Source organism: Caballeronia sp. J97, from assembly GCF_905220305.1.
In the GTDB taxonomy this organism is placed as follows: Bacteria; Pseudomonadota; Gammaproteobacteria; order Burkholderiales; family Burkholderiaceae; genus Caballeronia.
Genome location: NZ_CAJMZL010000028.1, coordinates 1 through 57,671, shown reverse-complemented (window position 1 = coordinate 57,671; position 57,671 = coordinate 1). Strand labels below are relative to the sequence as shown.

Annotated in this window: 47 protein-coding genes, 3 pseudogenes and 2 CRISPR repeat arrays (1 of these 52 running past the window's edge); of the genes and pseudogenes, 36 read left to right on the top strand and 14 right to left on the bottom strand. The window is 63.3% G+C overall.

The window, feature by feature from the left end:
- A protein-coding gene (locus U4Y90_RS27815; RefSeq protein ID WP_321799450.1) for a DNA-binding protein crosses the window boundary here: on the bottom strand, positions 1-1,002 show its 5' portion. It extends 198 nt beyond the left edge of the window; 1,002 of the gene's 1,200 nt are visible here — the first part of the coding sequence; the start codon lies at positions 1,000-1,002; the stop codon falls past the left edge of the window.
- 1,720 nt (positions 1,003-2,722) lie between these two features.
- On the opposite strand from U4Y90_RS27815, the gene U4Y90_RS27810 reads away from it, so the two are divergent.
- A complete protein-coding gene (locus U4Y90_RS27810) occupies positions 2,723-4,078 on the top strand; it encodes a replication initiation protein (RefSeq protein ID WP_321799448.1) in 1,356 nt (451 codons plus the stop codon).
- 105 nt (positions 4,079-4,183) lie between these two features.
- Here the strand turns inward: U4Y90_RS27810 and U4Y90_RS27805 are convergent.
- From U4Y90_RS27805 to parA, 3 genes and pseudogenes are all read right to left on the bottom strand, one after another.
- Positions 4,184-5,065, bottom strand: a pseudogene (locus U4Y90_RS27805) (ParB/RepB/Spo0J family partition protein); the annotation flags it as partial.
- A gap of 77 nt (positions 5,066-5,142) precedes the next feature.
- Positions 5,143-5,248: pseudogene (locus U4Y90_RS36195) on the bottom strand (chromosome partitioning protein ParB); the annotation flags it as partial.
- Positions 5,249-5,272: 24 nt separating this feature from the next.
- The gene (parA, locus tag U4Y90_RS27800) at positions 5,273-5,935 is read right to left on the bottom strand and encodes a ParA family partition ATPase (protein WP_321799445.1); all 663 of its coding nucleotides are present in this window, start codon (positions 5,933-5,935) and stop codon (positions 5,273-5,275) included.
- 291 nt (positions 5,936-6,226) lie between these two features.
- Here parA and U4Y90_RS27795 point away from each other — a divergent pair, with 291 nt between their 5' ends.
- Complete coding sequence (locus U4Y90_RS27795; RefSeq protein ID WP_321799443.1) at positions 6,227-8,650, top strand: GNAT family N-acetyltransferase; 2,424 nt, start codon at positions 6,227-6,229, stop codon at positions 8,648-8,650.
- Here U4Y90_RS27795 and U4Y90_RS27790 read toward each other — a convergent pair.
- Both U4Y90_RS27790 and U4Y90_RS27785 read right to left on the bottom strand, forming a co-directional pair.
- Positions 8,647-9,192 (bottom strand): hypothetical protein, encoded by a 546-nt coding sequence (locus U4Y90_RS27790; RefSeq protein WP_321799441.1) that lies wholly within the window; start codon positions 9,190-9,192, stop codon positions 8,647-8,649. The genes U4Y90_RS27795 and U4Y90_RS27790 overlap by 4 nt on opposite strands.
- A gap of 92 nt (positions 9,193-9,284) precedes the next feature.
- Positions 9,285-10,061, bottom strand: coding sequence for an IclR family transcriptional regulator (locus U4Y90_RS27785; protein ID WP_321799527.1), 777 nt, complete (start codon positions 10,059-10,061; stop codon positions 9,285-9,287).
- A gap of 290 nt (positions 10,062-10,351) precedes the next feature.
- On the opposite strand from U4Y90_RS27785, the gene U4Y90_RS27780 reads away from it, so the two are divergent.
- From U4Y90_RS27780 to U4Y90_RS27740, 9 genes are read left to right on the top strand one after another with little or no spacing between them, the layout of a single operon-like run.
- The gene (locus U4Y90_RS27780) at positions 10,352-11,353 is read left to right on the top strand and encodes a sugar ABC transporter substrate-binding protein (RefSeq protein WP_321799439.1); all 1,002 of its coding nucleotides are present in this window, start codon (positions 10,352-10,354) and stop codon (positions 11,351-11,353) included.
- Positions 11,350-12,855, top strand: a complete 1,506-nt coding sequence (locus U4Y90_RS27775) for a sugar ABC transporter ATP-binding protein (RefSeq protein ID WP_321799438.1) — start codon at positions 11,350-11,352, stop codon at positions 12,853-12,855. The genes U4Y90_RS27780 and U4Y90_RS27775 overlap by 4 nt, the downstream gene beginning before the upstream one ends.
- Entirely contained in the window at positions 12,845-13,867 is a 1,023-nt protein-coding gene (locus tag U4Y90_RS27770; RefSeq protein ID WP_321799436.1) for an ABC transporter permease, read from the top strand. Before U4Y90_RS27775 ends, U4Y90_RS27770 begins: the two co-directional genes overlap by 11 nt.
- Positions 13,868-13,877: 10 nt before the next feature.
- Positions 13,878-14,195, top strand: a complete 318-nt coding sequence (locus U4Y90_RS27765) for a UxaA family hydrolase (RefSeq protein ID WP_321799435.1) — start codon at positions 13,878-13,880, stop codon at positions 14,193-14,195.
- A gap of 9 nt (positions 14,196-14,204) precedes the next feature.
- Positions 14,205-15,473 (top strand): UxaA family hydrolase, encoded by a 1,269-nt coding sequence (locus tag U4Y90_RS27760; protein WP_321799434.1) that lies wholly within the window; start codon positions 14,205-14,207, stop codon positions 15,471-15,473.
- Between the two features lie 36 nt (positions 15,474-15,509).
- The gene (locus tag U4Y90_RS27755; protein ID WP_321799433.1) at positions 15,510-16,559 is read left to right on the top strand and encodes an aldo/keto reductase; all 1,050 of its coding nucleotides are present in this window, start codon (positions 15,510-15,512) and stop codon (positions 16,557-16,559) included.
- Positions 16,560-16,567: 8 nt separating this feature from the next.
- Positions 16,568-17,404: an amidohydrolase family protein gene (locus tag U4Y90_RS27750; RefSeq protein WP_321799525.1), complete on the top strand. Its 837-nt coding sequence runs from the start codon at positions 16,568-16,570 to the stop codon at positions 17,402-17,404.
- A gap of 52 nt (positions 17,405-17,456) precedes the next feature.
- Positions 17,457-18,200, top strand: coding sequence for an SDR family oxidoreductase (locus U4Y90_RS27745; RefSeq protein ID WP_321799432.1), 744 nt, complete (start codon positions 17,457-17,459; stop codon positions 18,198-18,200).
- Positions 18,201-18,241: 41 nt separating this feature from the next.
- Positions 18,242-19,090, top strand: a complete 849-nt coding sequence (locus U4Y90_RS27740) for an ureidoglycolate lyase (protein WP_321799431.1) — start codon at positions 18,242-18,244, stop codon at positions 19,088-19,090.
- 75 nt (positions 19,091-19,165) lie between these two features.
- On the opposite strand, the gene U4Y90_RS27735 is transcribed toward U4Y90_RS27740, so the two are convergent.
- Positions 19,166-19,603, bottom strand: a complete 438-nt coding sequence (locus tag U4Y90_RS27735; protein ID WP_321799430.1) for a PaaI family thioesterase — start codon at positions 19,601-19,603, stop codon at positions 19,166-19,168.
- Between the two features lie 272 nt (positions 19,604-19,875).
- On the opposite strand from U4Y90_RS27735, the gene U4Y90_RS27730 reads away from it, so the two are divergent.
- Positions 19,876-21,417 (top strand): methyl-accepting chemotaxis protein, encoded by a 1,542-nt coding sequence (locus U4Y90_RS27730; RefSeq protein WP_321799524.1) that lies wholly within the window; start codon positions 19,876-19,878, stop codon positions 21,415-21,417.
- Positions 21,418-21,423: 6 nt separating this feature from the next.
- Here U4Y90_RS27730 and U4Y90_RS27725 read toward each other — a convergent pair whose 3' ends face one another.
- Positions 21,424-22,503 carry an AGE family epimerase/isomerase gene (locus U4Y90_RS27725; protein ID WP_321799429.1) on the bottom strand — a complete coding sequence of 360 codons (1,080 nt, stop codon included), beginning with the start codon at positions 22,501-22,503 and terminating at the stop codon, positions 21,424-21,426.
- 155 nt (positions 22,504-22,658) lie between these two features.
- Between U4Y90_RS27725 and U4Y90_RS27720 the strand changes: the two genes are divergently transcribed.
- From U4Y90_RS27720 to U4Y90_RS27690, 7 genes are all read left to right on the top strand, one after another.
- The gene (locus tag U4Y90_RS27720; protein ID WP_321799427.1) at positions 22,659-23,342 is read left to right on the top strand and encodes an MgtC/SapB family protein; all 684 of its coding nucleotides are present in this window, start codon (positions 22,659-22,661) and stop codon (positions 23,340-23,342) included.
- A gap of 187 nt (positions 23,343-23,529) precedes the next feature.
- Positions 23,530-24,528 (top strand): hypothetical protein, encoded by a 999-nt coding sequence (locus U4Y90_RS27715; protein WP_321799426.1) that lies wholly within the window; start codon positions 23,530-23,532, stop codon positions 24,526-24,528.
- Between the two features lie 253 nt (positions 24,529-24,781).
- A complete protein-coding gene (locus tag U4Y90_RS27710) occupies positions 24,782-24,934 on the top strand; it encodes a hypothetical protein (protein ID WP_321799425.1) in 153 nt (50 codons plus the stop codon).
- A gap of 458 nt (positions 24,935-25,392) precedes the next feature.
- The gene (locus U4Y90_RS27705) at positions 25,393-26,571 is read left to right on the top strand and encodes a glycine betaine/L-proline ABC transporter ATP-binding protein (protein WP_321799423.1); all 1,179 of its coding nucleotides are present in this window, start codon (positions 25,393-25,395) and stop codon (positions 26,569-26,571) included.
- Complete coding sequence (choW, locus tag U4Y90_RS27700; RefSeq protein WP_321799421.1) at positions 26,564-27,466, top strand: choline ABC transporter permease subunit; 903 nt, start codon at positions 26,564-26,566, stop codon at positions 27,464-27,466. Before U4Y90_RS27705 ends, choW begins: the two co-directional genes overlap by 8 nt.
- 16 nt (positions 27,467-27,482) lie before the next feature.
- Entirely contained in the window at positions 27,483-28,475 is a 993-nt protein-coding gene (locus U4Y90_RS27695; RefSeq protein ID WP_321799419.1) for a GlxA family transcriptional regulator, read from the top strand.
- 94 nt (positions 28,476-28,569) lie between these two features.
- Positions 28,570-29,514, top strand: a complete 945-nt coding sequence (locus tag U4Y90_RS27690) for a choline ABC transporter substrate-binding protein (RefSeq protein ID WP_321799417.1) — start codon at positions 28,570-28,572, stop codon at positions 29,512-29,514.
- 24 nt (positions 29,515-29,538) lie between these two features.
- Here U4Y90_RS27690 and U4Y90_RS27685 read toward each other — a convergent pair whose 3' ends face one another.
- The 3 genes from U4Y90_RS27685 to U4Y90_RS27675 all read right to left on the bottom strand — a co-directional run bounded on the left by U4Y90_RS27685 (position 29,539) and on the right by U4Y90_RS27675 (position 31,894).
- Positions 29,539-30,303, bottom strand: a complete 765-nt coding sequence (locus U4Y90_RS27685) for a class II aldolase/adducin family protein (RefSeq protein WP_321799416.1) — start codon at positions 30,301-30,303, stop codon at positions 29,539-29,541.
- A gap of 49 nt (positions 30,304-30,352) precedes the next feature.
- Positions 30,353-31,441, bottom strand: a complete 1,089-nt coding sequence (locus tag U4Y90_RS27680; RefSeq protein WP_321799415.1) for a GlxA family transcriptional regulator — start codon at positions 31,439-31,441, stop codon at positions 30,353-30,355.
- A gap of 138 nt (positions 31,442-31,579) precedes the next feature.
- Complete coding sequence (locus tag U4Y90_RS27675) at positions 31,580-31,894, bottom strand: hypothetical protein (RefSeq protein WP_321799414.1); 315 nt, start codon at positions 31,892-31,894, stop codon at positions 31,580-31,582.
- A 385-nt stretch (positions 31,895-32,279) separates the two neighbouring features.
- Between U4Y90_RS27675 and U4Y90_RS27670 the strand changes: the two genes are divergently transcribed.
- From U4Y90_RS27670 to cas2e, 16 genes and pseudogenes are all read left to right on the top strand, one after another.
- On the top strand, positions 32,280-33,674 hold the full coding sequence (locus U4Y90_RS27670; protein WP_321799412.1) for an L-serine ammonia-lyase: 1,395 nt from the start codon (positions 32,280-32,282) through the stop codon (positions 33,672-33,674).
- A gap of 31 nt (positions 33,675-33,705) precedes the next feature.
- Positions 33,706-34,950 carry a sarcosine oxidase subunit beta family protein gene (locus U4Y90_RS27665; protein ID WP_321799410.1) on the top strand — a complete coding sequence of 415 codons (1,245 nt, stop codon included), beginning with the start codon at positions 33,706-33,708 and terminating at the stop codon, positions 34,948-34,950.
- A gap of 19 nt (positions 34,951-34,969) precedes the next feature.
- Complete coding sequence (locus U4Y90_RS27660; protein WP_321799408.1) at positions 34,970-35,269, top strand: sarcosine oxidase subunit delta; 300 nt, start codon at positions 34,970-34,972, stop codon at positions 35,267-35,269.
- The gene (locus tag U4Y90_RS27655) at positions 35,266-38,268 is read left to right on the top strand and encodes a sarcosine oxidase subunit alpha family protein (protein ID WP_321799406.1); all 3,003 of its coding nucleotides are present in this window, start codon (positions 35,266-35,268) and stop codon (positions 38,266-38,268) included. Before U4Y90_RS27660 ends, U4Y90_RS27655 begins: the two co-directional genes overlap by 4 nt.
- Positions 38,258-38,911 carry a sarcosine oxidase subunit gamma gene (locus U4Y90_RS27650; RefSeq protein ID WP_321799404.1) on the top strand — a complete coding sequence of 218 codons (654 nt, stop codon included), beginning with the start codon at positions 38,258-38,260 and terminating at the stop codon, positions 38,909-38,911. Before U4Y90_RS27655 ends, U4Y90_RS27650 begins: the two co-directional genes overlap by 11 nt.
- Positions 38,908-39,345 (top strand): dihydroneopterin aldolase, encoded by a 438-nt coding sequence (locus tag U4Y90_RS27645; RefSeq protein ID WP_321799402.1) that lies wholly within the window; start codon positions 38,908-38,910, stop codon positions 39,343-39,345. The genes U4Y90_RS27650 and U4Y90_RS27645 overlap by 4 nt, the downstream gene beginning before the upstream one ends.
- A complete protein-coding gene (locus U4Y90_RS27640; protein WP_321799400.1) occupies positions 39,342-39,611 on the top strand; it encodes a hypothetical protein in 270 nt (89 codons plus the stop codon). Before U4Y90_RS27645 ends, U4Y90_RS27640 begins: the two co-directional genes overlap by 4 nt.
- A 93-nt stretch (positions 39,612-39,704) precedes the next feature.
- Positions 39,705-41,440: a CRISPR direct-repeat array (repeat unit 28 nt; unit sequence GGTCTATCTCCGCGCACGCGGAGGAACC).
- A gap of 280 nt (positions 41,441-41,720) precedes the next feature.
- A pseudogene (locus U4Y90_RS27635) lies at positions 41,721-42,344 on the top strand (CRISPR-associated endonuclease Cas3''); the annotation flags it as partial.
- Between the two features lie 150 nt (positions 42,345-42,494).
- A complete protein-coding gene (gene cas3, locus U4Y90_RS27630) occupies positions 42,495-44,375 on the top strand; it encodes a CRISPR-associated helicase Cas3' (RefSeq protein WP_321799522.1) in 1,881 nt (626 codons plus the stop codon).
- 9 nt (positions 44,376-44,384) lie between these two features.
- Positions 44,385-45,983: a type I-E CRISPR-associated protein Cse1/CasA gene (casA, locus tag U4Y90_RS27625; protein WP_321799398.1), complete on the top strand. Its 1,599-nt coding sequence runs from the start codon at positions 44,385-44,387 to the stop codon at positions 45,981-45,983.
- A complete protein-coding gene (gene casB, locus U4Y90_RS27620) occupies positions 45,970-46,545 on the top strand; it encodes a type I-E CRISPR-associated protein Cse2/CasB (protein ID WP_321799397.1) in 576 nt (191 codons plus the stop codon). Before casA ends, casB begins: the two co-directional genes overlap by 14 nt.
- A 69-nt stretch (positions 46,546-46,614) precedes the next feature.
- Positions 46,615-47,796, top strand: coding sequence for a type I-E CRISPR-associated protein Cas7/Cse4/CasC (gene cas7e / locus U4Y90_RS27615; protein ID WP_321799395.1), 1,182 nt, complete (start codon positions 46,615-46,617; stop codon positions 47,794-47,796).
- Between the two features lies 1 nt (position 47,797).
- A complete protein-coding gene (gene cas5e / locus U4Y90_RS27610) occupies positions 47,798-48,544 on the top strand; it encodes a type I-E CRISPR-associated protein Cas5/CasD (RefSeq protein WP_321799393.1) in 747 nt (248 codons plus the stop codon).
- Positions 48,541-49,305: a type I-E CRISPR-associated protein Cas6/Cse3/CasE gene (gene cas6e / locus U4Y90_RS27605; RefSeq protein ID WP_321799391.1), complete on the top strand. Its 765-nt coding sequence runs from the start codon at positions 48,541-48,543 to the stop codon at positions 49,303-49,305. The genes cas5e and cas6e overlap by 4 nt, the downstream gene beginning before the upstream one ends.
- Before the next feature lie 16 nt (positions 49,306-49,321).
- Positions 49,322-50,209 (top strand): type I-E CRISPR-associated endonuclease Cas1e, encoded by an 888-nt coding sequence (cas1e, locus tag U4Y90_RS27600; protein WP_321799389.1) that lies wholly within the window; start codon positions 49,322-49,324, stop codon positions 50,207-50,209.
- Positions 50,181-50,483 carry a type I-E CRISPR-associated endoribonuclease Cas2e gene (gene cas2e / locus U4Y90_RS27595; RefSeq protein WP_321799388.1) on the top strand — a complete coding sequence of 101 codons (303 nt, stop codon included), beginning with the start codon at positions 50,181-50,183 and terminating at the stop codon, positions 50,481-50,483. The genes cas1e and cas2e overlap by 29 nt, the downstream gene beginning before the upstream one ends.
- A gap of 87 nt (positions 50,484-50,570) precedes the next feature.
- Positions 50,571-52,307: a CRISPR direct-repeat array (repeat unit 28 nt; unit sequence GGTTCCTCCGCGTGCGCGGAGATAGACC).
- 59 nt (positions 52,308-52,366) lie between these two features.
- Here the strand turns inward: cas2e and betA are convergent.
- Genes betA through betI form a run of 3 tightly spaced genes read right to left on the bottom strand, consistent with a single transcriptional unit; the run spans position 52,367 to position 56,161 of the window.
- Positions 52,367-54,067: a choline dehydrogenase gene (gene betA, locus U4Y90_RS27590; protein WP_321799386.1), complete on the bottom strand. Its 1,701-nt coding sequence runs from the start codon at positions 54,065-54,067 to the stop codon at positions 52,367-52,369.
- An 11-nt stretch (positions 54,068-54,078) separates the two neighbouring features.
- A complete protein-coding gene (gene betB / locus U4Y90_RS27585) occupies positions 54,079-55,548 on the bottom strand; it encodes a betaine-aldehyde dehydrogenase (RefSeq protein ID WP_321799384.1) in 1,470 nt (489 codons plus the stop codon).
- 25 nt (positions 55,549-55,573) lie between these two features.
- Positions 55,574-56,161, bottom strand: a complete 588-nt coding sequence (gene betI / locus U4Y90_RS27580) for a transcriptional regulator BetI (RefSeq protein WP_321799383.1) — start codon at positions 56,159-56,161, stop codon at positions 55,574-55,576.
- A gap of 227 nt (positions 56,162-56,388) precedes the next feature.
- Here betI and fdhA point away from each other — a divergent pair, with 227 nt between their 5' ends.
- A complete protein-coding gene (gene fdhA, locus U4Y90_RS27575) occupies positions 56,389-57,585 on the top strand; it encodes a formaldehyde dehydrogenase, glutathione-independent (protein ID WP_321799381.1) in 1,197 nt (398 codons plus the stop codon).
- Positions 57,586-57,671: the final 86 nt, after the last annotated feature.

The following is a 57,671-nucleotide window of genomic DNA, read 5'->3' as shown; positions in this document are numbered from 1 at the left end:
CCCGGCGATCTCGGTGGCACTGAGACGTCCCCGCGCCGCCAGCGACGCGATCAGCGCGCCGACTTCGGCGCTCGCGCCGGACTGGATGCGCTGTGCGTCGCGCTCGAAAGTTAGGGCATCGATTTCGTCGGATTGCGCGCGTACCTGCGACTCGAGCCGGTCCGCACGGCTTCTTGCCGCGCTAAGTTGTTGAATAAAATCGAATTCTTTCTGGCTCGCCTCGCGGGCGCCCGTCTGATAGGTGGCGGCCATGCCGCGCAGCGAGTCGAGTTCGACCAGCATCGGGTGAACGCGTCGTTCGGCTTCCTTGACGGCGTCCTTGATCTGCTGGGCGTAGTGTTCCGTGTTGTGACGCAGTTCGCCCTGAAGTTGGTCGACACGGTCGCGCAACCGCGCGGCGCCATCCTGCTCCGACTGCAAGCGGTCGGACAGCGCCTCGTTTTCTTTTTCCCAGCGGATGATGACTTCGCGCAAACCGGCCTGAGCGTCCGCCCCCTGACTTCGCAGCGCCTTCAACTCTGCCTCAAGAGCGGAGATTCGTGCAGCACCTGCTTCGGCGCGCGCCTCCGCACGCTGATGAGCTTGTTCGATCGTCTCCCGGCGGATTTCGGCATCGCGAATTTGGGCTTGCGCGGCTTCGACAGCGCTATCGAGACGTGCTTTGTCGTCTTTCAGGGCGGATCGCGCAAGCCTTTGCGCCTCGTCGTAGAGCGCGGCCAGCAGTTCTCCCGCGCGTTCTTGCAGTGACTCCGGTATGGCGCCAGCGTCGATACGCACATGTAGCGCCGAGCGCAAATCGGTCCAGAAGGCTTCGATATCTTTCGGGATGTCGCTCGCGCTGCCGGTTTGAGTGAGTTCCCGGACAGTGGTCACCGACGGTCGAATACCGAGGTCGAAGAAAAGTCGCTTGCATGCGTGCTGCGAAAGGTCCTGTCGTCGCGCGCCGGCCGCTCGCATCGCATCGATTTCTTGGCGTAGTGTGTCGCGGGTATGCTGGTCCATGGCTGGGAAATAGACAGTTCAACATCACAATCATAACGTTTTACGTGTTGAACGTTACGTATTTGGTTGAAGCGCGTGCAGGCGGGCTAATATCAAACCACTTTGCGTCTTGCTGCTCATATTACCGACCTCTCGCAGCACCTTTCGTGAAACATCCTGAGGAAGTATCTGCAAGCCTATGATTAGGCTTGGATTTTAGCGGTATTTCGTCGACATGCTGTTGTTTCACGTGTTTCGAGTCAGTGGTGACTTTTTACAGGGAAGCACATCGACGTTTGAGAGTGTTAGAAGTAAACACCCTTGAACCTTGTTAACAACGTTAACGCCACGCTAAAGCCTTATCCCATCAGGGTTTGCGGGCTATCGGGTGAGATGGTACGGGAGCTATGGTGAAGACCTGCGGGAGACATCGGTGACGAGCTTCGGGATCGTCGGTGAGTAGGCACAGGAGGTTTCGTGAGCGGGTTCGGGAGTCGTTGAAAACACGAGGGTGAGCGAATTCGGGAACGCACTTCCGCGTGAGCATTGACAAGTGGAAGGCGTCTGTCGATGAGTCATTGACCGAAGGTGAGAATTTTCGGGAATCTGCGAAACACCGGATTTATATTGTTTTTCAGGTTGTTTTTACCGAGTGGTGAGCTTTTTCAGGGAAAAATCGGAGACAAAGGTGAGCTTTCCCGGGGTCGAAAGCCCCGTTGGACCGCGAATTTCATCGGAACATGTCTATAGGTGAGGGTTTCCGGGAGGAATAAATAATCCCGGAATACCGCGTGGATCGTCTTTGTCTCACTCACGTTGTCGAAATTGGCGTGAGGTGAGTCTTTACGGGAACAGAGACGCAGACCGTTTCTGCAGTTTTGCCCATCAGTCGCTGGGGAATGGTGAGGAAATACGGGACCAGGATTCGCGTCATCGAGATCGTTCGCGCTGACCGAAACTGGACCTGAACGTAAAAATGCAGTGAAAACATATGGATAGCTCGAACCCATGTTGTTCCGGTCTGCGGGTGGTGAGGGAATTCGGGAGCGGCCGCTTCCAGAGGAGGATGTGCCGATCGGGCGATCGGTGAGGGTTTGCGGGAACACATCGGCTCACAAGTATGTGAAGAAAGCGATATAAGTGCCTGGAACGGCGGATTTTTTTATCAAGGACGGTAAAGGGTGAGTCTTTACGGGAGTTGAGGTGAGCCCTTTCGGGATCAGTCGCCAAGGTGTCGGTATTTGTGAAAGGTGAGTCTTTGCGGGAGAGCCTCGATGCACGATTGCGTCACTGCAGGCCCAAGAATAAGGCTCGTCGCGTGGAACAGCTTGTCTAAGGTGAGTGTTTCCGGGAATTGCAAGACGGGTTCGGTTTACGAGTGAGTCCGCTCATCGAAGTATTCGCACCAGAAGGCCTCTTGCTGCGAGAAAATGTAGTCAACCTAGCCCTGTCTCGGGCACGCCACATCGCGACGTTTCATCGAAAATTTTTTGAGGTGAGCATTTTCGGGACGCCTGTCCGCTCGTGGCATCGCGTGGAAAAAAGGCCGCAATCCGTTTACCCGCGCGGACATTACACGAATGGGACGAAGGCGATCGGTGAGTGGTGAGCGTTTACGGGAACGCACCGCAGTGAGCCGTCCCGCCGGTGCCGGGATCACCCCTGTACGGTGAAGACACCCCTATAGACGGGTTTCACCCCAATCGGTATTCTTTCTCGCAATATCGATCTTGACCATTTCATGGCCACCAAGCGCGCGAAGAAAACCGACGTAGTCAGCCCGAGTTCGGCGGAATTGCGCAAGGCAGTCGAAGCCATTGCGATCCAGCCGAAAAGCGGCAAGATCACGCTTCTCACGAGAAAGCTGTTCAACGTGCTCCTCGCAGTTGCTCAGCAGGCGGATGAATCAGGCGACACGTATCGCGCACTTTTGTCGGATATCGTCGCAAACTCTGCGTTCGACTCGAACGATACCGCGCTGGTCAAAGAACATTTGCGTCGCATGGTGTCGGTGCAGGTCGAGTGGAGCACCGGCACGTCGAGTCAGAAGCCCGGTCGAAAATGGGGCATTTCGACGCTGATCGCCGATGCCGAAATTCTCGAAGATCCGACGACGCGCCGCGTTTGGGTCGAATTCTCCTTTGCACCCAAGATCAAGAAGAAGCTGCTCGATCCCGTCCAGTACGCACGCTTGAGCCTGCAGTTCCAGAGCCAGTTGCGTAGCAGTGCTGGCCTTGCACTCTACGAGATCTGCGTTCGCTATCTCACCAATCCCAGTCATCTGACGATGCGCGAAACATGGGAGTGGTGGCGGCCCATTCTGTCGGGTACGCCCGATACCGAAGCCGGCGACGAGGCCAAGCGCGAGTACAAATATTTCAAGCGCGATTATCTTCGTCCCGCGATCGCTGAAGTGAATGCAGTGACGAACATCTTCGTCGAACTGGTGGAGCATCGCGAAGGGCGGCGCGTGGCGGAAATTCAGTTCCGCGTGACCGAGCGCAAACAGCCGATGCTCGCGCTCGATGAACATCCGAATGTGTTCGATAGCACGCTGGTGGATCGGATGGTGAAGATCGGCATTCCACTGAAGGACGCTCAGACCTTATATGCCGACAGTGAGGAAAATCGCATCCGCGCTGCACTGCAGATGACTGAACAGCGCATGCGCAGCACGTCGTTGCCGCCGGTTCGTAGTGCCGCAGCGCTCTTCAAGGACGCGCTCAAGAAAGGTTATGCGCCGCCGGTGGAGGCGCTGCCGCCCGCCGCGAGCGGTGCCGCCTCACGAACGCCCGCAGCCGTGTCAGGCGCCGACGATCTCAAAGCTCGCTTGTTGAGCGAATTTTCGGCCTACCGCCGCAAGGAAGCGCGCGTGCTGTACGACGAACAAGGTGAGGAAGAACGGGAACTCGCGCGTCAGTCCTTCGAGGACGATGTACTGCCGGGACTCGGCACGCACATGCGCGATGATTGGCGCAAGCGCGGACTGGATTCGAAACTCGCCGAAACCTCGTTTTTCGACTGGCTGGCTCGTAAGACGTGGGGCGAGCCCACGGATGGCGACCTGCTGGCCTTTACGCTGAGTCAGTCGCGCTGATTCTTCGCGGCCGGCCGAAACCGCAGGCAGGCCCGCAATGCTTTTCGACGAAGAAAATCTCAATCAATGCGGCCGCCGAAAAATCCTCGGCGACCGTTCATTGCATCACTGCTTGGTCTCGACAGCCTGAAGCATCTTTTCGATTTGATGCAGCAACTCATCGCGCTTCTCGCGCGACAAACCGCGCAACCGCAATTCGAGCCGATCTTCGCCGTATGACTTCAGATCGCCGACCGAGACGCCATCCAATTTGATCTCGAGACGCTGGGCATATCGCTGACGACTCGGCGGCTTCGGTGCTTCCTGAGCGCTCGCGCGGCCTTTGACGATATCGGCGACCTGCCTTGTGCTCAGATCGTCCGAGGTGATCTTGTTGATGAGCCGCAGCGTGGCGTCGCTGCCGCGGGCGGCGTGGTAGCGGGCGATCTGATAGGCCATGTTCGAGCCGAATCGGTCGGGCCGCGCGACCATCTCGTGCATCACGTTCTCAGGAAGCTTCGCGATGGACAAGGCCACCGCGATCGTCGATTCGTCGAGGCCCAGATGATCTGCCAGTTCGCGCTGGCTCTGAAAATGCTGCTCGTCGAGGAAGCGTCGCCAGACCACGGCGTTGTCGAACACTGTCTGCGAGTCACGCTGAACGTTCAGATCGTAGCCCAGCTTGTAACTCTGAATACCGATCGGCAGGTCGACGACCACCGCCTTGACGGTTTCCTTGTTCGCCTCTTTCAGTGCTCGCACGCGCCGGCCGCCATCGCTGACGAAGAACGTGCCTGGGTTCTCGTAGTCCGGAATAACGTGAATCGCTTGCTGTTGGCCCTGCTTGGCAAGGTTGACAGCCAGCTCCGCGATCGAGGTCTTAAGATAAAAATGGCGCGGGTTGAACGGACTGGGTTTGATCGCCTTGAGCGGGAGTTCGATCACTTGCCCCGTCGTGTAGCGGTTCGCACGCCTCCACATGCGATAGTCGTCCGACTCCGGTCCGGCATTGGTATCACCGGGTTCCTCGGCGATGAACGCGCTCGATCGGCCGTTCGCCGCAGCCTGCCCGACGTGTTGAATATCGACGATGCCATCGATCGCATTGAGACGGTCGAGCGCCGTGCGCTTCTCGCTGCTTGTCGAATCGGGGCGAGCCTTGAAGCCCTTGGCAAACTGGGACGGTTTCATTCAGGGTCCTTTATGCGCATAAAGTCACGAGAGCATGCCGAGGATCTCATCGGCCACCGCGCGGATCTCCGCTGCAGCGAGGCGTGAGCCGCGATCGGTCATTTGAAGCACGGTCAGCCCGAGCGCCATTGCCTGCTTGTAGCACTCGCGCGTAGGAATCTGCGTCTTCAGCAATGGGAAGCCGAGCTCTTCGAGCGCCACCTTGAGCTCGCGTGTGAGCATCCGCTTCTCTTCCGTCTTGTTGAGGAGGAAGACGGCGCGCAGATCTTCGTTCATCACTTGCGCTTGCTGCACGAGTTTGACGAGGCCGACGCTCGACCAATAGTCCGCAGGCGACGATGAAGTGGGGATCACGGCGACGCTCGCCGCGAGCAGCACGACGCCGGAAACCTTCTCGGTGATCGACGGAGGGCAATCCACAACGATGATGTCGTAGTCGTTGACGAACTTCTTGATCTCGCGGTGGATCTGCCCGCCAGCCTCCGAGAGATTGACGACGGGAAACGGAATTCCGCTTGTGCCGTCCGATGCGGCGCTCGACCAATGGATCAGCGTGTTCTGACCATCGGCGTCGACGACGAGCACGCGCTTCTTCTTTTCGTGAAAGGCTGCACCGAGGTGCATCGCAATCGTGCTTTTGCCGACGCCGCCCTTCTGCTGCGTGATCGCTATGATTTCCGCCGCCACGTTTTGCTCCGAATTTTGAAGTCCGTTGAATTCTACATCGGCGTATATATTTTTCCAGTGTTAATCCACAACAAGTGACCATCGCTGGCCATTTGGCCGAGGTTTATGCGCATAAAGTCGCCCCAAGCCTGCGCGCACAGCGTCGGAAGCGAACATGCGACGGCGGACGTCCCGTGATCTTTATGCGCATAAAGTCATCGCCGGTGCGTCAGAGGGGCGCCCGTCATCATCCTCAGAACAAAATCGCCTATCCTAAGCGCTGACCCCACTGCCGCTCGTGCCGGAGCCGCCATGACCGTTCGCAATCTGGATATCCTGTTCGCGCCGAAGTCGATTGCCGTCGTGGGCGCTTCTTCGCGTGCGGGCAGCATCGGCGAGATGGTATGGGCACGTATTCAGTGCGCGGGATTCACCGGCGCTCTGTGGCCTGTCAATCCGAAGCACGAGTCGCTGGGCGGCGAACCCGTCTATCCCGACGTCGATGCCTTGCCCGAAGCACCGAATGTCGCGGTGCTCTGCACACGCCCTCATACCTGGCCGGATCTCGTCGAGCGCCTGGGCCGAAGGGGCACGAAAGCCGTCGTGATCGTCGGTGAGGCGAAGCAGCGTGGTGGCTCCGCATTGAAGGACAAACTGCTCCCTTCAGCAGACGACGCGGACAAATGGACCGCTCGCACACTCGCGGCCGCCCGTCCTTTCCTCGTGCGCATAATCGGACCTGCCAGTCTCGGTGTCGTGACGCCTGCAATCGGCGCATGTCTCGGCGCGCCCGCATGCAGCGTCAAATCGGGTGGTGTCGCGTGGGTATCCGGATCGAACGCTCTGACCAACGGCGTGCTGGGATGGGCGCGTGCCCGCGGGCTCGGCTTCTCGCGCATCGTCGCACTCGGCGATGAGGCCGATGTCGATTCCGGCGACATCCTCGATTTCCTCGCGAGCGATGCATCGACGCGCGCGATCCTGCTCGCCATCGAAACTGTCCGATCGGCGCGCAAGTTCATGTCCGCCGCACGGGCCGCCGCGCGAAACAAACCTGTGCTCATACTGCGCACCGGCCGCGACGATCCCTTTGACCGTCTTTATGGCGCAGCCTTCCGACGCGCGGGACTTGTCCGCGTCGATGCTCTCGACGATCTGCTCGACGAAATCGAAACACTCGGTATCGGCCGCGTCGCGGCGAGCGATGTTGCGACCGTCATCACGAGCGATCGCGGAGTCGCTGCACTCGCGCGGGACGCCTTCGGCGCCGCGGGCGACGACCTCGCGCAATGGCCGACAGCCGCGCGCGACGCCGTGGCCGCAGCGCTGCCTCGGGCACGCGCGGGCAACCCACTTCTTCTCGGCGACGATGCCACGCCCGCGGATTTCGGCGCTGCGCTCGAAGCCCTCGCATCGCATCGAGAGACCGGCACCGTATTCGTGGTGCATGCGCCGACGCACAGTGCGCCCGTCGCCGAAGTCGCGCGCACGCTGATCGCGGAGCGGCGTCATGCCTATCGCGGATTGCTCGCGTGCTTTTTCGGATGCGCCGATTCGGCCACGCGCGATGAACTCCACGCGAACGGCATTCCCGTGCATTCGACGCCGCACCGGCTCGCGCGCGGCTTCGCGCGCCTCGTCGATTTCCGGCAAGGCCGTGAGTTGCTGATGCAAACGCCCGACGGCCTTCCCGCCGATATCCCGGAGGACATCGACGCCGCGCAATGCGAGATTCGAAATGCGCTCGGAAACGGCATCGCCGAACTGGATGGCGAACGTGCGGCGCGCGTGTTCGCCCGCTTCGGCATAACAGTGAAGCCGGGACCGCCCGACTCGCTCACGACCGATGCGGTCGAGATTCAGACGCGGCTGCTCAACCATCGCGTGTTCGGTCCGGTGTTCGAGTTCAGGGCCGAAGGCGCCCTCGGCCTCGCGGACGCACTTCACGAGTTCGCGCTGCCGCCGCTCAATCCCGTGCTTTCGCGCGATCTCGTCATGCGCTCGCCGCGCTCGCGCGAACTGCCTGCCGAGACGCTGCTCAATGCACTGACCGCGCTGTCGCAACTCGTTTGCTATATCGAAGAAATCGTCGCGTTGCGCCTGACTCTGCGCGTGACGCGGGATGCGGTCGCCGTTCATGAACCGCAACTCACGCTGGGCGCGCATCGCAAGCCACTTGCAATCGTGCCGTATCCGCGCAGCCTCGAAGAGACGCTCGACTGGCGTGGAATGCGCGTCACCGTGCGGCCGATTCGCCCCGAGGACGAAGAAGCGCATGCCGCATTCGTCGCCGCCAATACCGCCGAAGATTTGCGTCTGCGTTTCTTCGGCGCCGTTCGCAGCTTCGATCATTCGCAACTCGCGCGCATGACGCAGATCGACTACGACCGCGAAATGGCGCTGATCGTCACGCGGGCAAATGGCGACGGCACGGGCGAAACGCTCGGTGTCGCTAGGGCAATCGCCGATCCGGACAACGAGACCGCCGAATTCGCCGTCGCCGCGCGCTCGGATATGAAGGGCAGGGGCTTGGGATCGCTGCTGCTGTCGCGCATCATCGACTATGCGAAGCAGCGCGGTACGCGCTGGATGATCGGTGAAGCCTTGCGCGAGAACGCCGGCATGATCGCGCTGGCGCGCAATGCCGGTTTCGAGTTGACGAAGACCGAAGACCCGGGTGTCGTCGGCTTCAGGATGCGGCTATGCGATGCGCCGTCGCAGCCGCACAAAAATTAGGCCGCGAGTCTGGCGAGCGCGTCGTCGATCTGAGGGCGCGTCAGCGAAAGCTCGTCGAGCAATGCTTCGGCGTACGTACTTCCCGTTTCCTTTTCGAGCCGTGCGATGGTCAGCGCGCAGCGCGACGTGTCCTTCAACGTCGCGATGAATGGCTTCACCGATTGCCCCGACGTGAACGCTTCGAAGAGCGGCACGCGGATGTCGTCGGGCAGTGCGCGCGATGTCCACTGATACGGCTTGCCGTTGTGTGTCAGTTGCGGCGGAAGCGTGCGTTCCTTCTTTGCGGCGGGGATCAGCCCGAAAGTGCGCGCCGCGTCGGCGATCTGCTCGGCTGAGAAAAGCTCATCGGGCGTGATGTCGAATTGCGCGATATACGTTTCGATCGCCTGCATCGCGGCCGCGCGATCGTCGCGCTTTTTTTGCGCCCGCGCGACGATCTCGCGCAGCTCGTCGGCTTCGTCGGTTGTGATCGTGAAGTTCGCCTGCTTTTGCTGGAGTTCGGTGAAGCGGAGGAATTCGGAGTCGGAGAGGAGTTTCGCCATCGGGAATGCGTCGGATTGAACACGGCGGCACGCGTTGCGGCGCGCCGCCTTTTTGAGAGGGCCGCCATTCTAACGCGCGAAGCGCGCGCTGTTCAGTCGTGCATCATGGAAAGCGATGCCGCAGCTTCTTTCAGCAACGTCATGACATCGTCGATCGACGGCGCGACGTATTCATCGATCCGCCGCATAAACGGGCAGGTGAGCGCGGCGATCGCCTGACCGGACGGCCCGAGCAGCGGATAGGTCACGTCCGTCACGCCGAACGTTTGCTGGCTGTCTTTCTTCGAATAGCCGAGTTCGCGAATCTGCCGGTAATCGGCGTCGAGCACCGCGCGATCGAGCGCGAGTTCGCCTTTGACCTTCGTGTGTTCGGCGAGCATGTGCTCGCGTTGCTCGTCGCTCTGGAAGGCGAGCATCACGCGTCCGGAACCCGTATCGATCAAGCCGACGCGCGAGCCGAGCCGCACCGAAATGCCCCACGTTCCGGGGCCGTCCACTTGCGCGATGACGAGCAGATTGCCGCGATCGTAGACCGCGAGATGCACCGATTGCTCGGCGGCGTCGGCGAAACGCTGCATCGTCGGCAGCGCTTCGGCGATGAGCCGGTTCATCGGCGGATGACGATGCGCGAGCGCGTAGAGCTTAAGGCTCAGCGAATAACGATCGCCCTCGGGCGAGCGCACGACGTACTGCCGCGCGACGAGCCGCTCCAGCATCCGATACATCTCGCTCGCGTTGCGTCCGAGCATCTTCGTGATTTCCGCGCGCGTGAGTCCCGACTTCTGTTCTGACAGCAATTCCAGAATATCGAGCCCTTTGTCGAGCGCGGGCGCGCGATAGCGATCGGCGTCGTTGTCTTCCACGTCCATATGCAGTCTGGGTCGGTTCATGAATTCGCGCCGAGTTTAAGCCTTCTGTCAGCGAACGCCGATGCAGCTCGCGAAAAACCGGCTAGGGAAACTACCGATCGGTCTCGTGGCACGCCGTTCTTGACTTCGAATTGTGCGTATATGAATAATACGTTCACTGATGAATTAGTGCATCGACAGTTTCCGTAGCACCCCACGTTGCAATCACGAAGAACAGCAATCACTAGTGCATCGGACCGGAGCAAGGCGCGAACGCGCCAACGCCGGCCGACACATCAGGAGACAAACGCATGACCTTCACCCGGAAACTCGCCGTCGCCATCGCTGCGATCGGCACCATCGGCCTCGCCAATGCCGCCGAGAGCGGCAAAGTCGGCTTGGGCTTGCCGCTGCTGACATCGCCGTTCTGGCAGTCGTACAACAACTACCTGCCGAAGTACGCGAAGGAGATGGGCCTCGATATCCTCGCGCCCGTCAATTCGAACGGCGATCCCGCGCAGCAGATCACCGACATGAACAATCTGCTGAATCTGGGCGCGCGGGGCATCGTCGTCGGGCCGCTGGATTCCGCGGCGATCAGCCGGGCGCTCGATGCGTCGTCGGCGAAGAGCGTGCCGGTGGTCGCGGTGGATGTCGCGCCGACGCAGGGCAAGGTTGCGATGGTCGTGCGCGCCGACAACCGCGCGTACGGCACGAAGTCGTGCGAATACATCGGCGAGCACGTGAAGTCGGGCAAGGTCGTGCAGATCATGGGCGATCTGGCGTCGGTGAACGGGCGCGACCGCTCCGAGGCGTTTCGCGCGTGCCTGAAGAAATATCCGTCGTTGAGCCTTCTCGAGATTCCGGCCGCCTGGAAAGGCGACGCCGCCGCGACCGCGCTCGACAGCCTGCTGACCGCGAATCCAGATGTGAAGGCCATCTACATGCAGGCAGGCGGCGTCTATCTGTCGCCGACGCTGCAAACGCTGCGCCGCAAGCAATTGCTCGTCAAGGCAGGCGATCAGAAGCACATCGTGATCGTGAGCAATGACGGCATCCCGCAGGAATACGACGCGATCCGCCGCGGCGAAATCGACGCGACCATCTCGCAGCCCGCCGATCTCTACGCGAAGTACGGTCTCTTCTATATCAAGGCGGCGCTCGCCGGACAGACGTTCAAGCCTGGCCCGACGGATCACGGCAGCACGATCGTCCAGCGCGCGCCCGGCATTCTCGAGGATCAGTTGCCCGCGCCGCTCGTGACCAAGGCCAACGTCGACGACAAGTCCCTCTGGGGCAACACGCTGAAATGAGCGCGCCCGTCGTAGAGGCCTTGGGCTTGACGAAGCGCTACGGCTCGACCGCCGCGCTCGCCGACGTCACGATGCGCGTGCTGCCCGGCGAATCGCATGCGCTCGTCGGGCGCAACGGCGCGGGCAAGTCGACGCTCGTCTCGATGATCACCGGCCTGCGCAAGCCCGACGCCGGTGAGATCCGCTTCGGCGGCGAGCCCGCGCCGCCGATCGCGGATCGCGACGCGTGGCGTGAGCGCGTCGCATGCGTCTATCAGCATTCGACGATCATCCGCGAGTTGTCGGTGGCCGAAAATCTGTTCATCAACCGGCAGCACCGGCGCGGTGGCGTCATCGACTGGCGCACCATGCGTCGCGACGCCCGCGCGCTGCTCGATCACTGGAAGATCGACGTGCGCGAGGACGCCCGCGCCGGCGATCTGACCGTCGAAGCGCGGCAACTCGTCGAGATCGCGCGGGCGCTGTCGTATGGCGCGCGCTTCATCATCCTCGACGAGCCGACTGCACAGTTGGACGGCGAAGAGATCAAGCGTCTGTTCCGGCGTATCGAAGAGTTGCAGACAGAAGGTGTCACTTTTCTATTCATTTCCCATCACTTGCAGGAAGTGTATGAAATCTGTCAGGCGGTGACCGTGCTGCGCGATGCGCGGCATATCGTCAGCGCGCCGGTTTCGGCGTTGCCGCGCGACAAGCTGATCGAGGCGATGACGGGCGAGCAGGGCGGTCTCGCGGTCGCGGATGCGGCGACGCGCGCTCCGCTGCCCGCCGATGCATCCGTCGCGCTTTCCGTGTCCGGCCTGGCCGGCGCCGACTACGCCGACGTCAGCTTCGACGTGCGTCGCGGCGAAGTCATCGGGCTCACGGGCGCGACGACGAGCGGCCGCACGAGTGTCGCGGAAGCCATCGCCGGGCTGAAGGCGCAACGCAGGGGCACGATCGAAGTCGATGGCCGCGCGCTGCCGCCCGGTGACGTGCCCGCCGCGCTCGCGAACGGCGTCGGCTGTGTGCCGAAGGACCGGCATCGCGAGGGCCTCGTGCTCACGCAATCCGTCGCGGAAAACGCGTCGATGACCATTGCGCGAACACTTGGCCGTTTCGGAATCGCGTCGCCGGCGAAGAAAAACGCATTCGGACGACGCATGATCGCCGCGCTCGGCATCAAGACACTTGGTCCCGAGCACGAAGTGTCAGGTCTGTCCGGCGGCAATCAGCAGAAAGTCGTGATGGCACGCGCGCTCGCCACCGATCCGAACGTGCTCGTGCTCATCGATCCGACCGCGGGCGTCGACGTCAAATCGAAGGAAGCGCTGCTCGGCGTCGTCGAGCGCGTGCGTGACGAAGGCAAGGCGGTGCTCGTCGTCTCCGGCGAACTCGACGACCTGCGCACTTGCGACCGCGTCCTCGTGATGTTCCGTGGCGCGATCGCCGCCGAATTTCCTGCCGGATGGCAGGACCATGAACTCATCGCATCCGTCGAAGGAGTGAGTCTCCATGAAGCATGACGTTTCCAGTCCCGCGATCGTCGGCGTGCCGATGCAACGCCAGCGCCCGCGCATCGAACTCGCGCGTTTTCGCGATCTCGCGCTATTGCCCGCGCTCGCGCTGCTGCTCGCGATCGGCGCGTTCGTCAGCCCGAGCTTTCTGACGCAGGCGAATCTGATCAGCATTCTCGGCGCATCAGCGGCGCTCGCGCTCGTCGTGCTCGCGGAGTCGCTGATCGTACTGACGGGCAAGTTCGATTTGTCGCTCGAATCGACGGTCGGCATCGCGCCTGCCGTCGGCGCGATGCTCGTGATGCCGGCAGCGTCTGCGGGCTTCGGGCTCGAATGGCCCGCGGCGGCGGGGCTCGCCGCGATCGCCGTGGTGGGCGCGGCGATCGGCTTCATCAACGGCTTCCTGGTCGTGCGGCTGCGGCTGAACGCGTTCATCGTCACCCTCGCGATGCTGATCGTGTTGCGCGGGATGCTCGTCGGCGCGACCAAGGGCGGCACGCTGTTCGACATGCCGCCGTCGTTCTTCACGCTCGCCACGACGCTCGTGCTCGGCCTGCCGGTCTCCGTCTGGCTCGCGGCGGCGGCGTTCGCGTTTGCCGCGTTCATGCTGCGCTATCACCGTCTCGGCCGCGCGCTCTATGCGATCGGCGGCAATCCGGAAGCGGCGCGCGCGGCGGGCATTCGAGTCGAGCGCATCACGTGGGGCGTCTTTGTTTTGGGCAGCGTGCTCGCGTCGATCGGCGGCCTGATCGTGACGGGCTATGTCGGCGCGATCAACGCCAACCAGGGCAACGGCATGATCTTCACGGTGTTCGCCGCGGCGGTCATCGGCGGCATCTCGCTCGACGGCGGCAAGGGCACGATGCTCGGCGCACTGTCAGGCGTTTTGCTGCTGGGCGTCGTGCAAAACCTGCTGACACTTGCGCAAGTTCCTTCGTTCTGGATTCAGGCGATCTACGGCGCGATCATTCTCGGCTCGCTGATGGTGGCGCGGCTCGCGGGTGGCGAAGCACAAACCTGAGATATCGATAATGCAAGAAACAACCGATCCGCGCCTCATTCTGCTGAGTCCGGAAGACAACTGCCTGATCGCCGCCGCGCGCCTGCCCGCCGGCGAAACGCTGATGATCGAAGGCGAGGCCGTGACGCTCGCGACGACCATCGAGCTTGCGCACAAGCTCGCGCGATGCGCGTTGTCGAAGGACGACAAGGTGCTGCGTTACGGCGCGATCATCGGCCATGTGAGCGCCGACATCGCACGCGGCGAGCATCTGCATACGCACAATCTGGAAAGCGACTACATCCCGACGTATACGCACGACGCCGGGCACGCTTACGTACAGCACTAGAAAACAGTCATGAACAGTCCCGCACTGCAAGGCTATCTTCGCCCCGATGGCAAGAAAGGCATCCGCAATGTCGTCGCGGTGGCGTATCTCGTCGAATGCGCGCATCACGTCGCACGCGAGATCGTCGCGCACTTCCGTCCATCGTTCGATGATTTCGATGCCTTCGATCCGCAAGCCGAACCGCCGGTGCATCTGATCGGTTTCCCGGGCTGCTATCCGAACAGCTACGCCGAAAAGATGCTGGAGCGCATCTGCACGCATCCGAACGTCGGCGCCGTGCTGTTCGTTTCGCTGGGCTGCGAGAGCATGAACAAGCACTATCTCGCGGATGTCGTGCGCGCGAGCGGCCGCCCCGCCGCCGTGCTGACGATCCAGGAAACAGGCGGCACGCGCAGCACGATCCAGAACGGTCTCGACTGGGTGCGCGAGACGCGCGCGACACTCGCCGCGCAACACAAAGTGCCGATGGCGCTCGACGAACTGATCGTCGGCACGATCTGCGGCGGCTCCGACGGCACGAGCGGCATCACGGCGAATCCGGCAGTGGGCCGCGCATTCGATGCGTTCATCGACGCGGGCGCGGCCTGCGTCTTCGAGGAAACGGGCGAGCTCGTCGGCTGCGAGTTTCATATGAAGCGGCGCGCGGCCCGGCCCGAACTCGGCGACGCGATCGTCGAATGCGTGCAAAAGGCCGCGCGCTATTACACGACGATGGGCCACGGCTCGTTCTCCGTCGGCAATGCGGACGGCGGGCTGACGACGCAGGAAGAGAAGTCGCTCGGCGCGTATTCGAAGAGCGGCGCGTCGCCGATCGTCGGCATCATCAAGCCGGGCGACGTGCCGCCGACGGGCGGCCTCTATCTGCTCGATGTCGTGCCGGACGGCGAACCGCGCTTCGGCTTTCCCAATATCAGCGACAACGCGGAGATCGGCGAGCTGATCGCGTGCGGCTGTCATGTGATTCTCTTCACGACGGGGCGCGGCTCGGTGGTCGGCTCGGCGATATCGCCCGTGATCAAGGTCTGCGCGAATCCGTCGACCTATCGCAATCTGGCCGGCGACATGGACGTCGACGCGGGCCGCATCCTCGAAGGCCGCGCGACGCTCGACGAAGTGGGCCGCGAGATCGTCGATGTGACCGTTGCGGTGGCGGAGGGCGCGGCGTCGAAATCCGAAGCGCTCGGGCACCAGGAATTCATCCTGACTTACAAAACCTTCGAACCGGTCGGCCCCGCCTGTTTGCCGGGCGGCCTGGGACGCGTTACTGTGGCGGCTTGAGAGCGGCTTCCGAAACAAACTGATCGAGGTTTGCACATGACCGCACACGCGCACGAAGCAGTCTCGCGCCGGCGCACGATCGGCCGCACGTCGCTGGAAGTGACCGCGCTGTCGCTCGGCACCGCGCCGCTCGGCGGCCTGTATCACGAGCTGACGGAAGACGAAGCGCGCGCGACCGTCGATGCCGCATGGCAGGCCGGCATCCGCTTTTTCGACACCGCGCCGCACTACGGTCACACGAAGGCGGAGCATCGTCTGGGCGACGCGCTGCGCCGCTATCCGCGCGGCGAGTTCGCGCTCTCGACGAAGGTCGGCCGGCGCTTCGTGCCGCGCACCACGCCCTACGACGGCAGCGAAGGCTGGGCCGCGCCGCTGCCGTTTCAGGCGATCTACGACTACACCTACGACGGCATTCTCCGCTCGTTCGAAGACAGCCAGATGCGGCTCGGCATGACCGATATCGATGTCGTGCTGATCCACGATATCGGCCGCGTCACGCACGGCGAGCAGAACGCGCGCTACTGGACGCAACTGACCGATGAAGGCGGCTTTCGCGCGCTCGAAGAGCTGAAGCAGGCGCGCGGCGTGAAAGCGGTCGGCCTCGGCGTGAACGAAGGCGCGGCAGTGATGGAAGCGATGGCCGAATTCGACATCGACTGTGCATTGCTCGCCGGCCGCTACACGTTGCTCGAACAAAATACGCTCGACGATTTATTGCCCGAATGCGAGAAGCGCGGCGTGAGCATTCTGCTCGGCGGCGCGTTCAACTCGGGCATCCTCGCGCGCGGTCTCGATGCCGACGCTCACGGCGATCTCAAGTTCAATTACGGCGATGCGCCGAAGGATATCGTCGAGCGCGTCGGCAAGCTGGAGCGCGTGTGTCGCGCGCATGGCGTCGCGCTATCGGCGGCTGCCATCCAGTTTCCTTATGCGCATAAAGTCGTGGCCACGGTGCTGATGGGCGCGCGCACGCCGGATGAAGTGCGCGAGAACGCGGCATCGTTCGCGACGCCGGTCCCGCACGCACTCTGGGACGCATTGCGCGCCGAAGGCCTGCTTCACGCGAACGCGCCGGTGCCGCGATGACAACTCACGTGAGCATCGATGCCCATCAACATTATTGGGACCCCGCGCGCGGCGATTATGGCTGGCTCACGCCGGACATGAGGCCGCTGTATCGCGTGTTCGGTCCCGACGATCTCGCGCCGCTGCGCAAGGCGGCCGGTGTTTCGAAGACGGTCGTCGTTCAGGCCGCGCCGACGATCGAGGAAACGCGCTATCTGCTCGATCTCGCGCGCGGCGACGATTCGATCGCGGGCGTCGTCGGCTGGGTGCCGCTCGATTCGTCCGATGCCTCGACGATCATCGACGAATTCGCGCGCGAACCGAAGTTCAAGGCCGTGCGTCCGATGCTGCAGGACTTGCCCGACGATACGTGGATCGGACACGCGCCTCGCAAGGATGCGATCGAGCGCCTGATCGACCTCGATCTCGCCTTCGATGCGTTGATCTTCGCGCGGCATGTGCCGTCCCTGATCGATTTCGTGGCGCGATATCCGACGTTGCGCGTGGTCGTCGATCATGGCGCAAAGCCGCCGATCCGCGATGGCATCGACGCGGGCTGGCAACCGTGGGCCGATGGTATCGCGCAACTCGCGAAGCTCCCACAGAAGCTGCATTGCAAACTTTCGGGCCTTGCAACCGAAGCCAATCCGAACTGGACCGACGAGACGCTGCAACCCTACGTCGCGCATCTGCTCGAACAATTCGGAGCGCAGCGGCTGATGTGGGGCAGCGACTGGCCCGTGCTCGACATGAACGGCAGCTACACTGCGTGGCACAGCACGGCCAGAAATCTCACGTCACATCTCGAAAAAACTGAACAAGACGCGATTTTCGGCGCGAACGCCCGCGCTTTCTATCGCCTCTGAAACGGCTGATATACCGGGCATGTCTCAAAAACACTTTCGACTGGAGCGGTAGATGGTACAAAGACTGGCAGGCAAGACGGCGCTGATCACGGCGGCGGGACAAGGCATCGGGCTCGCGACGGCCGAGCTTTTCGCGGCGCAGGGCGCGCGTGTGATCGCCACCGACATCCGCACGGAATCGCTCGCAGGAAAGCCCTTCGAGGTCCACCAGCTGGACGTGCGCGACGCGCAGGCGATCAACGCGCTGGCCGGCGAAATCGGCGCGATCGACGTGCTCTTCAACTGCGCGGGCTTCGTGCACGCCGGCTCGATTCTCGAGGCGAGCGAGGACGACTGGGACTTCGCGTTCGACCTGAACGCCAAGGCGATGTATCGTACGATTCGCGCTTTCCTGCCGAAGATGCTGGAAAAAGGCGGCGGCTCGATCATCAACATGTCGTCGGCGGCGTCGAGCGTGAAAGGCGTGCCGAACCGCTTCGTGTATGGTGCGTCGAAGGCGGCCGTGATCGGGCTGACGAAGTCCGTCGCCGCCGATTTCGTCACGCGCGGCATCCGCTGCAACGCGATCTGCCCCGGCACCGTGGAATCGCCGTCGCTGAAGGACCGCATCGCGGAGCAGGCGAAGGCGCAGGGCGCGAGCGTCGATCAGGTGCAGGCCGCGTTTGTCGCGCGTCAGCCGATGGGACGCGTCGGCCGCGCCGAAGAGATCGCGGCGCTGGCGCTCTATCTCGGCTCGGACGAATCGTCGTTCACGACGGGCCAGATTCATATCATCGATGGCGGCTGGTCTAACTGACCGTCCGCCAGTCTTTTTCGGAACCAGGAGGATCACACCAGATGAAGCTGCTTCGTTACGGCCCCAAGGGTCAGGAAAAACCGGGTCTGCTGGACGCGGAGGGCCGGATTCGCGACCTGTCGAAGGTCGTCGACGACATCGCCGGCGCGACGCTGACCGAAGCGGGCCTGGCGAAACTGCGCGCGACCGATCCGGCGTCGCTGCCGGTCGTCGACGGCAATCCGCGTATCGGACCGTGCGTGGGCCGCGTCGGCAAGTTCGTGTGCATCGGCCTGAACTACGCCGATCACGCCGCCGAATCGAATCTTCCCGTGCCGACCGAGCCGGTCATCTTCGGCAAGTGGACTAGCGCGATCTGCGGCCCGAACGACGACGTCGAAATCCCGCGCAACTCGGTGAAGACCGACTGGGAAGTCGAGCTCGGCGTGGTGATCGGCAAGGAAGCGAAGTACGTCGACGAAGCCAGCGCGCTCGATTACGTCGCGGGCTATTGCGTGATCAACGACGTGTCCGAGCGCGAGTGGCAGCTCGAGCACGGCACGCAATGGGACAAGGGCAAGGGCTTCGACACCTTCGGCCCGATCGGCCCGTGGCTCGTCACGAAAGACGAAGTCGCCGATCCGCAGAAGCTCGATCTGTGGCTCGAAGTCGATGGCAAGCGCTATCAGAACGGCAACACGAAGACGATGGTCTTCACGGTCGCGCAACTGGTCGCGTATCTGTCGAAAGTGATGAGCCTGCAGCCGGGCGACGTCATCTCGACGGGCACGCCGCCGGGCGTCGGCATGGGCGTGAAGCCGAACGCGGTGTTCCTGAAGGCCGGCCAGACGATGAAGCTCGGCATTCAGGGTCTCGGCGAGCAGACGCAAAAGACCGTTTCGGCGCAGTAGCCGCGACGCATTGCGGGCAACAAAAAACCTCGCCGCGGCGAGGTTTTTTGTTTCGGACGACGGGATTGAAAGAATTCAGGCGTGAAGAACCGGTTCGGCAGCCATTTCGCCGATGCGCGTGATCGTGCCCTGCGCGACCGCGACGAGCCGCTCGGCGCCGCCATCGGTGACGAATACGTCGCACTGGCAGGTCGCCTGCGTCATGCCCGCATGGACGACGCGCGCACGCGCCATCAGCGTCCCCGAGACGGCCGGGCGCAGATAGTTGATCTTGTATTCGCCGGTGACGACCTTCGGCCCGAGCCGCAGCGCGCCCGCGAAAGTCAGCGCGTTGTCGACGAGATAACTCACCACTCCCCCGTGCACGAAGCCGTGTTGTTGCCTCAACTCATCCCTGATCGGCAGGCACAGCGTGAGACTCGCTGAATCGACCTGCATCAGTTTTGTTCCGAGCAAGGCGCTGAACGGTTGCGCATTCAGCGCACCGCGCGCGATATCGACAATTTCGGCCATTCGGACACTCCTTGGGTGGGTTCGGTGCCGTCCTGCAAAGACAATAGGAAGCGTTCGCCCGCACTGCAAGGAAGTCACGCAAAAATTGTGCAATGGTGCGTTTCGGACGGCATGCGCGCCCCTTCGACGATGTTTCCGCCGGAGCGGCGCGATCCTGCATTCGCGTAGACCCGACTTCGCGGCAAACGATTCAAGCTTTGCCGCCCGCTTGCCGTAAACCCGCACTGTCCCCGCATGGGCGGGCCCAATTTCGGAAAGCGTAGGTGCAAGTGATGTTCGGAAAGATCAAGGTTTCATCGGGGTTGCTCGCGGTTCTCGTCGTGTTCTGTCTCTTTCAACTGGTGACCGAAGGGCTCGGTTTCTGGTCCCTCTCGCGCACCCATGACGATGTCGGCAGCCTGTCCGATATCGCATTGAAGCAGGTCAACTCGGTCAACAAGACCACGCAGCACCTGATGGATGCGCGCATCAACCTCTCGCGCGCCGGCACGCGCATGGTGCGCGGCGGCACGGAGCCGACGGAGATCGTCCAGCACGCGCGCGAGCAGATCGCGGCCGCGGACAAGTCGTTCGCGGCGTTCCTGAACGCGCCGAAGACCGGCGAGGAAAATACGGCGCGCATGACCGCGCTGCAGGCGAAATACGCCGAGTATGCGAAGGCGTTGAGCGAGCTTGTGCAGTATCTCGACGCGGGCAATATTCAGGCGTTCCTCGACCAGCCGACGCAAGGCTTCCAGGACCGCTATCTCGCGGAACAGCAGAACTTCGTCAATTTCGGCGATGAGGCGGGCCGCGGCTATCTCGCATCGATCGACACGCGTTACGCGTGGTTCCGCGCGGTGGGCATCGTGATTCTGGTGGCGCTGGTCGCGGGCATCGCGCTCGTGCACGTCGCGCTGCGCCGTGGCGTGATCGAGCCGCTGGAAGAAGCAGGACGCCATTTCGAGCGCATCGCGAACGGGCGGCTCGGCGAGCGCATCGAAGATCGCGGCACGAACGAAATCGGCCGTCTGTTCGCGGGACTCGCGACCATGCAGGCGAGCGTCGCCAATACGGTGAAAACGGTGCGCGAGACGTCGGATTCGATCAACTTCGGCGCCGATGAAATCGCGAGCGGCAACGCGGATCTGTCCGCGCGCACGGAGAATCAGGCCGCTTCGCTCGAAGAAACCGCATCGAGCATGGAAGAGCTGACCGCGACCGTGCGTCAGAACGCCGAGCACGCGCGCGAAGCGAACACGCTCGCGGGCGAAGCGCTCGACGCGACCTCGCGCGGATCGGGCGTGGTGGACGACGTCGTCGAGAAGATGCGCGGCATCGCGGCGAGCTCGGACAAGATCGCGGAAATCATCTCGGTCATCGACGGCATTGCGTTCCAGACCAACATCCTCGCGCTCAACGCGGCCGTCGAGGCGGCGCGCGCCGGCGAGCAGGGCCGCGGCTTCGCGGTCGTGGCGGGCGAAGTGCGCGGCCTCGCGCAGCGTTCGGCGCAATCGGCGAAGGAAATCAAGGAACTGATCGGCGAATCGGTCGCGCAGGTGAGCGACGGCTCCGTGCTCGTCGAGCGCGCGGGCGCGGCGATGCGCGAAGTATCGACGTCGATTTCGCGCGTCACGCAGATGATGGCGGAGATCAGCGCGTCGTCGCTGGAGCAGAGCGTGGGCATCGAGCAGGTCAATCAGGCCGTCACGCAGATGGACGAGATGACGCAGCAGAACGCGGCGCTCGTCGAGCAGGCCGCCGCGGCCGCGTCGTCGCTGCACGAGCAGACGCGGCAACTGAAGGCGGCCGTTTCGGTGTTCCAGCTCGCCTGAGCCGGCTCAAGCGGGCAAGGCCGCGTACGACGTCGCGAGGTGATACGGCGTCGTCGACGGCATTTCGGCGCGCGCGATCTCGCCCGTCGCCGAGCGGCATTCCACCCAGCCCGTTTCATGCAGGAAACGCGCGCGGAAGCGCCCGATTTGCCCGCCGACGGCGTCGCCGCGGGTGGCCAGCGCGCGCAGATATTCCGTCTGCGCCCAGATGCGCTGCGTGCCGTCGATCACGCGCCCGGCTTCGTCGATGGCGGCATATACGCCGCCCGTCTCCGGGTCCACGCCGTGCCGCTGCGCGAACGCGAACGCGCGCGCGAGCCGTTCGTTGAGCCCTGCCGCCTCGAACGCGGGGTGAGCGCTGCCCTGCGCCAGAAAATACCACTCGAACTGGTGGCCCGGCTCCAGCCGGTTGCCCGCCGTGCCCATCGGCAATTCGGCGATGGAGCCGCTCGGCTCGTGCACGAACGCATCCGCGACGGACTGCGCGAGCTGCGCGAGCCGCTTGTCGTAGGCGGGCTCGCCGGTCGCTTCGCGCGCGGCGAGCCACGCTTCGGCGAGATGCATCAGCGGATTCTGCAGCGGCGTTTCGATCGTCGCGCCGAAATCCTCGGCGAGCACGGCGTTGAGCAGATCGCCGCCGCTCGAAAAGCGCGCTTCGACGAGCCGCGACGTTTCATCGAGCAGCGCGAAGGCGTCGGCCGAGCCGCTTTTCCTCGCGTAATGCGCGCACGCGAAAACGACGAACGCATGCGTGTAGAGATCCTTTTGCCGCTCGAGCGGCGCGCCGCTTGCATCCACGCTGTAGAACCATCCGCCGTTTCGCTTGTCCTGAAAATAGTGCCGTAGCGATTCGAACAGCGTCGCGGCGTGCGTGAGGTCGCCGGCTTCGGAGAACACGAACAGCTGCCGGGCGCAGGCCATCGCGCGATAGCGCTTCGGCGGCAGCGGCGCATGATCGCCCGGTGCGACGGCCTCATACGCCAGGCCGAGCGCCGCATTGAACCCCGGACCGCGCCAGATGGGCAGCACGACGTTCGCGTAATGCGCGTGCAACTGCGCGGCGGACTCCGGGTTCGTCGATTGCATGGGTGACGATGCGTTTGATGGCTGATCCTGCATACGAAGACTCTTATTGGTCCGAGGGACGCGCGCCCGCGCCGGGCACACGCAACAGCAGAGGATAGCAAAACCGGCCCGGAGCGCCGCGTTCTCGGGCCTTTCACCGAGAGGAAGACGACAACATGTTGGGAAATATGGAACTGGTGTCGAGGCTCATGATGGCCGCGGCGCTCGGCAGCGTGATCGGGTTCGAGCGCGAGCGGCTTTCGTGGGCGGCGGGTCTGCGCACGCACATGCTCGTGTGCGTCGGCTCGGCGCTCATCATGATCGTGTCGGCGTACGGATTCGAGGATGCGCTGAAGTACGATCACGTCGTGCTCGATCCGTCGCGGGTCGCGGCGCAGGTCGTGTCGGGCATCGGGTTTCTCGGCGCGGGCTCGATCCTGCTGCGCGGCGAAATCGTGCGCGGGCTGACCACCGCCGCGAGCCTCTGGTCGGTCGCGGCGATCGGGCTTGCCGTCGGCGGCGGCCTCTACACGGCGTCGATCGCGGCGACGGCGATCATTCTCGTCATTCTGGCGGGGATCAAGCCGCTCGAACGCCGCTTCATCACCGTGAAGCAGCGCCGGCAGCTGACGATGCTCGTCGATCGCGGCACGCTCGATTTTCATGCGCTGCACGAGGCGCTCGGGCCGGGCAGCGTGCGCGTGAAGCAATTCGTCGTTCAGCAGAGCGAGGATTCGCCCGACCTGGACGAGGTCCGGGTGGAGCTGTCGCGGGCGTCCGCGACGGAATATCGGGCGATTTGCGAGCGTTTGCGGCAACTCGACGTCGTGCGCGAGTTTCGCGAGGACAATGCGGCCTGAAATCGCCAGCGGGACGCTGGTTTGCGCGCGCTGGCGTGCGACAATGCGGCCTCTCGAAAATAATCGCCGAAGCGCTGGTGTGCCCCGTCCCTGAACGCTGCCGCCTTTCGAACCTATGCCAGATTCCGCAGTAAAGAGAGATTCCGACGCATCGTCCCGTCGTCGTCGCACGACGCAGCCGCATGAATTGCAGGCGACGCAAACCACCGCCGACACCGAAAAGAAGCTCGCCCGCGCCGCCCGATCAGCGCAGCGCCTCGCGCAGTTGAGCGAAGCCTTGCGCGGTAGCGAGACGCTGGACCTGTTCGCCGAGGACGCCGAACGCGCGCATCTCCAGGCAATGAACACCGATATCCGCCAGGGCACCTTCGAAGGTTTCGAGCTGCCGGACGTGTTTCTCGCGGCAGTGCAGTCGAATGGCGGGACCGCATCGCAGGGCGGGAACGCGGCCGAGTCCGTCGCGGCGAAACGCGCGGCGCGCGGGAGCGTCGCATCGGTCGAAGCGGTGCAGGGCCTGTTTCAGGACGAATTGCCCCACTTCGACGTGCCGCCGCCGGACGATGGCAAGTCGGCGGGCAAAGCCGGCGCGATCGCCGCTGTCGCGACGCGATCGGCGAGCATCAGCACGTCCGTCGCGCCGGAAAACGGGGCGCAATCGCCCGCCGCGCTCGCTTCCGCGCTGATCGCACGGGATCGCGGTGATCGTGGCGAGCGCAGCGAAGCCGGGCCGCTCGCGAAGGCCCGCGCCCGCGATGCCGCCGCGCCCGAACTCGACCGCGCCCGCGCCACGGCGTTCGCGGACACCATCGACGCGCTGCACGCGGTGATCGTCGAGCAGCGCACGTCGACGGCGGCCCACGCGCGCCGGATGAAGACGATGCTGACGATCATCGTCTGCGTGATGCTGCTCACGATGGCGACGGGTATCGCCCAGACGGCCGTGCTGCTGCGCATGAGCCGCGACGGCAAGCTGCAGCAGGACCGCACCGAGCAACTGATGCTCAACCAGCAGGCGACGCTCGCGTCGCTGTTCGACACCGATTCCGCCAACTTCAGCATGCGCGGCCCTTCCGACGCGCAGGACGATGCCTCGCCGGTTCGGCCCGTCAGCTCGGCCGCATCCGATACCGCGCCGAAAAAGCACGCGCGTCACGCGCACCACCGCGCCATTTCCCCGGCGCACTGACCCTCGCCGTCACATTCCCGCGACACTCCGCACTGCGGCGGCGTGTCGCGGTTTCGCTCGCCCTCGGCGCCGGAAGTCCGTCATGTGGCCTTCCCCGGCCCGTCCCCGTTTTTCTGGTGCCGTGAAATCGGTAAAATGTAGAAAAACTACAAAATTTCTTTCCAAGAAATGTTGCATTGCACTAGAAATCGATCAGGGGTAACCCTATAATTCGTTCTAAGGGAAAACCCTTTATCACTAACCGGAGTCAGTCATGAGCTACCTCTTCGCCCTGCTTCAAAAATTTGCCGCGATGTTCGAATCGGCCCACCTGCCGATGGACAAAGACTATTCGTATCAAGCACGTTTTCGTGAAGCCGAGCGCCAGCGCAAGGCACGCGGCACGGCTTTCGGCTTCCGTCTGTAATGCGTGATTGATGGCGGCGCGGGAAACACAACACCAGCAATACACGACGGCACACGCCGTACGATCCGCCCGCCAATTCTTCATCTTTATGTAGTTTTTCTAGTAGTTTCAAACCGCTTCGGCTTCCAGCCGGACGCCTCGTTTTTCCGCGTTTCGCGCGCGCGACATCTTTTTTCCTCCCTTTCGTCTTGCTGACGCGCGCTTCGCAAGCCGCCTGCATCGAAAAATGGCTTCGCGACTTGTCTCTGCGCGACATGCCGAAAATCGCAAGATCGTTCTCTTCGCACCCCGCAAACCCTTACCCAGTAAGGCTCCGATCCGGCGTCGGCACTTTCGCGCTTATTCCAGTGTCGTATTTCCTCATGTGGTTGTCGCAAATAGTCGGCTGATGAGACTTTTTTCTAGCAACTATGTATGCACAGCGCGGACGTACGTCCGCACACGCCAGGAGATATTCGATGAATTCCCCCAAGGTGGTAGTCGAGGGACTGTGCAAGGTTTTCGGCAACAGTCCCAAACAGGCGCTGGACATGCTGGCCGGCGGCGCGACGAAGGAAGAGGTCTTCAAGCGCACCGGACAGATCGTCGGCGTCCATAACGTCTCCTTTGACGTCAAGGAAGGTGAGATCTTCGTGCTGATGGGCCTGTCCGGCTCGGGCAAATCCACGCTGATCCGGCTCATCAACCGGCTGGTCGAGCCGACCGCGGGCAAGGTGCTGATCGATGGCCGCGACGTGGCCGCGGTGCCGCGGTCCGAACTCACGTCCCTGCGACGCAAGGACATGAGCATGGTGTTCCAGTCCTTCGCGCTCATGCCGCAGCGCACGGTTCTTTCCAACGCCGCATTCGGCCTCGAGGTCGCGGGCGTCGGCAAGAAGGAGCGCGAACAACGCGCGATGACCGTGCTGGAGCAGGTGGGCCTCGCGCCGTTCGCACAGAAGTTGCCCGCGCAGCTATCGGGCGGCATGCAGCAGCGTGTGGGTCTTGCGCGCGCGCTCGCCGTGAATCCATCGCTGATGATCATGGACGAGGCGTTCTCCGCACTCGATCCCTTGAAGCGCAAGGAAATGCAGAACGTGCTGCTCGATTTGCAACGCGAGCAGCGGCGCACGATTCTTTTCGTGTCGCACGATCTCGAAGAGGCGATGCGCATCGGCACGCGCATCGCGATCATGGAGGGCGGCCGCGTCGTGCAGATCGGCACGCCGCAGGAAATCATCACAAATCCCGCCGACGACTACGTGGAGGCCTTCTTCGAAGGCATCGACACGAGCCGTTATCTCACGGCCGGCGACCTGATGCAGACGGACGCCGTGCCGATTATCAGGCATTCGCCGCAAATCGACGCATCGAGCATCGCGGCGACGCTCAACGGCAGCGCCGACTACGCGTTCGTGCTCGACGGCGAACGCCGCATCCGTGGTTTCGTCGGACGCGATGCGAACGGCAATGCCGCACCGCGCATCAATCCCATCGAATGCATCGAGCGTCACGTCGCGCTGGACGAGGTCGTGAACCGCGTGGTCGCAAGCCCCGCGCCGCTGCCCGTCGTCGACTCGGACGGCTCGTATTGCGGTTCGATCAACAAGACCAATGTCCTGAAGGTCCTTACGCACCATCGAGGTTCCCATGTCTGAAATCATTCCGCTTGGCAGTTGGGTGGACCACGGCGTCCACTATCTCCTCGATCACGACGCGAAGACCTTCGATTCCATCGGCAAGGTCATCGAAACATTCGCGGCGGCCGTCGAGCATGGCCTGCAGGCCATCCCGATGTGGCTGCTGATGGCGATCTTCGTCGGCATCGGCCTGTGGCGCGTCGGCTGGCGATTCGCGGTGTTCGTGCTGGCTTCGCTGCTGCTGATCTACGCGACGAACTTCTGGGACCAGATGGTCATCACGCTCGGCCTCACGTTGTCGTCCACGGTCATCAGCCTGTTGCTCGGCATTCCGCTCGGCATCTGGACGTCGAAGAGCAAGTACGTCGAAATGGCCGTGCGCCCCGTGCTCGACCTGATGCAGACGATGCCCGCCTTCGTCTACCTGATTCCGGCCGCGATGCTGTTCGGTCTCGGCCGCGTGCCGGGGATTCTGGCCACCGTCATCTTCGCGATGCCGCCTGCCGTGCGTCTCACCGCGCTCGGCATCAAGCAGGTGAATCGCGAGATCGTGGAAGCGGGCCAGGCGTTCGGCTGCACCTCGTTCCAGTTGCTCTACAAGGTGCAGATTCCGAACGCGCTGCCGTCGATCATGACCGGCGTGAACCAGACGATCATGATGGCGTTGTCGATGGTGATCATCGCGTCGATGGTCGGCGCGGGCGGTCTCGGCAACGATGTGCTCGCCTCGATTCAGCGTCTCGATATCGGTCTCGGCTTCGAGAGCGGCTTGTCGGTGGTGTTGCTGGCGATCATTCTCGACCGCATCACCGAAAGCTTCGGACGTGCGCCCGGCATGGCGCGTGCGCCGCTCTTCTCCGGCCTGAAGAACGTGATGAAGGTGCGCCGCGAACCGGCGACGCAACAGAGCTAAATCAAGGCAACGACCCATGAAGCGCGACGCGATCGTCCCGGCGGTAACGAGTTCACCGTTGTCCAGTCTCGCGCACTTCGGCTTTCTCACGCTGCCGAACTTTTCGATGATCGCGTTCACGAGCGCGGTCGAGGTGCTGCGCATGGCGAATTATGTCGGCCGCGCGCAGCACTATCGATGGTCGATCATCACGCCGGACGGCGAACCCGCGCGCGCGAGCAACGGCATCACCGTGAAGCCGACGGTGACGCTCGACGAAGCGGGCATGCCGGATGTGCTGATCGTGTGCGCGGGCTGGCACGTCGCCGACTATGTCGACGACAAGGTCATCGAACTGCTGCAACGCGCGCACGAAGCGGGCATTCCGCTCGGCGGCATCTGCACCGGGCCGTATGCGCTGCTCGCCGCGAAGCTGCTCGATGGTTATCGCTGCACGCTGCACTGGGAAGACATGTCGCCGGTCAACAAGCGCTTCCCGCATGTGCGATTCGCCGACGAGCTTTTCGTGATCGATCGCGACCGCATGACATGCACGGGCGGCACTGCTCCGCTCGACCTGATGCTCAATCTCGTCGGCATGCGGCTCGGCCAGGCGCACGCGGCGCAGGTGTCGGAGCAATTTATCGTCGAGCGCATTCGTGGATCGACGGACTATCAGCACATTCCCGTCGATGCGCGCGTCGGCTTCTCGCGCGCCGAGCTCGTCGAAGTGGTGCGGCTGATGGAGGCGAACATCGAGGAGCCGCTGTCGCTCGAAGAGCTCGCGCGTCTCGTGCATCTGTCGCAGCGTCATTTGCAGCGCATGTTCAAGATGTTCCTCAACGTGTCGCCGACGCATTACTACCTGACGCTGCGATTGCGCCGCGCACGCGAGCTGTTGCGCAACACCGATGCATCGATCGCGCGCGTGACGAGCGTCTGCGGCTTCCATTCGCCGTGTCACTTCAGCAAGGCATATCGCGCGCAGTTCGGGCATGCGCCCAGTGTGGAGCGCCGTTTGTCGGCTTGACACCGTTCCTGTTTGAATTCCTTGGCCCGCGCGGGCTTCGAAGGACTCGCGCGCGGGCCGTGCCATGCCCTCGAGAAACCTGGGAGAGAAATACATGAAACGCTTGTGGATCGCGTCGATGGTAGCGGCGATGCTGTCGGGTGCTTATGCGGCGAACGCCGCCGAGCCTGCCGCGTGCAAGAACGTGCACTTCGCGGATGTCGGCTGGACGGATATCGCCGCGACGACCGGACTTGCATCGACCATTCTTCAAGGACTGGGCTACAACCCGACGAAGACGATCGCTTCGGTGCCGATCACGTTCGCGGGCGTGAAGAGCAAGCAGATCGACGTGTTCCTCGGTTACTGGTCCCCGACGATGGACCCGATGATCGATTCGTTCAGGAAAGCTAATCAAGTAAAGGTTCTGCCGACACCGAACCTGACCGGCGCGAAGTACACGCTCGCGGTGCCCGACTACGCGTATCAGGCGGGCATCAAGAACTTCAGCGACATCGCGAAGAATTACGACAAGCTCGACGGCAAGATCTACGGCATCGAGCCGGGCAACGACGGCAACGCGCTCATCAAGAAGATGATCGACAACAACATGTACGGGCTCGGCAAGTTCAAGCTCGTGGAATCGAGTGAGGCGGGCATGCTCGTCGAAGTGAATCGTGCGATCCGTGACAAGAAGCCGATCGTGTTTCTCGGCTGGGAGCCGCATCCGATGAACGTGCAGATGAAGATCGACTACCTCGCGGGCGGCGACGATGTATTCGGGCCGAACTATGGCGAGGCAAAAGTATTGACCGTCACGCCGACCGATTACGACACGCGCTGCCCGAACGTCGCGAAGCTCGTGTCGAACCTGCAGTTCACGACGGATATCGAGAACCACGTGATGCTGCCGATCATGAACAAGACGGATGCGAACAAGGCCGCGCGCGAATGGCTGAAGGCGAATCCGGCCGTGCTCGATAAATGGCTTGCGGGCGTGAAGACGTTCGACGGGAAGGAGGGATTGCCGGCGGTGAAGGCTTACGTCGCCGGCAACTGAGTGCAGTGACGCGAAGAAGGCGCGTCAGGTCCGATAATCGGGCTTCGCGCCTTCGATCATCCGCAACGCCGCTTGCCATTGCAGCGCCATGATGCCGTCGGCCTCATCGCGACGATACTGCTCCGCCGTCAATTCACACACCTTCCGCGACGGCAGATTCAATTCCGCATTTCCCGCGAGCGCCCGAATCTGAATCTCGCAAGCCCTTTCGAGAAAATACATTTCCTGGAACGCCTCGGGAATCGACTTTCCACAAGTCAGCAAGCCGTGGTTCTTCAGGATCATCGCGTTATGCGTGCCGAGATCGTTGACGAGCCGGTCGCGCTCCGCGAGATCCAGCGCGATGCCTTCGTAATCGTGATACGCGAGATGCCCGTAGTACTTCAGTGCGTGCTGGCTGATCGGCAACAGGCCTTGCTTCTGCGCCGATACCGCCGCGCCCGCCGCCGTATGCGTATGCACGACGCAGAACACATCGGGTCGCGCCATATGAACGGCGGAGTGAATCGTGAAGCCCGCCGGATTCACGCGATACCGCTCGGGATCATCGCGCGCGACGGCATCGACCGGCCGTCCCTCGTGATCGATCTTCACGAGATCGGACGCGCGCATCTCGTCGAAGAGCACGCCATAGCGATTGATCAGGAAGTGATGCTCCTTGCCCGGCACGCGCGCGCTGATGTGCGTGAAGATCATGTCGGTCCAGCGGAAGTGCCCGATCACGCGATAAAGCGCCGCCAGATCGCAGCGCACTTTCCATTCTTCCTGCGAGTATCCGTGAGTCTCCATGCCGTTCCTCCTTGGTTTGATGAGCCGCGGAAAACGAGTACAGATGCTGCTAGATTGCCTGCGCGCGGCCTGGGAAAGTCTCGTCGTAGTCCATTGCCTGAGTCGCTTCCTGCGCATCAGGCGCGCCGCCCTGCTCGCGATACATCATCGGCGGCAGGCCGAATTGCTTGCGGAATTCGCGGCCGAGATGCGATGCATCGGAGAAGCCGCAACTCGACGCGATATCGGCGACTGTCTTGTCGGAACTCGTCAGCAGCCACGCGGCCGTGCGCAGCCGCACCTGCTTCGCATACGCCTGCGGCGCCTTGCCCGTCTCCGCCTTGAAAAGCCGCTCCAGTTGCCGCGTCGACAGATCGAGCTTGTGCGCGAGCTCATCGAGCGTGAGCGAACGCCCGACATGCTGCTCCATCAGCAGGATCGCACGTTTCACCTTCGGATGCGTCGCGGGCGCGAGACCCGGCGGATGCGGCTGCGGCGCGTTGCCCTTCTGCATGTCGTCGACGAGCAGGATGCGCAGCGCCTTTTGCACCGTCGCCGTTTCGAAGTGACGCAGGAGAATGGCGGCGGCGACATCGATCGAAGCGCGTCCGCCCGAGCATGTAATACGTCGTCTGTCGATCACGAAGAGCCGGTCCGCGACGAGCATGTGCTCGTCCGCGTGCGGGAATCGCTCGACGAAGTCCCAGTAGTGAAACCAGCTCACGCAGACGCGATGTCCTTCGAGCACGCCCGCGCGCATCAGCGAGAACACGCCGGTGCACATGCCGACGAGCGTCGCGTTCGACGCGGCCGCGCGGCGGATGAACTGCAGCGTCGCATCGCTCGTCGCGGGACCGGAATGCAGCAGGCCGCCGACCACGACGACGTAATCGAACGGTTCGGCCTGATCGAAGGTTTCCCAGGGCGTGATCTGGATGCCGCAACTCGCGCGCACCGGCGCGAGCGTCTCGCCGATCACGCTCCACGAGCAGCGCACCGGGCGGCTGAAATCGCCTTCGTCGGCGGACAGGCGCAACAGATCGACGAAACCGGCGAACGCGGTCAGCGTGAAATTCGGCAGCAGGATGATGCCGAAGCGAATACGCGATTTCGATTGACCGTCGACGGAAGACGGCGGGAGAGGCTCTGCGGCATTCATGCGGGAGACGTGCGGCTGGACGTTATCCAGCGAGCATATCACTCGGCCGCGCGCGTCGCGCGTCTGTCAGAAATGGAACGCGGCCGGCGTCGCGTGACGCCGGCCGCGTGAACGGGAACGGATGAGCGGGGCCGCGCTTCAGCCGCCGAGTACGGCGAAGCCCCAGGCGAACGCGCCGCCGATCAGCGCGCCGGTCGCACGCCCGAGCACGCTCGCGATCGTGTAATCGGCCCAGCGCTGCTCGACTTCGCCCTTCAACACGCCGAAGTAGCGCAACACGGGATCGATCGAGCAGAGCAGCATCAGCGCGATCCAGACGGGCGCCTGACGCGTGAGCACGCGGTCGACCGCGAGAAGATCGACTGCCTGAAGCGTGCCGACGACGGCGACGCCGACAAGGAAGGCGAGAATCCAGGATTTGAAGAACTGGTCGGGTAAGGCGTGAGTTTCCATCGATGCAACCGGAGAATCGAGAAAGGGCGGACAGGACGGTGATCCGAAGTCGGTCGACGTCGGTCACCTCAAGCACCTAGGGAATATACCGATGCACGCCTGTTCGATGCTTCGGACCAGTCTCAAAAACCGTGAAAGTGCAACGAAGATGCGCAAAAACGCGCCGTACGCGAAATGCTCTGTTAAGTGCGCCGAAGTGCGATCGGTGCAATCGAGCCGCGTACGCGCATCAAAAATCCTGGCGAACGCGAGGTCGCCCGAACGCGAAAAGCGGCGCTGACGCCGCGGTCCCATTTCGATGGCGTTTTTGTTCTATCGGGACTTTTCAGGCTTTGGTGCAATGAGCGCCATACCGAGATACTTCGCCAACCCAAGGGACCCGCCCATGAACGTCAGCGTCTTCGATCTGTTCAAGATCGGCATCGGACCGTCGAGCTCGCATACCGTCGGGCCGATGATCGCGGCGTGCCGCTTCGCGTCGCATATCGAGGATGCCAATCTGCTCGCCTTCGTCACCCGCGTGCGCGCCGAGCTGTTCGGCTCGCTCGGCGCGACCGGCAAGGGCCACGGCACCGACAAGGCCGTGCTGCTCGGCCTCGAAGGCAATCTGCCCGATATCATCGATCCGGACGTGATCGCGCCGCGCCTCGCGCAAATCCGCGCGACCAAGCGGCTCAAGCTGCTCGGCAAGCACGATGTCGTGTTCGAGGAGCGCGAGCATATCGGCTTCTATCGCAAGCTGATGCCGGGCGCGCCGGGATCGAGCATCGTGCATCCGAACGGCATGCGCTTTCAGGCGTTCGACGAGAACGGCCAGCTGCTCGTCGAAAAGGAGTATTACTCGGTCGGCGGCGGCTTCGTCGTGAATCGCGAAGGCGATCGCGTGAACGGTCTGCGCGCGGGCAACACGGTGCCGCATCCGTTTCGCACCGGCGACGATCTCATGCGCGTCTGTCAGGAGACAGGTCTGTCTATCGCCGAAGTGACGATGCGGAACGAATGCGCGAATCGCACCGAAGCCGAAGTGCGCGAAGGCATGCTCGCGGTCTGGCGCGTGATGGCCGCATGCGTCGAGCGCGGCTGCAAGGAGCGCGGCGAATTGCCCGGCCCGATGCACGTGAAGCGCCGCGCGGCGGATCTCTGCGCCTCGCTGCGTTCGCGTTCGGAAGAGTCGCTGCGCGATCCCTTGTCGATGCTCGACTGGGTCAATCTCTACGCGATGGCCGTCAACGAAGAGAACGCGTCGGGCGGGCGCGTCGTCACCGCGCCGACCAACGGCGCCGCCGGCGTGATTCCCGCCGTGCTGCATTACTACGTGAAGTTCATGCACGGCGCGAACGATGACGGCATCGTGCGCTTCCTTCTGACGGCCGCGGCCATCGGCATCATCTACAAGGAAACCGCTTCGATCTCCGGCGCGGAAGTGGGATGTCAGGGCGAAGTCGGCGTCGCGTGCTCGATGGCCGCCGCCGCGCTCGCCGCCGTCATGGGCGGCACGCCCGCGCAGGTCGAGAACGCGGCCGAGATCGGCATGGAGCACAACCTCGGCATGACCTGCGACCCGGTCGGCGGACTCGTGCAGATTCCATGCATCGAGCGCAACGCGATGGGCGCGATCAAGGCGATCAACGCCGCGCGCATGGCGATGAAGGGCGACGGCACGCACTATGTGTCGCTCGATTCCGTGATCAAGACGATGCGCGAAACCGGCGCGGACATGAAGACGAAATACAAGGAGACGTCGCGCGGTGGCCTCGCCGTGAACGTCATCGAATGCTGAATTCAGGACCCCACGAAGGAAGAGATACACCATGAGCCGCTATTCCATCTTCAGCCTGCTGCGCAACGGCATGTCGTATCACGAGAACTGGGAGCGCCAGTGGCGAAGTCCCGAGCCGAAGCGCGAGTACGACGTGGTGATCGTCGGCGGCGGCGGACATGGTCTCGCGACCGCGTATTACCTGGCCAAGGAGCACGGCATCACGAACGTCGCGATTCTGGAGAAGGGATGGATCGGCGGCGGCAATACCGCGCGCAACACGACCATCGTGCGTTCGAACTATCTGTGGGACGAATCGGCCGCGCTCTACGAAAAGGCGATGAAGCTGTGGGAAGGCCTCTCGCAAGACCTCAACTACAACGTGATGTTCTCGCAGCGCGGCGTGATGAATCTCGCGCACACGCTGCAGGACGTGCGCGACACCGAGCGCCGCGTGAACGCGAACCGTCTGAACGGCGTCGATGCGGAATTCCTCACGCCGGCGCAGATCAAGGAAATCGAGCCGACGATCAACCTCAACAGCCGCTATCCGGTGCTGGGTGCATCGATTCAACGTCGCGGCGGCGTCGCGCGTCACGATGCGGTCGCGTGGGGCTTCGCGCGCGGCGCGGATCGGGCGGGCGTCGACATCATCCAGAACTGCCAGGTCGTGGGCATTCGTCGTGACGGCAGCCAGGTGACGGGCGTCGACACGACGAAGGGCTTCATCAAGGCGAAGAAGGTCGCGGTCGTCGCGGCGGGCAACACGACGACGCTCGCAGACATGGCCGGCGTGCGCCTGCCGCTCGAAAGCCATCCGCTGCAGGCGCTCGTGTCGGAGCCGATCAAGCCGGTCGTGAACACGGTGGTGATGTCGAACGCGGTGCACGCGTACATCAGCCAGTCCGACAAGGGCGATCTCGTGATCGGCGCGGGCGTCGATCAGTACACGGGCTTCGGGCAGCGCGGCAGCTTTCACATCATCGAAGGCACGCTGGAAGCGATCGTCGAGATGTTCCCGGTGTTCTCGCGCGTGCGCATGAATCGTCAGTGGGGCGGCATCGTCGATGTCTCGCCGGATGCGTGCCCGATCATCTCCAAGACCGACGTGAAGGGCCTGTACTTCAACTGCGGCTGGGGCACGGGCGGCTTCAAGGCGACCCCGGGCTCGGGCTGGGCCTATGCGCACACGATCGCGAAGGACGAGCCGCATCCGTTGAACGCGCCTTTCTCGCTGGATCGTTTCTATACCGGTCATCTGATCGACGAGCACGGCGCCGCCGCCGTGGCCCACTAACCGCACTGGAGATAAAACCATGTTGCTGATCGAATGCCCCTGGTGCGGGCCGCGCGCCGAAACCGAATTTTCCTGCGGCGGCGAAGCGGACATCGCGCGTCCGCTCGACACCGAAAAGCTCTCCGACAAGGAATGGGGCGACTACCTCTTCATGCGCAGGAATCCGCGCGGCGTGCATCGCGAGCAATGGATGCACGCGCAAGGCTGCCGCCGCTGGTTCAAGGTGCAGCGCGACACGGTGAGTTACGAGATCCAGGGCTACGAGACGTTCGACCGTCCGCTGGCTGTGATGAATGACAACGGAGGCACGTCGAAATGAGCCAGAAAGACCGACTCGGCATGGGCGGGCGCATCAATCGCGCGATTCCCGTCACCTTCACGTTCAACGGCAAGACGTATCAGGGCTTCGAAGGCGATACGCTCGCGTCCGCGTTGCTCGCGAACGGCGAACGCTTCGTTGCGCGCAGCTGGAAATATCACCGTCCGCGCGGGATCATCACGGCGGGCGTGGAAGAGCCGAATGCCGTCGTGCAGCTCGAAACCGGCGCTTACACGGTGCCGAATGCGCGCGCGACCGAAGTCGAGCTTTATCAGGGGCTCGTCGCGCAAAGCGTGAACGCGAAGCCGAACATCGAGAACGATCGCATGGCGGTCAATCAGAAGATCGCGCGCTTCATTCCCGCGGGCTTCTACTACAAGACCTTCATGTGGCCGCGCAAGTTCTGGCCGAAGTACGAAGAAGTGATCCGCGATGCAGCGGGTCTGGGCGAAGCGCCGAAGCAACTCGATGCCGATCGCTACGACAAGTGCTTCGCGCATTGCGACGTGCTCGTGGTCGGCGGCGGACCTTCGGGTCTCGCGGCGGCGCATGCGGCCGGCTTGTCGGGCGCGCGCGTGATTCTCGTCGACGATCAGCGCGAGCTGGGCGGTTCGCTGCTGTCGTGCCGCGCGGAGATCGATGGCAAGCCCGCGCTGCAATGGGTGCAGAAGATCGAAGCCGAACTGCGCAAGATGCCCGACGTGAAGATTCTTTCGCGCAGCACGGCGTTCGGTTATCAGGATCACAACCTCGTCACGATCACGCAGCGCCTGACGGAACATCTGCCGGTTTCCCGGCGCAGCGGCACGCGCGAACTGATGTGGAAGGTGCGCGCGAAGCGCGTCGTGCTCGCGACCGGCGCGCACGAGCGTCCGATCGTCTTCGGCAACAACGATCTGCCGGGCATCATGCTGGCGTCCGCGGTGTCGACGTATCTGCATCGCTATGCGGTGCTGCCGGGCCGTCAGGCAGTCGTGTTCACGAACAACGACGACGCGTATCAATGCGCGCTCGATCTGAAGGCGGCGGGCGCCGACGTGACCGTCGTCGATCCGCGTCCGGCCGAATCGAAGGGCACGCTGCCCGCAGCCGCGCGCCGTTACGGCGTGCGCGTGATGAACAACGCGGTGATCACCGTTGCGCGCGGCAAGCTGCGTGTCGCTTCAGTCGAAGTGGCTTCGTATGCGAACGGCCAGGTCGGCCAGAAGCAGACGGAGCTGCCCTGCGATCTCATCGCGATGTCGGGCGGCTGGAGCCCGGTGCTGCACCTCTTCGCGCAATCGGGCGGCAAGGCGCACTGGCACGAAGAAAAAGCGTGCTTCGTGCCGGGCAAGGCGATGCAGGCGGAAAGCAGCGTCGGCGCATGCGCGGGCGAGTTCACGCTGGCGCGCGGTCTGCGCTCAGGCATGGAAGCAGGCGCGGAGGCCGCGCGCGCGGCGGGTCATATCGTCGCGAAGCCGCAGCCCGTGAAAGTGGCTGAAATCGTCGAAGCGCCGATGCTGCCGCTGTGGATCGTCGGCGACAAGGAAATGTCGACGCGCGGCCCGAAGCAGTTCGTCGACTTCCAGAACGACGTGTCCGCCGCGGACATCTATCTGGCGGCGCGCGAAGGCTTCGAATCCGTCGAGCACGTGAAGCGGTATACGGCGATGGGCTTCGGCACCGATCAGGGCAAGCTCGGCAACATCAACGGCATGGCGATTCTCGCGCAGGCGCTGGGCAAGGCGATTCCCGAGACCGGCACGACGACGTTCCGCCCGAATTACACCCCTGTCACTTTCGGCACGTTCGCGGGCCGCGAGCTGGGCGAGTTTCTCGATCCGGTGCGCAAGACCGCGATCCATGAATGGCACGTCGAGAACGGCGCGATGTTCGAGGACGTCGGCAACTGGAAGCGTCCTTGGTATTACCCGAAGGCGGGCGAGGACATGCATGCGGCGGTCGCGCGCGAATCGCTCGCGGTGCGTCAGAGCGTGGGCATTCTCGATGCGTCGACGCTCGGCAAGATCGACATTCAAGGCCCGGATTCCGCGAAGCTGCTGAACTGGATGTACACGAATCCGTGGAGCAAGCTCGAAGTCGGCAAGTGCCGCTATGGCCTGATGCTGGACGAGAACGGCATGATCTTCGACGACGGCGTCACGGTGCGCCTCGGCGAACAGCACTACATGATGACGACGACCACCGGCGGCGCGGCGCGCGTGCTCACGTGGCTCGAACGCTGGCTGCAGACCGAATGGCCCGACATGCGCGTGCGTCTCGCATCGGTGACCGATCATTGGGCGACGTTCGCGGTCGTCGGCCCGAACAGCCGCAAGGTGCTGCAGAAGGTGTGTCACGACATCGACTTCGCGAACGCGGCGTTCCCGTTCATGAGCTATCGCGACGGCACGGTGGCGGGCGCATCGGCGCGCGTGATGCGCATCAGCTTCTCGGGCGAGCTCGCGTATGAAGTGAACGTGCCCGCGAACGTCGGGCGCGCGGTGTGGGAAGCGCTCATGGTGGCGGGCGCCGAGTTCGACATCACGCCGTACGGCACGGAAACGATGCACGTGCTGCGCGCGGAGAAGGGCTACATCATCGTCGGACAGGATACGGACGGCTCGATGACGCCTTATGACCTCGGCATGGGCGGCCTGGTTGCGAAGTCGAAGGACTTCATCGGCAAGCGCTCGCTCACGCGTTCCGATACTGCAAAACAAGGACGCAAGCAGTTCGTCGGCCTGTTGACCGATGATCCTTCGTTCGTGCTGCCGGAGGGCGCGCAGATCGTCGCGGGTCCGTTCCAGGGCGACACCGCGCCGATGCTCGGGCATGTCACGTCGAGCTACTACAGCCCTGTTTTGAAGCGCTCGATTGCGCTGGCCGTCGTGAAGGGCGGTCTCGACAAGATCGGCGAATCGGTCATGATTCCGCTCGCGAACGGCCAGCGGGTCAACGCAAAAATCACCAGTTCGGTGTTCTACGACAGCGAAGGAGCACGTCAGCATGTTGAATGAGATCAAGGCATCCGCGACGGTCGTCGACCGTGCCATCAGCGGGCAGGGCGTGTGGCAGGAATCTCCGCTCGTCGGCGCCGATGCGTTGATGAAGGCGCATCAGGGCGGCTCGCCGAAGACGTTTCGCCTGACGGAGCGGCCGTTTCTCGAACTCGTGAACGTACGCGGCGATACGCGTGATCCTGCGTTCGTGAAGGCGGTGCAGAACGTGATCGGCTGCGTGCCGCCGGAGAAGGCGAACACCATCGCGCGCGGCAATGGCTACACGATGCTGTGGCTCGGCCCCGATGAATGGCTCGTGCATTCCGATACGGCGCATGACGCGTCGCGTCCCGCTCCGCTCGAAGCGAAGCTGCGCGACGCGTTCGCCGGCCAGTTCTCGGCGGCGGTGGATATCGGCAGCGGTTATACCGTGCTCGAGATCGATGGTCCGAAGACGCGCGAAGTGCTCTCGCGCGGATGTCCGCTCGATCTGCATCCGAAGCTCTTCGGTGTCGGGCAGTGCGCGCAGAGCCATTATTTCAAGGCATCCGTGACGCTCGTGCCGCTCGGTGGCGAGCGCTTCGAGATCATCGTGCGCCGCAGCTTCGCCGATTACTTCGTGAAGATCATGCTCGACGCCGCCGAGCCGCTGCTGTCATGAAGCCGTTCGAACCGCTCGCCGCGGGCGGCCAGGGCTGGCGCGTGATCGTCGACGAGTTGATCGTGCAGACGCGCGTCGGCTTGTACGAGCACGAGCATGAGGGGCCGCAGCCGGTGTGCATCGATGCGAGCCTGCGCTATCGCGGCATGCCGCATGAATCGGGCGATGGGCTGATCGATTACGAAGCGTGGTGCAATCGCGTGAGCGTGTTTCTCGAAACGAAGGGACATACGCGCTTGCTCGAAACGCTCGCGGTGGAGATCGCGGCGCTGTCGTTCGAAGAATGGCCCGCGCTCGATGCGCTCACGCTGACGCTGCACAAGCCGAAGATTCGCGAGGGCACGAGGCGTCTCGGTCTCGAACTCGACTGGCGGCGCGCGGATTTCGATGCGTGGCGACTCGGCGCCGCTGCGCATCATGCGACGCTCCGATGAACGCGTCGCGCGATGCGGTTGCGCAGCTTTCCGAGCGTGCGTGCAAGAAGCACGATGCGGATGCGGCGCTCGCGTTGCTGGATCGGAGCATTGCGTTGAAGCATCGGCGTATAGCGTTGATTCGCTATCTGCACGCGCAGTATCTCGATGCGCCGCTGGAGGCGCGGCATCATGAGTATGTGAAGGCGGTCGCCGCGCGGTTGAGCGCGGAGACGGTGATGCGGGTTGTGAAGGCGGCGCGGGGGAGGTTTGAGGGGGTGGGGTGAGGGGGCGGGTGTCTTTGATGCTCGCGGCTATGAGCTTATCTCCGTGCGCGCGGAGGAGCCGACGCGATGTGCACCATGGGCAACGTGGGGATGGGTCTATCTCCGCGCACGCGGAGGAACCTCGGGCGCGCGCTTGTCTTTGATGTACGCCGGTGGTCTATCTCCGCGCACGCGGAGGAACCGGTCACGCGGCAATTCGGCGAAGCGCTTCGTGCGGTCTATCTCCGCGTACGCGGAGGAACCGCCCGTCATGCGGCGACATAACCCTCACGCATGGGTCTATCTCCGCGTACGCGGAGGAACCACGCCCGTTGCGGTTGAGAGGAGCGTAAATCTGGGTCTATCTCCGCGTACGCGGAGGAACCGTCGTGCCGATGTCGACATGGCCAAAACCGTACGGTCTATCTCCGCGTACGCGGAGGAACCTGGCGCAGCTTTTGCGAATTGATCCCATGCAAGGGTCTATCTCCGCGTACGCGGAGGAACCCAAGGGGGATTGCCCCGTCTTATCGAGCCAAAGGGTCTATCTCCGCGTACGCGGAGGAACCACGAAGTAGCAACCGCCCGCCGTGTCGTGCTCGGGTCTATCTCCGCGTACGCGGAGGAACCGGCGCGGCCGTTTCGCGGACCAGCTTCGCGGCGGGTCTATCTCCGCGTACGCGGAGGAACCGCGCAGGCGTCGCCTACGGTGCGGCGCGCGCGGGGCCTATCTCCGCGTACGCGGAGGAACCGTCGGCGAGCGCCAGCAGTGCACGGTCGACGAGGGTCTATCTCCGCGTACGCGGAGGAACCAGCTACGACGGGGCCGATCCCGAGCTCGCCGCGGGTCTATCTCCGCGTACGCGGAGGAACCATACTGGCGCGCGAGCTTGAGCGCGGCTTCCATGGTCTATCTCCGCGTACGCGGAGGAACCACGGTGGACGTTACCGATCTAGGCCCCTTCGCAGGTCTATCTCCGCGTACGCGGAGGAACCGCGCCGATCAATCCGGTATTCGCGCCGAATGTGGGTCTATCTCCGCGTACGCGGAGGAACCGCCCGCGACCACGGAAGCGCCAACTGTCACCACGGCCTATCTCCGCGTACGCGGAGGAACCCTGGGGGCGAGTGCAGGGCAGCAAGCTGATGGAGGTCTATCTCCGCGTACGCGGAGGAACCCTCGAAGAGGCGTTCGCGCTTCAGGTACGCGCGGGTCTATCTCCGCGCACGCGGAGGAACCCGCGCCAGAGAATCTGAGCATGGACGTCTACGCGGTCTATCTCCGCGCACGCGGAGGAACCGCGAGAGCGTGCGAGATTGGCTGAGAGCGCCACGGTCTATCTCCGCGCACGCGGAGGCACCATCGGCCGATGTGCGCCGATGCTGCGCCTTCGGGGTCTATCTCCGCGCACGCGGAGGAACCTCGTCGATCGACGCGTACTGCAATCGCTCCCAGGGTCTATCTCCGCGTACGCGGAGGAACCTCCTTCGATGCGCCGCCCGAATATCGCGGCGCGGGTCTATCTCCGCGTACGCGGAGGAACCGGCTGTTCGGGCACACGCACGTTCGCGGCGGCGGGTCTATCTCCGCGTACGCGGAGGAACCGAGCGCAGCCTGGAACGCCTCGACCATGAACGAGGTCTATCTCCGCGTACGCGGAGGAACCGACGCGTAATCCCTGATGACGTCCGAATCAGAAGGTCTATCTCCGCGCACGCGGAGGAACCGTGAACGGCGGACAATTGCCCGGTACGCTCTGGGGTCTATCTCCGCGCACGCGGAGGAACCTCGCCCGATCAGCCGGAACCAGATATCCGTCTGGGTCTATCTCCGCGCACGCGGAGGAACCCCTACCTACTATCTTTCTGATTTAAAAGAACAAACAACCATTTCGATGTTCAGAAACGGTCACGCCGCGCAGAGTATGGCTAGCTGTCCGACTGTTGTCAAACATCAGAAATCCGAACTGGACTTCACGCAACGGACAAGGCTGCTCGTTCCCAAGCCGCAAGAATTCGGCAAAATCGTATGGAAGCAAAACAGTTCTTAACGTAAAAAATAGGCATCCGAAATAAATGATCGATACGTGATATCTCTTACCCGAGACGATCACCAAGCTTCATTAGCGTATGCAAACCGAGGCAAACAAAAACGATACTTTCGTCGCTTGGGGCAAGCGACCGCGCGACGGCGACGAGCACTCGCCTTGTCACCCGTTGTACGATCACATGCTCGATGTGGCCGCGTGTTTCACGGCGATCGCGCAGTGCGGGCGCATTCGCGATGCCTTGACTGCCACCGCGGGCCGAGCATTGAGGGCTCAGGATATCGAAAGGCTCGCGGTGCTTGTCTATCTGCACGATTTCGGAAAAGCTAACAGCGGGTTTCAGGCAAAACGCTGGAAACGTGCCGCGCCGCGCGAATGGCCGGAGAAAGCGGGACACGGTGCCGAAGCCCTCTACGCATTCCACTGCGATGAAGCGCTGCTTGAAGGACTGTCCATCGAAGCGATATGGAAATGGGCCGGCGGCGTCGAGGATCTCCTGCTCGCGAGCTTGGGCCATCACGGTCGTCCCGTCCCCGAGCCGAGAGGCGTCGATCCGCTGATATGGCGGCCCGTGCATGACGCCGCCGGACGCGAGCTCTACAGTCCTGCAAACACGCTGAAGCAAATCGGCGATGCGTTGCGTCGGCATTTTCCGCTCGCGTTCGCTCCGGATGGCGAGCCGCTTCCGTCGAAACCAGCGTTCGTTCATTTGTTCGCTGGCCTCGTGCAATTGGCCGACTGGCTCGGCTCGGACCAAGACTTCTTCGAATACAGCGAACCGGGAGCCGCGCGAACGCTGAATGACGCGCGCGAGCGGGCGTCAAAGGCCGTCGCAGCCATCGGACTCGAAACGTCGATGCTTCGCGCACAGTTGATTCACGACGGATTCTCTTTTGAATCCGCATTCGGACTGAAGGCGCCACACCCGGTTCAGAGCGCGCTCGGAGAGGACGGGCTCGGCCCTCTTCTCATACTCGAATCGGAAACCGGCAGTGGCAAGACCGAAGCCGCATTGTGGCGCTTCGCGAAGCTCTTCGAGGCCGGCAAGGTCGATTCACTCTATTTCGCGCTGCCTACGCGCGTGGCTGCCACGCAGGTCTACGAGCGTGTCCGCAAGTTCGTCTCGCGCCTTTGGCCGGCGAACGGGCCGGTCGTCGTACGTGCCCTGCCGGGCTATGAAAGCGCGGACGGCAATGTCAAGGAAGGCGTGCTGCCGGACTTCAAAGTCTTGTGGTCCGATGATCCCGACGAAACGAGGGCGCACCAGCGCTGGGCCGCTGAGTCGCCGAAGCGGTTTCTTGCGGCGACGATCGCCGTAGGCACGATCGATCAGGCCTTGCTCGCGGCCCTGAAAGTGCGTCATGCGCATCTGCGTCATGCGGCGCTTTGCCGGTCCTTGCTGGTCGTCGATGAAGTCCACGCATCCGACGCCTATATGTCGCAAGTGCTGGAGCAACTCTTGAAAGCGCATCTCGCGACAGGTGGACATGCGCTGCTCCTGTCGGCCACGCTCGGGTCGACTCAGCGCGCGAAATTTCAACGTATCGCAACCGGGAGCAAAGACCCGTCTGATCCCGGCATCGAGGACGCAAAGCAATCGCCGTACCCCGGACTCACAGACGGTGGTGGCGCGGTTCGAGCTTTGCCTTCCTCGGGCTCGATCAAGACGGTCCACTGGGAAACCCTCAACGCAATCGATGACTACGAGCACGTTGCGCGCCTCGCATTCGACGCCGCGAAACAAGGCGCGCGCGTACTGATCATCCGCAACACGGTGCCTACCGCAATCGCCACGCAAAAAGCGGTCGAAGCGTTGGTGAACGCATCCGGCGATCGCGCATGGCTGTTCGACGTCGATGGCATCCCGACGCTGCACCACAGCCGCTTCAGCCGTCAGGATCGACCGCGTCTCGATGCGCGCGTCGAAAAGCGGATCGGCAAGGTTCGCGAGAGCACGCAGGCGTGCATCGTCGTCGGCACGCAGACGCTCGAACAAAGCCTCGATATCGACGCGGACTTGCTCATCACGGACATTTGTCCGATGGACGTGCTGCTGCAGCGCATCGGCCGTTTGCATCGTCATAAGCGCGAAGGGAAAGATCGAAGGCCGGATGGTTTCGAGGAGGCACGCGCATGGGTGTTGATACCCGCGAATGGTTCCTTTGCAGATTGCCTCGAAGTGCCGCGCAACGGGCTTGGGCAGCTGAAAAATGGCGGCGGCGTCTATCCTGACTTGCGCATGATCGAAGCGACGCGTCGTCTGATATGCGAGCAGCCGAGTCGTGTGATTCCGCTGGAAAACCGCGAGCTGGTCGAACGCGCGACGCATCCCGATTGCCTGCGTTCGATACAGGACGAACTCGGTGGGCCGTGGAAGCAGTTGGCGCAACAATTCGATGGCGTCAATAGTGCTGAGCGAACCATCGCTCGGCTCCATGCCCTTTCGTACGACACGCCATTCGATGAACTCGCGTTTCCGGATGGTGAAGAACGCGTCGCCACGCGTCTCGGCACGGCGGACCGGCTCGTCGAATTCGATCCGCCCGTGCGCGGGCCCTTCGGCACGGACGTGCGTCAGATCGCCATCCGTCATCACATGTTGTCTTCCGGGCTCGACTCGGACGCAAAGCCGCTTTCGATCGTCTGCCATGACGGCGGTTTCGAATTCGACTTCGGCGCGGCTCGCTATTCGTACAGCCGGTTCGGTATCGAAAAGATCGGCGCGCGCCAAGGCTAGGGCCCTTTCATGAATATCCAGTTCAGCTTGCTCGATCAAACGCTGATTCGCTACCGAAACAGCAATCGCCAGGAAAGGCACGTTACGTTGCCGGAACTGTTTGTTGCCTTCAACGACGATGAAGTTTTCGATTTCCCCGCGCTGCGTCCGCATCAGCGTCATCCCTGGCATGCGTTTCTCGTGCAGATCGCGGCGATTGCGCTTCACGTCGCAGAACGCGAGACGCCTTTTCGAACCAACGACGATTGGCGCAAAGCACTGCTTGCATTGACGCCCGACGATAGTGACGGCGCGGCGTTCTCGCTCGTCGCGCCGGACGATCGCCCCGCCTTTTTGCAGGCACCGTGCGAGAGCGGGACGTCCAAAACGTGGAAGAAGCGAATATCGACGCCCGACGCGCTCGACATGCTGGTGACATCGAAGAATCACGATCTGAAGGGACAACGCATGATCCATGCACAGCCCGAAGACTGGATCTACGCGCTCGTCAGCTTGCAGACGCAAGAGGGCTTTCTTGGCTCGGGCAACTACGGCATATCGCGAATGAACGGTGGTTTCGCGAGTCGTCCGGGGTTCGGTGTTGTGCCGTCGGGGCGTTGGGGAAAGCGCTGGGCGCGCGATGTACAACTTCTCATACGAAGCCGCAAGAGGATCATCGATAAACAGGAACTGAAGGAGAAAGGCGGCGTCGCGCTCGTGTGGCTGCAACCCTGGGACGGCAACGGCAGCCTGTCGTTCAGCGAACTCGATCCTTTCTATATCGAAGTGTGTCGGCGCGTGCGCATGCAGGCGCAAGGCGGCACGCTCTGGGCGATCGCCACGGGCAGCAAAGTCGTGCGCATTGCCGCGAAAGAGCGTTTGGGCATCACGGGCGATGTCTGGACGCCGATCAACGTTGCGGAGGGCAAGGCGCTTTCGATCACGGCCAGAGGTTTCGACTACAAGCTCGCAAGCAAGCTCGCGTTTTCCGACGACGATGAGTCGAACGTCGCGCGCGTTATTTACGACGACGACGGAAAAGAAGGCGTGTATATCCTCGCTCAAGGCATCGCGCGTGGTCAGGGAAAGACCGAGGGGTATCACGAACGGCGCATTCCCATTACGAAGAAGATGAGCAAGGCGCTCCGGCAGAAGAGGACGGATGAGATCGCCGAGGCAGCGAAGGAGCGCATCGAGGCCATCGGCGCGGTCCGCAAGATACTCTGGAGCGCGTTGTGCGCGCTGCTGGGCAATGGGGAAAAGAGCGTAAGCGATGACACCCAGAACAAAGCCAGCGATTTCGCGAGTGCGTTCGAGCAAGGAGAAGACCGTCGGTTCTTCGACGATCTCGGAGAGGAACTCGAAGCCGACGACCGAGTCGCCGTACACGACCGATGGCTCCTCGCGCTCGCCGATCGCGCCGCCGAGGTGCTGGAGCAGGCATTCGTCACGGGCCCGCGAAGCGCGGAGCGTGTTTATCCCGCGCGCGCCGCGGCGCTGTCGCGCTTTCACGGCGGCCTCCGGTCCGAGAAGATGAATCGAATCCCCCGCGTGTTGAAACAACGCGATGAAGCGCGCAAGGCCGCGCGACCCGAATCGTTCGAAGAGGTTTCAGATGGCTCAGATTGAAGGCGTCGCGCGGGCACCATCGCGCGTCTACGGCTCCCAGGCGCAAGCGCTCGCCCGTTTCATCGAAGCCGGCCGGCTAGGCGAGGGCGCGCTGAAGGCGGACTATGTCGCGCTCAAGCGTCTCAACCCCGAAGCCGAAGCGTTGACCGTGCAGCAGATCGCGGCGCTCACGCGGGCATTGCATCGCGCGAAGGTGAATTGCGAGCAACTGAGCGTCGAGCGCTGGAAGCGTTGGGCCGTGATCGTGAACGGTATCGCGATGACCGGTCATCACGCCACGAAGGAAGACGAGGCCGGGGCGGACGCGCGATTCGGGTCTCAACTGCGGCGAGCGGGCGTGTCCGACGCGCGCATCGCACGGCTTTTCAATGCGCGTGGCGACGCGTTTTTCCCGCTCCTGCAGCGCGTGCTTCGCCTGATGGAAAGCAGGAAGATCAAGCCGAACTGGGCCGAGCTAGGCACCTTTGTCCTCAACGAAAATGCGGACGATCCCATCGGCAAGCGCAGGGCGGAACGGTTGCGCCTCAAGTTCGTCCGCGAGTTCACGAGCACCAAACCCTGAAGCGCCAAAGCGTCTTGATCGCCGCCGCTCGAAAACGCGCCTAATCATTCAGTAACAGAAGGACCAGACATGACCCACCCGCGCTTCATCCAGATCCACACGTTGCAAAGCTACTCCGCCGCGCTTCTCAACCGTGACGATGCGGGTCTCGCCAAACGCCTTCCGATGGGCGACGCTATCCGCACACGCATCTCGTCGCAATGTCTGAAGCGGCATTGGCGCACGGCGGATGATCGCCATTCGCTCGTGAAACTCGGCGTGCCGATGGCCATTCGTTCGCGCGTCACGCTCACGCTGATCCGCGACGAGCTGATCAAACAGGGCGTGCCCGAGAACCTCGCTCAGACCGCCGCCGAAGCCTTGCGCGATGCAGGTCTCCTCGACAAGGGCGGCAAGAACCTCAAAGGCAAGGAGGCGCTGGAAACGGGCCAGGCCGTGCTGCTCGGCAAGGCGGAAATCGACTATCTCGTGCAGCGTTGCGCGACGCTGGCGCGAGAATGCGAGGACGAAAAGACCTTGACCTCCGCCATTGCCGGATTGCTCAAGGACGAGAAGTCGAACATCGAAGCGCTCAGGCATGGCAGCGGCCTCGAAGCGGCGCTTTTTGGCCGCATGGTTACATCGGATGTGCTCGCATCGCGCGATGCCGCCGTGTACGTCGCGCATGCGTTCACCGTCCACGAGGCGCAGGTGGAGAACGACTATTTCACCGTCGTCGACGACCTTTTGCGCGAGAGCGGCGAGCGCGGCTCCGCGGGCATCTTCGACACGGAGCTCGCGTCGGGTCTCTACTATGGCTACGTCGTCGTGGACTTGCCGCAATTGGTGGCGAATCTCGAAGGCATCGGCATGGCCGAATGCTTCGATGCGCATCCCGAGCGGCGCGAACTGGCGGGACAGGTCGTCGAGAACCTGCTGCATCTGATCGCGACCGTCAGTCCCGGCGCGAAGCGCGGTTCGACCGCGCCGTTCGGCCACGCGAGCCTGATGCTCGTCGAAACGGGCGACTGGCAGCCGCGCAGTCTCGCCGGCGCGTTCGAAACGGCGCTGAAACTGAAGGGCGGGAATATCCGCGAGCTGGCGATCGGGCAACTCGCGCGAGAAATCGACAAGCACGATGCCGCGTATGGCGCGCCGCTCGATCGGCGCTATCTCGCGCTCGACGACGAGACGCCGATGCCGAAGGCTCAACGCCTCTCACTCGATCAACTCGGCAAATGGGTACGGAATCGCATCGTGGAAGGGGCGTGAGATGCGGCGGCATCTGCTGATGCGCTTGCGCGCACCGCTCGTGTCGTTCGGCGGCGAAACGATCGACAGCTACGGCGTGATCCGCGACTTTCCGGCGTTGTCGATGGTGACGGGCCTGATCGCCAATGCGCTCGGCTACGATCGCGGCGATTTCGACGCGCACGACCGCTTGCAGGCGCGCATCGTGATGGGCACGCGGCTCGACGCCAGCGGCACGCGGCTCGCCGACTTTCAGACAGCGCAACTCGGCAAGCGCGACGAAGGGTGGACGACGCGTGGCATGCCCGAGACGCGGCAGGGTGGCGAAGACTCGTACAAGAGCCCGCACTTGCGCCGTCGCGAGTATCACGCGGACCTCGACGCGCTCGTCGCCATGCGGCTCGAATCGGCGGATGAGCAACCGACGCTCGATGACATCGCGGGCGCGCTCGATCGGCCGAAGCGCCCGCTTTTCATCGGCCGCAAGCCTTGTCTGCCGATGACGCGCGTCTTCGCCGGCATGATCGACGCGCACGATTTGCTCGGCGCGTTGCAACGCGCGCCCGCACCCGATGCGTCCGATTTCCGCTATCAATTGCCCGAAGGCGAGGGCGAAGTCGAACTGCGTCACTCGCGATGGCAGGACGTATGCGACGAACGCAACTGGAGGACCGGCGTGCACGGTGGTTGGCGGCGTGTGTTCGAGGGCAACGATCCGCGCTTGAAGGACTCGGCGAGCCCGGCCAACTTATCGGAACGATCCGCATGACCACCTTCAATCTGATGCACTGCCAACCCGATCCGCGCAAGTTCGTGCTGTGGGCGTCACGGCAAGGCGGGTTGCCGGCGGGCGGCGATCTCGGTTACGCGTTGCATGCGGCACTTCATCGCGTGTTCGGTGCGTGCGTGCCGAAGCCTTTTTACTATCGCGATGCGCGCGCTGGTCTGCTGGCCTACACGCGAAGCTCGGTCGAAGAACTGCGCGAGGCGGCCGCGATGTGCGCGGCGCCCGATCTGGCCGACGCGCTGGGTCTCGACGCAGGACCGCGTAGTCCCGGACTCGGCGTGCGCGCGTTTCCGCTGCAATGGAACGCGGGCCGCGTGCTGAGCTTCGAAGTCCGCGTGCGGCCCATGCGTCGTTTCAAGGCGGCCGAGCGAAAGCACGGGACCGAGCGCGATGCATATCGCGAATACGAAGCGCGCAGGGACGATGAGAAGGATCTCACGCGCGAGGAGGTCTATGTGCGATGGCTCGCCGAGCAGTTCGGCACGTCGGGCGCCGCAGAGCTGATCGAAGCGCGCATGACGCGCTTTCAACTCACGCCCGTGATGCGCCTGACTCAGTCGAATGCGCAGAGCGACCGGGGTCGCACGCCGCACACTATCATCGGTCCGGATGCCACCTTCAGCGGCCATCTTCGCGTCGAAAATACGGAGGCGTTCGCGCGACTGCTTACGCGCGGTGTCGGGCGTCATCGCGCGTTCGGGTTCGGGATGTTGCTGCTCAAGCCTGCGTCCATATCGGCATGAGTGGCGGAGGGAGGCCGTGCTGAAAGGCCGGCTCGGGCTCGATACTTCGCGCGTTCCTCACGCGGACCGTCACGGTCTTGTGTGGCTCGAGCGCGGCGAGCTGAACGTGATCGACGGATGCCTGCACTTCGCGAGCGGGCAGCACGCCGATCAGATCCCGCATCAGTCGGTGTCGATGATCTTGCTCGGCCCGGGCAGTAGCGTGACGCACGACGCGCTGCGTCTGCTCGCGCGTCACGGGACGCTGCTCGCGGCGGTGGGCGTCGACGGCGTGCGCACTTACACTGCGCCGCCGCTGATGGCGGATCGTTCGAGCGTTGCGCGTCGGCAGGCGGAGTTATGGGGCAATCCGCGACGGCGTCTGTCCGTCGCGCGGCACATGTATGCGTTGCGGCTCGGCGAAGTGCTGCCGCATCGCAATCTCGACACGCTTCGCGGCATCGAAGGCGCGCGCGTCAAGGCGACTTATCGGTTGCGGGCGCAGCAGTTCGGCATCGACTGGGACGGGCGTCGTTATGATCGCGCGAACCCCGAGGCCGCCGATCTGCCGAATCAGGCGATCAATCACGCGGCGACGGCGGTGCAGGCGGCTGCTGCCATCGCTGTGCAGGCGCTGGCGGCGATACCGCAACTTGGGTTCATCCACGAAGATTCGGGGCAGGCTTTCGTGCTCGATATCGCCGATCTGTTTCGCGATGACATCACGCTTTCCATCGCGTTCGCCGCGGCGAAGCAGGCGGAGCGCAGCGAACAGACCGTCGACCGGCTGGTGCGGCGCGAGGCGGCGCGCGTGTTTCGCAAGAAGGCCGTCATTCCGGCGATGATCGATCGCGTGAAGCAGGTGCTGCGGCTGGATGAGACTCTGGAGGAGAGCGATGGCGCTGGCCGTGGTGGTGACGTCTGATGTCGCGGACCGGTTTCGCGGCTTTCTCGCGTCGGTGATGCTGGAGGTTTCGGCGGGCGTGTATGTCGCGCCGCGCATGAACAAGGGCGTGCGCGAGAGGACGTGGTCAGTGCTTGCTGATTGGCACGGGCATGAGCCGCGAGGCAGCGTCGTGATGGTGTGGCGGGATCTGGATGCGGTGGGCGGCATCGGGATCGCGCATCTCGGTGCGCCGCCGCGCGAGCTTGTCGATATCGACGGGATGTATGTCGTGCGGCGCGTGTTTGCGGGTTAGGCGCGCAAATCGTTCTTTGAAAACTTGATTTTGAGATTGGATCGATTTGGCGGTTTTGTCTTTGCGATCATGAGGTTATGAGGTAGGGGTTCCTCCGCGTGCGCGGAGATAGACCCTTCTTCAGCCCGATGTCGAGACAGCGGCGGAGGGTTCCTCCGCGTGCGCGGAGATAGACCCGAGCAGCCATCGCGGCACTGGCACCGGATCAGGGTTCCTCCGCGTGCGCGGAGATAGACCGATTGATTGCCGAGAGGCGTTCTCGTACGAGCCGGTTCCTCCGCGTGCGCGGAGATAGACCTTGCGGTTTGCCGGAGCGCGTCGCGCTTCAAGAGGTTCCTCCGCGTGCGCGGAGATAGACCAGCGTTGAGCGGTCTGATATGCGAGATCAATCAGGTTCCTCCGCGTGCGCGGAGATAGACCCCGGTCTCAATCGCCCCCGTGCCCGCTTGCGACGGTTCCTCCGCGTGCGCGGAGATAGACCTTTGGCGAGGTGAAGTTGTGAGCGCGTTGATCGGGTTCCTCCGCGTGCGCGGAGATAGACCCGGCTGGCGCAGGATGAAGCCGTTCGTGCCCTGGGTTCCTCCGCGTGCGCGGAGATAGACCGCGGATTGCTTTCGCCTGGCCGTCGGTGAAGTGGGTTCCTCCGCGTGCGCGGAGATAGACCTCGATCCATTCGTACTGCCCAGCGATCTGCCCGGGTTCCTCCGCGTGCGCGGAGATAGACCGCTCTGATGCTCCTACAACTCCGTGCCTTGCCGGGTTCCTCCGCATGCGCGGAGATAGACCCGTTTCCTGAGGCCCTCGTCGAGCCCTGCGTTCGGTTCCTCCGCATGCGCGGAGATAGACCCGTTTCCTGAGGCCCTCGTCGAGCCCTGCGTTCGGTTCCTCCGCATGCGCGGAGATAGACCCTTCTGGAGGCCGATGCTGTACACAGTCGAGCGGGTTCCTCCGCATGCGCGGAGATAGACCTAACAGTCTGTCCAATGGCGATCGCGCATCTCTGGTTCCTCCGCATGCGCGGAGATAGACCTCGGGATGGTGCCTGTACCACGCGAGCGGGCGCAGGTTCCTCCGCGTGCGCGGAGATAGACCTGTGGCGCCCGGCCAAGAGGTCCCGCCGACGGGGGTTCCTCCGCGTGCGCGGAGATAGACCTCGAATAGTACAAGCGCGACGAGGAACAGCGCGGGTTCCTCCGCGTGCGCGGAGATAGACCCACGAGGCATTCAGCGTCATACGGCCCGAGCGGGGTTCCTCCGCGTGCGCGGAGATAGACCTCGATCGACCCATCCGCGCGGTAAGCCGTAGACGGTTCCTCCGCGTGCGCGGAGATAGACCCCTGAAAAAGATGACCGAAGCGCAGGGCGTTTTGGTTCCTCCGCGTGCGCGGAGATAGACCCGACAAGAGCGCGACGCCGACAGTCGTGAGTGAGGTTCCTCCGCGTGCGCGGAGATAGACCCGAGATTATCGATGTCGAGCTCACCTCGTGGCCGGTTCCTCCGCGTGCGCGGAGATAGACCCGACGCGAGCGGCTATTGCGCGAGCGGCCAATGGGTTCCTCTGCGTGAGCGGAGATAGACCCCAGTCGCTCACGGATGGCGCCTTGATGTCGCAGGTTCCTCCGCGTGCGCGGAGATAGACCGTCGTGACTATTCCCGAGTTCGCGACCTCGGGCGGTTCCTCCGCGTGCGCGGAGATAGACCGTTTGCAAAGGATCGCAGCAACGGCCGCATTGAGGTTCCTCCGTGTGCGCGGAGATAGACCCATGAAGCGTCTGCTCGACCCGGAAGTGCTCATGGTTCCTCCGCCTCCGCGAAGATAGCGCCCAGTGTGAGTTCATCACGCCAGGCACGCCCCGCAGCACCCCCCCACCCCAGCCCCCCCTCAAACCCTCACCACTCTCCGCCACACCACCTCCCCATCCCGCGCCCTTTTTCCCCTGGCCACAAAATAAGGCGTCGGCACCCGCTCCAAAGCCTCCCTTCCCCTGATCCGATCCGCAATCTTCTCCGCCAGCATGATCGTCGGCGCATTGAGATTGCCGGTTGTGATCTGCGGCATGATCGATGCATCGACGACGCGCAGTCCTTCCATCCCATGCACGCGTCCCTCGCCATCCACGACCGCCATATCGTCGTATCCCATCTTGCAGGAGCACGAAGGATGAAAAGCCGTCTCGGCCTTCGCCTTTACGAAAGCATCGAGTTCCGCGTCGCTTTGCAGATCATCGGACGGATGAAGCTCCCGCCCGCGATACCGCGCCAACGCAGGCTGCCGCATGATGTCGCGCGTGATGCGAATCGCATCGCGAAACTCGCGCCAGTCCAGCGGATCGGCCATGTAGTTGAAAAGGATGCCCGGATGCGCATTCGGATCGCGCGACTTGAGCTTCACGCGCCCGCGGCTCGGCGAACGCATCGATCCGACATGCGCCTGAAAACCATGCATCCTGATCGGGTTCGAACCGTTGTAATTGATCGCGACCGGCAAAAAGTGATACTGGATGTTCGGCCACAAATCATCATCGCGTGTGCGGATAAAACCGCCCGCTTCGAACTGATTGCTCGCGCCGACGCCCGTCCCGTTCAACATCCATTCGAGCCCGATGGCCGGCTGATTCCACCATTGCAGCGCCGGATACAACGACACCGGCTCCTTGCATTCGTACTGCATATACATCTCGAGGTGATCCTGTAAATTCTCACCTACGCCCGGCAGATCGTGCACGACGGGAATTTCCAGCTCCTTCAGCCAGGCGGAGCGTCCCACGCCCGAGCGCTGCAGCAGTTGAGGCGACGCAATCGCACCGCTGCACACGAGCACCTCACGGCGCACATGCGCGCTCACGCGCTGCCCGCCATGCAGATAAGCGACACCGATCGCGCGCTTTCCCGAGAACAGCACGCGGTCGGTCGTTGCGTGCGTAACGATCGTGAGATTGCCGCGATGCTTCGCGCGGTCCAGATACCCGCGCGCCGTGCTCGCACGACGCCCGTTCGCGGTCACGGTGCGATCCATCGGACCGAATCCTTCCTGCTGATAACCGTTCAGGTCCTCGGTGCGCGGATAGCCCGCCTGCACGCCGGCCTCGACCATCGCGGCGAAGAGCGGATTGTTGCCGGGCTTGCTCGTCGTCACATGCACGGGACCGTCGCCGCCGTGATACGCGTTCGGCCCGATATCGCGCGTCTCCGCCTTGCGAAAATACGGCAGGCAGTCGAGATAGCTCCAGTTCCCGAGACCGGGCATCGACGCCCAGTTGTCGTAATCGAGCGCATTGCCGCGGATATAGCACATGCCGTTGATGAGCGACGATCCGCCCAGCCCCTTGCCGCGCCCGCATTCCATGCGCCGGTTGTTCATGTGCGGTTCGGGTTCGGTTTCATAGGCCCAGTTATAGCGCCGCCCCTGCAACGGATAAGCCAGCGCCGCGGGCATCTGCGTGCGAAAGTCGAAGCGATAATCCGGCCCGCCCGCTTCGAGCAGCAGCACGGTCACGTCCTCGTCCTCGGTGAGACGCGACGCAAGCACGTTGCCCGCCGATCCCGCCCCGACGATGATGTAATCGTATTCGTTCACGCTCATCGCAATGCTCCTCAAAACACGGGCTGATAGGGGCCGAGCTCGACCTGCACGGACTTGATGCGCGTATAGGCATTCAACGTGACGATGCCGTTCTCGCGCCCGATGCCCGACTGCTTGTATCCGCCGACGGGCATTTCGGCCGGCGACTCGCCCCACGTGTTGATCCAGCAGATGCCCGCTTCGAGCCGATGTATCACGCGATGCGCGCGCGACAGGTTCTCCGTCACGACGCCCGCCGCGAGACCGTAGTCGGTGTCGTTGGCGCGCGCGATGACTTCGTCTTCGTCATCGAACGCGAGAATGCTCATCACCGGCCCGAAGATCTCCTCACGCACGATGCGCATGTCGTCGTGGCAATCGGCGAACACGGTCGGCTCGACATACTGTCCGTGCGCGAACGCGCCATCGGTCATGCGCGCGCCGCCCGCGACGAGCCGTGCGCCTTCGCGCTTGCCGCTCTCGATGAAGCCGAGCACTTTGTGCAGTTGCGCGGCGCTCGCGAGCGGCCCGAAGTTGGTGCGCGGATCATCGGGTGCGCCGATGCGGATGCGCTTCACACGCTCGAGCACGAGCGCTTCGAACTTGGCGATCACCCCGCGCTCCACGAATACGCGCGTGCCGTTCGTGCATACCTGGCCCGAACTGAAGAAGTTCGCGCTCATCGCGATATCGGCGGCGCGTTCGAGGTTCGCATCGTCGAACACGATGAGCGGCGACTTGCCGCCTAGCTCCATCGTCACGTCCTTGAGCGTCGATCCGCCGGCGCGCGCCATCACTTTCTTGCCGGTCTCGACGCCGCCCGTGAACGAAATCTTTTCGATGCCCGGATGTTCCGCGAGCATTGCGCCGACGCGTCCGTCGCCCTGCACGACGTTGAACACGCCCGCGGGCACGCCCGCTTCGATATAGATCTCCGCGAGCTTCGACGCGGACAGCGGCGTGACTTCGCTCGGCTTGAAGATCATCGCGTTGCCGGCGGCGAGCGCGGGCGCCGACTTCCAGCATGCGATCTGGATCGGGTAATTCCACGCGCCGATGCCCGCGCACACGCCGAGCGGTTCGCGCCGCGTATAGAGGAACGACGAGTTGCGCAGCGGAATCTGCTCGCCTTCGATGGCCGTCGCGAGTCCCGCGTAATACTCGATGACATCCGCGCCCGTGACGATATCGACCGCGCGCGTCTCCGCGATCGGCTTGCCGGTGTCGCGCGTCTCCAGCGCGGCGAGTTCGTCGTTGCGCGCGCGCAGCAGGTCGACCGCGCGCCGCAGGATGCGCGAGCGCTGCATCGCGGTCATCGCGGCCCATGCGCGCTGGCCTTCGCGCGCCGATCGCACCGCGCGATCGATATCGGCCTGCGATGCCTGTTGCACGCGCGCGAGCGTTTCGCCCGTGGCGGGATCGAGCGTGTCGAAGGTTTCACCGCTCGTCGCATCGACGTATTCGCCGCCGATATAAAGCCGTTGCTCTCCGAATGCGGACATGTCGCGCTCCTTCATGAGTGATGGTTCAACCGCGCGCGTCCAGCACGAGGTCGATGTATTCATAGGCGAGCCGCAGCGCGCCCTTGGTGTCGAACGGCTCGCCGGCCAGCGCGCCGCGCAGCCACAGGCCGTCGATCAGCGCGGCGAGACCGCTCGCGGCACGGCGCGCGGCGGGCTTCGTCAGCGTTCTCGCGAAATCGGCGCACAGGTTCGAATGGAGACGCCGTGTGTTCACGCGCTGCAGGCGTCGCAGCTCCGGCTTGTGCATGCTCTCCGACCAGAACGCGAGCCAGGTTTTCATGACCGGCCCGTTCACCTGCTCGACATCGAAATTCGCCGCGACCACCGCTCGCAGTTTCGAGCGCGGATCGGGCTTCGCTGCCTTGCGGCGGCGCGACGTGCCCTGCCACAGCGAGCGCAGCACATGGCGCATCGTGGCTTCGAGCAGGCCGTCCTTGTCGCCGAAATAATGGCTGACGATGCCCGTCGACGTGCTCGCGCGCTGCGCGACCGAGGCGAGCGTCGCGCCCGCGAGCCCCGACTGGTCGATGGTCAGCAACGTGGCGTCGATGAGTTGCGCGCGGCGGATCTCGCGCATTCCGAGCTTGGGCATGGCGGTTCGGTGACTGTCGAATTGCGCCGATACTAGTTTTTTTATTTTGAACGGTCAATCAATAAAAAGCGAGTCGAAAGGTTTTCGGGGCGCGATGTCGGTTTCAGTCAAACGTGCGTCGCATTGAGTGACAGTCGCCGCTTCACGACGGCGCTACCCTCGTTGCACGGGCGCGGTCATCGCCTGGATGCATCGCGCGTGCCGTCCACGAAACAAGGAGACGATCAATGAGCAGCAATCGCGGCGTCGTATATCTGGGGCAGGGCAAGGTCGAAGTGCAATCCATCGACTATCCGAAGATGGTCGATCCACGCGGCCGCGACATCGGCCACGGCGTCATTCTGAGAGTCGTCAGCACCAATATTTGCGGCTCGGACCAGCACATGGTGCGCGGCCGCACGACCGCCGAGGTCGGCCTCGTGCTCGGCCACGAGATCACGGGCGAAGTGATCGAAGTGGGGCGCGATGTCGAGACGCTCGCCATCGGCGATCTCGTGTCGGTGCCGTTCAACGTCGCGTGCGGCCGTTGCCCGACGTGCAAGGCGCAGCATACGGGCGTGTGTCTGAACGTGAATCCGTCGCGCGCGGGCGGCGCGTATGGCTATGTCGATATGGGCGGCTGGATCGGCGGCCAGGCGGAATACGTGATGGTGCCGTACGCGGACTTCAATCTGCTGAAGTTTCCCGACAAGGCGCAGGCGATGTCGAAGATCCGCGACCTCACCTGTCTCTCCGACATTCTTCCGACGGGTTATCACGGCGCGGTCATGGCGGGCGTCGGGCCGGGCTCGACGGTGTATATCGCCGGCGCGGGCCCGGTCGGGATGGCCGCGGCCGCATCGGCGCGCCTGCTCGGCGCGGCGTGCACGATCGTCGGCGACATGAACGAGGAGCGGCTCGCTCATGCGCGTGCGATGGGCTTCGAGACGATCAATTTGTCGAAGGACGCGACCCTCGGCGAGCAGATCGAGCAGATTCTCGGCAAGCCGGAAGTGGACTGCGCCGTTGACTGCGTGGGCTTCGAGGCGCACGGACACGGCAGCGACAGCGGCCATGAAGCGCCCGCGACGGTGCTCAACTCGCTGATGGAAATCACCAAGGCGGCGGGCGCGATCGGCATTCCGGGACTCTATGTGACCGACGATCCCGGCGCGGTGGATGCCGCCGCGAGGAAGGGCAGTTTGAGCATCCGCTTCGGTCTCGGCTGGGCGAAGTCGCATTCGTTTCACACGGGGCAGACGCCGGTCATGAAGTACAACCGCAATCTGATGCAGGCGATTCTTTGGGATCGGCTGCCGATTGCGGATATCGTCAATGTGACGGTCGTTTCGCTCGATGAAGCGCCGGATGGGTACCGCAAGTTCGATGGCGGGGCGCCGCGCAAGTTTGTCATCGATCCGCATGGGTTGTTGAAGGCGGCTTGAGGGGTTTTTTGGTTGCCCCTGCGGTTGCTTTTTTGCTGCGGGGGCGGGGGGTTGTTTGGCTTTTTGGCGGATCCCGATTTTTTTTA

Coding starts and splice junctions, on each gene's coding strand:
- cas2e (WP_321799388.1), top strand. CDS start 50,181: ATGGCGCTGGCCGTGGTGGTGACGTCTGATGTCGCGGACCGGTTTCGC.
- betI (WP_321799383.1), bottom strand. CDS start 56,161: ATGCCCAAGCTCGGAATGCGCGAGATCCGCCGCGCGCAACTCATCGAC.
- U4Y90_RS27765 (WP_321799435.1), top strand. CDS start 13,878: ATGCAAGAAACAACCGATCCGCGCCTCATTCTGCTGAGTCCGGAAGAC.
- U4Y90_RS27775 (WP_321799438.1), top strand. CDS start 11,350: ATGAGCGCGCCCGTCGTAGAGGCCTTGGGCTTGACGAAGCGCTACGGC.
- U4Y90_RS27705 (WP_321799423.1), top strand. CDS start 25,393: ATGAATTCCCCCAAGGTGGTAGTCGAGGGACTGTGCAAGGTTTTCGGC.
- casB (WP_321799397.1), top strand. CDS start 45,970: ATGGCTCAGATTGAAGGCGTCGCGCGGGCACCATCGCGCGTCTACGGC.
- U4Y90_RS27810 (WP_321799448.1), top strand. CDS start 2,723: ATGGCCACCAAGCGCGCGAAGAAAACCGACGTAGTCAGCCCGAGTTCG.
- U4Y90_RS27730 (WP_321799524.1), top strand. CDS start 19,876: ATGTTCGGAAAGATCAAGGTTTCATCGGGGTTGCTCGCGGTTCTCGTC.
- U4Y90_RS27665 (WP_321799410.1), top strand. CDS start 33,706: ATGAGCCGCTATTCCATCTTCAGCCTGCTGCGCAACGGCATGTCGTAT.
- cas7e (WP_321799395.1), top strand. CDS start 46,615: ATGACCCACCCGCGCTTCATCCAGATCCACACGTTGCAAAGCTACTCC.
- betA (WP_321799386.1), bottom strand. CDS start 54,067: ATGAGCGTGAACGAATACGATTACATCATCGTCGGGGCGGGATCGGCG.
- cas6e (WP_321799391.1), top strand. CDS start 48,541: ATGACCACCTTCAATCTGATGCACTGCCAACCCGATCCGCGCAAGTTC.
- U4Y90_RS27755 (WP_321799433.1), top strand. CDS start 15,510: ATGACCGCACACGCGCACGAAGCAGTCTCGCGCCGGCGCACGATCGGC.
- U4Y90_RS27670 (WP_321799412.1), top strand. CDS start 32,280: ATGAACGTCAGCGTCTTCGATCTGTTCAAGATCGGCATCGGACCGTCG.
- U4Y90_RS27740 (WP_321799431.1), top strand. CDS start 18,242: ATGAAGCTGCTTCGTTACGGCCCCAAGGGTCAGGAAAAACCGGGTCTG.
- U4Y90_RS27645 (WP_321799402.1), top strand. CDS start 38,908: ATGAAGCCGTTCGAACCGCTCGCCGCGGGCGGCCAGGGCTGGCGCGTG.
- U4Y90_RS27690 (WP_321799417.1), top strand. CDS start 28,570: ATGAAACGCTTGTGGATCGCGTCGATGGTAGCGGCGATGCTGTCGGGT.
- U4Y90_RS27710 (WP_321799425.1), top strand. CDS start 24,782: ATGAGCTACCTCTTCGCCCTGCTTCAAAAATTTGCCGCGATGTTCGAA.
- U4Y90_RS27735 (WP_321799430.1), bottom strand. CDS start 19,603: ATGGCCGAAATTGTCGATATCGCGCGCGGTGCGCTGAATGCGCAACCG.
- U4Y90_RS27795 (WP_321799443.1), top strand. CDS start 6,227: ATGACCGTTCGCAATCTGGATATCCTGTTCGCGCCGAAGTCGATTGCC.
- U4Y90_RS27650 (WP_321799404.1), top strand. CDS start 38,258: ATGTTGAATGAGATCAAGGCATCCGCGACGGTCGTCGACCGTGCCATC.
- U4Y90_RS27770 (WP_321799436.1), top strand. CDS start 12,845: ATGAAGCATGACGTTTCCAGTCCCGCGATCGTCGGCGTGCCGATGCAA.
- U4Y90_RS27655 (WP_321799406.1), top strand. CDS start 35,266: ATGAGCCAGAAAGACCGACTCGGCATGGGCGGGCGCATCAATCGCGCG.
- U4Y90_RS27675 (WP_321799414.1), bottom strand. CDS start 31,894: ATGGAAACTCACGCCTTACCCGACCAGTTCTTCAAATCCTGGATTCTC.
- U4Y90_RS27760 (WP_321799434.1), top strand. CDS start 14,205: ATGAACAGTCCCGCACTGCAAGGCTATCTTCGCCCCGATGGCAAGAAA.
- U4Y90_RS27785 (WP_321799527.1), bottom strand. CDS start 10,061: ATGGACGTGGAAGACAACGACGCCGATCGCTATCGCGCGCCCGCGCTC.
- U4Y90_RS27660 (WP_321799408.1), top strand. CDS start 34,970: ATGTTGCTGATCGAATGCCCCTGGTGCGGGCCGCGCGCCGAAACCGAA.
- U4Y90_RS27640 (WP_321799400.1), top strand. CDS start 39,342: ATGAACGCGTCGCGCGATGCGGTTGCGCAGCTTTCCGAGCGTGCGTGC.
- U4Y90_RS27790 (WP_321799441.1), bottom strand. CDS start 9,192: ATGGCGAAACTCCTCTCCGACTCCGAATTCCTCCGCTTCACCGAACTC.
- choW (WP_321799421.1), top strand. CDS start 26,564: ATGTCTGAAATCATTCCGCTTGGCAGTTGGGTGGACCACGGCGTCCAC.
- betB (WP_321799384.1), bottom strand. CDS start 55,548: ATGTCCGCATTCGGAGAGCAACGGCTTTATATCGGCGGCGAATACGTC.
- U4Y90_RS27680 (WP_321799415.1), bottom strand. CDS start 31,441: ATGAATGCCGCAGAGCCTCTCCCGCCGTCTTCCGTCGACGGTCAATCG.
- U4Y90_RS27720 (WP_321799427.1), top strand. CDS start 22,659: ATGTTGGGAAATATGGAACTGGTGTCGAGGCTCATGATGGCCGCGGCG.
- U4Y90_RS27685 (WP_321799416.1), bottom strand. CDS start 30,303: ATGGAGACTCACGGATACTCGCAGGAAGAATGGAAAGTGCGCTGCGAT.
- cas3 (WP_321799522.1), top strand. CDS start 42,495: ATGCTTCGCGCACAGTTGATTCACGACGGATTCTCTTTTGAATCCGCA.
- U4Y90_RS27780 (WP_321799439.1), top strand. CDS start 10,352: ATGACCTTCACCCGGAAACTCGCCGTCGCCATCGCTGCGATCGGCACC.
- U4Y90_RS27725 (WP_321799429.1), bottom strand. CDS start 22,503: ATGCAATCGACGAACCCGGAGTCCGCCGCGCAGTTGCACGCGCATTAC.
- cas5e (WP_321799393.1), top strand. CDS start 47,798: ATGCGGCGGCATCTGCTGATGCGCTTGCGCGCACCGCTCGTGTCGTTC.
- fdhA (WP_321799381.1), top strand. CDS start 56,389: ATGAGCAGCAATCGCGGCGTCGTATATCTGGGGCAGGGCAAGGTCGAA.
- casA (WP_321799398.1), top strand. CDS start 44,385: ATGAATATCCAGTTCAGCTTGCTCGATCAAACGCTGATTCGCTACCGA.
- U4Y90_RS27745 (WP_321799432.1), top strand. CDS start 17,457: ATGGTACAAAGACTGGCAGGCAAGACGGCGCTGATCACGGCGGCGGGA.
- U4Y90_RS27695 (WP_321799419.1), top strand. CDS start 27,483: ATGAAGCGCGACGCGATCGTCCCGGCGGTAACGAGTTCACCGTTGTCC.